Annotated in this window: 50 protein-coding genes and 2 pseudogenes; 15 read left to right on the top strand and 37 right to left on the bottom strand. The window is 43.6% G+C overall.

Going from position 1 to position 41,778, the window contains the following annotated elements; all coding sequences use genetic code 11:
- The 4 genes from CI957_RS10765 to CI957_RS08880 form a co-directional block, all read left to right on the top strand.
- Positions 1-181: hypothetical protein (locus tag CI957_RS10765; protein WP_206631063.1), on the top strand; the 181-nt coding region annotated here is incomplete at its 5' end.
- A gap of 281 nt (positions 182-462) precedes the next feature.
- Positions 463-1,152, top strand: a complete 690-nt coding sequence (locus CI957_RS08890; protein ID WP_096712071.1) for a metal-dependent transcriptional regulator — start codon at positions 463-465, stop codon at positions 1,150-1,152.
- Positions 1,136-3,109 (top strand): ferrous iron transport protein B, encoded by a 1,974-nt coding sequence (gene feoB, locus CI957_RS08885; RefSeq protein ID WP_308736810.1) that lies wholly within the window; start codon positions 1,136-1,138, stop codon positions 3,107-3,109. The genes CI957_RS08890 and feoB overlap by 17 nt, the downstream gene beginning before the upstream one ends.
- Positions 3,110-3,160: 51 nt before the next feature.
- Positions 3,161-3,379 carry a hypothetical protein gene (locus CI957_RS08880; protein WP_096712072.1) on the top strand — a complete coding sequence of 73 codons (219 nt, stop codon included), beginning with the start codon at positions 3,161-3,163 and terminating at the stop codon, positions 3,377-3,379.
- A gap of 2 nt (positions 3,380-3,381) precedes the next feature.
- On the opposite strand, the gene CI957_RS08875 is transcribed toward CI957_RS08880, so the two are convergent.
- From CI957_RS08875 to CI957_RS08845, 7 genes are all read right to left on the bottom strand, one after another.
- Positions 3,382-4,173: a C15orf41 family protein gene (locus CI957_RS08875; protein ID WP_096712073.1), complete on the bottom strand. Its 792-nt coding sequence runs from the start codon at positions 4,171-4,173 to the stop codon at positions 3,382-3,384.
- Positions 4,160-4,831 carry an endonuclease III domain-containing protein gene (locus CI957_RS08870; protein WP_241646042.1) on the bottom strand — a complete coding sequence of 224 codons (672 nt, stop codon included), beginning with the start codon at positions 4,829-4,831 and terminating at the stop codon, positions 4,160-4,162. Before CI957_RS08870 ends, CI957_RS08875 begins: the two co-directional genes overlap by 14 nt.
- A complete protein-coding gene (locus CI957_RS08865; RefSeq protein ID WP_096712074.1) occupies positions 4,803-5,183 on the bottom strand; it encodes a hypothetical protein in 381 nt (126 codons plus the stop codon). Before CI957_RS08865 ends, CI957_RS08870 begins: the two co-directional genes overlap by 29 nt.
- A gap of 27 nt (positions 5,184-5,210) precedes the next feature.
- On the bottom strand, positions 5,211-6,059 hold the full coding sequence (locus CI957_RS08860) for a ribose-phosphate diphosphokinase (RefSeq protein WP_096712075.1): 849 nt from the start codon (positions 6,057-6,059) through the stop codon (positions 5,211-5,213).
- Between the two features lie 62 nt (positions 6,060-6,121).
- On the bottom strand, positions 6,122-6,589 hold the full coding sequence (moaC, locus tag CI957_RS08855; RefSeq protein WP_128754666.1) for a cyclic pyranopterin monophosphate synthase MoaC: 468 nt from the start codon (positions 6,587-6,589) through the stop codon (positions 6,122-6,124).
- Between the two features lie 13 nt (positions 6,590-6,602).
- Positions 6,603-6,788, bottom strand: a complete 186-nt coding sequence (locus CI957_RS08850; RefSeq protein WP_105460256.1) for a hypothetical protein — start codon at positions 6,786-6,788, stop codon at positions 6,603-6,605.
- A gap of 11 nt (positions 6,789-6,799) precedes the next feature.
- Positions 6,800-8,266 carry an NAD(P)H-hydrate dehydratase gene (locus CI957_RS08845; RefSeq protein WP_128754665.1) on the bottom strand — a complete coding sequence of 489 codons (1,467 nt, stop codon included), beginning with the start codon at positions 8,264-8,266 and terminating at the stop codon, positions 6,800-6,802.
- Between the two features lie 189 nt (positions 8,267-8,455).
- Here CI957_RS08845 and CI957_RS08840 point away from each other — a divergent pair, with 189 nt between their 5' ends.
- Genes CI957_RS08840 through CI957_RS08830 form a run of 3 tightly spaced genes read left to right on the top strand, consistent with a single transcriptional unit; the run spans position 8,456 to position 11,846 of the window.
- Positions 8,456-9,865, top strand: a complete 1,410-nt coding sequence (locus CI957_RS08840) for a DHH family phosphoesterase (RefSeq protein WP_128754664.1) — start codon at positions 8,456-8,458, stop codon at positions 9,863-9,865.
- A gap of 7 nt (positions 9,866-9,872) precedes the next feature.
- Positions 9,873-10,508 carry a YkgJ family cysteine cluster protein gene (locus CI957_RS08835; RefSeq protein ID WP_128754663.1) on the top strand — a complete coding sequence of 212 codons (636 nt, stop codon included), beginning with the start codon at positions 9,873-9,875 and terminating at the stop codon, positions 10,506-10,508.
- 51 nt (positions 10,509-10,559) lie between these two features.
- Complete coding sequence (locus CI957_RS08830) at positions 10,560-11,846, top strand: 3-isopropylmalate dehydratase large subunit (RefSeq protein ID WP_241646040.1); 1,287 nt, start codon at positions 10,560-10,562, stop codon at positions 11,844-11,846.
- Between the two features lie 121 nt (positions 11,847-11,967).
- Here the strand turns inward: CI957_RS08830 and CI957_RS08825 are convergent, their stop codons facing one another.
- A complete protein-coding gene (locus CI957_RS08825; protein WP_241646038.1) occupies positions 11,968-12,399 on the bottom strand; it encodes a CBS domain-containing protein in 432 nt (143 codons plus the stop codon).
- Positions 12,400-12,528: 129 nt separating this feature from the next.
- Here CI957_RS08825 and CI957_RS08820 point away from each other — a divergent pair, with 129 nt between their 5' ends.
- The gene (locus CI957_RS08820; protein ID WP_096712081.1) at positions 12,529-12,822 is read left to right on the top strand and encodes a phosphoribosyl-ATP diphosphatase; all 294 of its coding nucleotides are present in this window, start codon (positions 12,529-12,531) and stop codon (positions 12,820-12,822) included.
- Positions 12,823-12,826: 4 nt separating this feature from the next.
- Here CI957_RS08820 and CI957_RS08815 read toward each other — a convergent pair whose 3' ends face one another.
- Positions 12,827-13,702 (bottom strand): CBS domain-containing protein, encoded by an 876-nt coding sequence (locus CI957_RS08815; protein WP_096712082.1) that lies wholly within the window; start codon positions 13,700-13,702, stop codon positions 12,827-12,829.
- A gap of 117 nt (positions 13,703-13,819) precedes the next feature.
- Here CI957_RS08815 and CI957_RS08810 point away from each other — a divergent pair, with 117 nt between their 5' ends.
- Positions 13,820-14,770 carry an NOG1 family protein gene (locus CI957_RS08810; RefSeq protein ID WP_172425452.1) on the top strand — a complete coding sequence of 317 codons (951 nt, stop codon included), beginning with the start codon at positions 13,820-13,822 and terminating at the stop codon, positions 14,768-14,770.
- A gap of 1 nt (position 14,771) precedes the next feature.
- On the opposite strand, the gene CI957_RS08805 is transcribed toward CI957_RS08810, so the two are convergent.
- The 12 genes from CI957_RS08805 to CI957_RS08750 form a co-directional block, all read right to left on the bottom strand.
- Positions 14,772-15,878, bottom strand: coding sequence for a pyridoxal phosphate-dependent aminotransferase (locus CI957_RS08805; protein ID WP_128754662.1), 1,107 nt, complete (start codon positions 15,876-15,878; stop codon positions 14,772-14,774).
- Positions 15,879-15,883: 5 nt separating this feature from the next.
- The gene (hxlB, locus tag CI957_RS08800) at positions 15,884-16,486 is read right to left on the bottom strand and encodes a 6-phospho-3-hexuloisomerase (protein ID WP_128754661.1); all 603 of its coding nucleotides are present in this window, start codon (positions 16,484-16,486) and stop codon (positions 15,884-15,886) included.
- A gap of 5 nt (positions 16,487-16,491) precedes the next feature.
- Positions 16,492-17,001, bottom strand: a complete 510-nt coding sequence (locus CI957_RS08795) for a hypothetical protein (protein WP_096712085.1) — start codon at positions 16,999-17,001, stop codon at positions 16,492-16,494.
- Between the two features lie 14 nt (positions 17,002-17,015).
- On the bottom strand, positions 17,016-17,375 hold the full coding sequence (locus tag CI957_RS08790; protein WP_105460368.1) for a DUF2073 domain-containing protein: 360 nt from the start codon (positions 17,373-17,375) through the stop codon (positions 17,016-17,018).
- 5 nt (positions 17,376-17,380) lie between these two features.
- Positions 17,381-18,016, bottom strand: a complete 636-nt coding sequence (locus tag CI957_RS08785; protein WP_105460250.1) for an Era-like GTP-binding protein — start codon at positions 18,014-18,016, stop codon at positions 17,381-17,383.
- Between the two features lie 82 nt (positions 18,017-18,098).
- Positions 18,099-19,112 (bottom strand): phosphate uptake regulator PhoU, encoded by a 1,014-nt coding sequence (locus CI957_RS08780; RefSeq protein WP_128754660.1) that lies wholly within the window; start codon positions 19,110-19,112, stop codon positions 18,099-18,101.
- A gap of 79 nt (positions 19,113-19,191) precedes the next feature.
- The gene (locus tag CI957_RS08775) at positions 19,192-19,842 is read right to left on the bottom strand and encodes a protein-L-isoaspartate O-methyltransferase (RefSeq protein ID WP_105460248.1); all 651 of its coding nucleotides are present in this window, start codon (positions 19,840-19,842) and stop codon (positions 19,192-19,194) included.
- Positions 19,809-20,462, bottom strand: a complete 654-nt coding sequence (locus CI957_RS08770) for an HVO_0476 family zinc finger protein (RefSeq protein ID WP_128754659.1) — start codon at positions 20,460-20,462, stop codon at positions 19,809-19,811. The genes CI957_RS08775 and CI957_RS08770 overlap by 34 nt, the downstream gene beginning before the upstream one ends.
- Before the next feature lie 40 nt (positions 20,463-20,502).
- Positions 20,503-21,372: an agmatinase gene (gene speB, locus CI957_RS08765; protein WP_128754658.1), complete on the bottom strand. Its 870-nt coding sequence runs from the start codon at positions 21,370-21,372 to the stop codon at positions 20,503-20,505.
- Positions 21,373-21,380: 8 nt separating this feature from the next.
- Positions 21,381-21,764: a translation initiation factor IF-5A gene (locus CI957_RS08760; protein WP_096712091.1), complete on the bottom strand. Its 384-nt coding sequence runs from the start codon at positions 21,762-21,764 to the stop codon at positions 21,381-21,383.
- 74 nt (positions 21,765-21,838) lie between these two features.
- Positions 21,839-22,171 (bottom strand): methylated-DNA--[protein]-cysteine S-methyltransferase, encoded by a 333-nt coding sequence (locus tag CI957_RS08755; protein ID WP_241646036.1) that lies wholly within the window; start codon positions 22,169-22,171, stop codon positions 21,839-21,841.
- A gap of 26 nt (positions 22,172-22,197) precedes the next feature.
- On the bottom strand, positions 22,198-22,893 hold the full coding sequence (locus tag CI957_RS08750; RefSeq protein WP_096712154.1) for a matrixin family metalloprotease: 696 nt from the start codon (positions 22,891-22,893) through the stop codon (positions 22,198-22,200).
- A gap of 82 nt (positions 22,894-22,975) precedes the next feature.
- Here CI957_RS08750 and CI957_RS08745 point away from each other — a divergent pair, with 82 nt between their 5' ends.
- Complete coding sequence (locus CI957_RS08745) at positions 22,976-23,743, top strand: thermonuclease family protein (RefSeq protein WP_096712093.1); 768 nt, start codon at positions 22,976-22,978, stop codon at positions 23,741-23,743.
- 253 nt (positions 23,744-23,996) lie between these two features.
- On the opposite strand, the gene CI957_RS08740 is transcribed toward CI957_RS08745, so the two are convergent.
- Together CI957_RS08740 and hisF are read right to left on the bottom strand one after the other, a co-directional pair.
- On the bottom strand, positions 23,997-24,284 hold the full coding sequence (locus CI957_RS08740) for a MazG nucleotide pyrophosphohydrolase domain-containing protein (RefSeq protein WP_096712094.1): 288 nt from the start codon (positions 24,282-24,284) through the stop codon (positions 23,997-23,999).
- Positions 24,285-24,294: 10 nt separating this feature from the next.
- Positions 24,295-25,116 (bottom strand): imidazole glycerol phosphate synthase subunit HisF, encoded by an 822-nt coding sequence (gene hisF, locus CI957_RS08735; RefSeq protein WP_096712095.1) that lies wholly within the window; start codon positions 25,114-25,116, stop codon positions 24,295-24,297.
- 97 nt (positions 25,117-25,213) lie between these two features.
- On the opposite strand from hisF, the gene CI957_RS08730 reads away from it, so the two are divergent.
- The 3 genes from CI957_RS08730 (at position 25,214) to cbiQ (ending at position 27,640) form a co-directional block, all read left to right on the top strand.
- Entirely contained in the window at positions 25,214-25,516 is a 303-nt protein-coding gene (locus tag CI957_RS08730; protein WP_128754657.1) for a hypothetical protein, read from the top strand.
- A gap of 466 nt (positions 25,517-25,982) precedes the next feature.
- On the top strand, positions 25,983-26,843 hold the full coding sequence (locus CI957_RS08725) for an energy-coupling factor ABC transporter ATP-binding protein (protein WP_096712097.1): 861 nt from the start codon (positions 25,983-25,985) through the stop codon (positions 26,841-26,843).
- Entirely contained in the window at positions 26,834-27,640 is an 807-nt protein-coding gene (gene cbiQ / locus CI957_RS08720) for a cobalt ECF transporter T component CbiQ (protein ID WP_096712098.1), read from the top strand. The genes CI957_RS08725 and cbiQ overlap by 10 nt, the downstream gene beginning before the upstream one ends.
- Here cbiQ and CI957_RS08715 read toward each other — a convergent pair.
- From CI957_RS08715 to cbiM, 3 genes and pseudogenes are all read right to left on the bottom strand, one after another.
- Positions 27,599-28,046: pseudogene (locus tag CI957_RS08715) on the bottom strand (hypothetical protein). The gene cbiQ and the pseudogene CI957_RS08715 overlap by 42 nt on opposite strands.
- Before the next feature lie 241 nt (positions 28,047-28,287).
- A complete protein-coding gene (locus tag CI957_RS08710; protein WP_241646034.1) occupies positions 28,288-28,596 on the bottom strand; it encodes a PDGLE domain-containing protein in 309 nt (102 codons plus the stop codon).
- Entirely contained in the window at positions 28,593-29,252 is a 660-nt protein-coding gene (cbiM, locus tag CI957_RS08705; protein WP_096712099.1) for a cobalt transporter CbiM, read from the bottom strand. The genes CI957_RS08710 and cbiM overlap by 4 nt, the downstream gene beginning before the upstream one ends.
- Positions 29,253-29,484: 232 nt before the next feature.
- On the opposite strand from cbiM, the pseudogene CI957_RS08700 reads away from it, so the two are divergent.
- Together CI957_RS08700 and CI957_RS08695 are read left to right on the top strand one after the other, a co-directional pair.
- A pseudogene (locus CI957_RS08700) lies at positions 29,485-29,724 on the top strand (hypothetical protein); the annotation flags it as partial.
- A gap of 141 nt (positions 29,725-29,865) precedes the next feature.
- The gene (locus CI957_RS08695; RefSeq protein ID WP_096712102.1) at positions 29,866-30,231 is read left to right on the top strand and encodes a transposase; all 366 of its coding nucleotides are present in this window, start codon (positions 29,866-29,868) and stop codon (positions 30,229-30,231) included.
- 340 nt (positions 30,232-30,571) lie between these two features.
- On the opposite strand, the gene CI957_RS08685 is transcribed toward CI957_RS08695, so the two are convergent.
- The 11 genes from CI957_RS08685 to CI957_RS08640 form a co-directional block, all read right to left on the bottom strand.
- On the bottom strand, positions 30,572-32,338 hold the full coding sequence (locus CI957_RS08685) for a ribosome biogenesis/translation initiation ATPase RLI (RefSeq protein WP_128754656.1): 1,767 nt from the start codon (positions 32,336-32,338) through the stop codon (positions 30,572-30,574).
- 30 nt (positions 32,339-32,368) lie between these two features.
- Positions 32,369-32,755: a hypothetical protein gene (locus CI957_RS08680; RefSeq protein WP_096712104.1), complete on the bottom strand. Its 387-nt coding sequence runs from the start codon at positions 32,753-32,755 to the stop codon at positions 32,369-32,371.
- Positions 32,756-32,839: 84 nt separating this feature from the next.
- A complete protein-coding gene (locus CI957_RS08675) occupies positions 32,840-33,823 on the bottom strand; it encodes an MBL fold metallo-hydrolase (RefSeq protein WP_096712156.1) in 984 nt (327 codons plus the stop codon).
- 104 nt (positions 33,824-33,927) lie between these two features.
- A complete protein-coding gene (locus CI957_RS08670; RefSeq protein ID WP_096712105.1) occupies positions 33,928-34,197 on the bottom strand; it encodes a co-chaperone YbbN in 270 nt (89 codons plus the stop codon).
- A 132-nt stretch (positions 34,198-34,329) separates the two neighbouring features.
- Positions 34,330-35,118: a coenzyme F420-0:L-glutamate ligase gene (cofE, locus tag CI957_RS08665; RefSeq protein ID WP_394342262.1), complete on the bottom strand. Its 789-nt coding sequence runs from the start codon at positions 35,116-35,118 to the stop codon at positions 34,330-34,332.
- Positions 35,111-36,355: a phosphomethylpyrimidine synthase ThiC gene (gene thiC, locus CI957_RS08660; RefSeq protein WP_128754655.1), complete on the bottom strand. Its 1,245-nt coding sequence runs from the start codon at positions 36,353-36,355 to the stop codon at positions 35,111-35,113. The genes cofE and thiC overlap by 8 nt, the downstream gene beginning before the upstream one ends.
- A gap of 17 nt (positions 36,356-36,372) precedes the next feature.
- Positions 36,373-37,290, bottom strand: a complete 918-nt coding sequence (locus tag CI957_RS08655) for a methylenetetrahydrofolate reductase (RefSeq protein ID WP_241646025.1) — start codon at positions 37,288-37,290, stop codon at positions 36,373-36,375.
- Between the two features lie 27 nt (positions 37,291-37,317).
- On the bottom strand, positions 37,318-37,929 hold the full coding sequence (locus tag CI957_RS08650) for a methylenetetrahydrofolate reductase C-terminal domain-containing protein (RefSeq protein ID WP_096712108.1): 612 nt from the start codon (positions 37,927-37,929) through the stop codon (positions 37,318-37,320).
- 32 nt (positions 37,930-37,961) lie between these two features.
- Positions 37,962-38,114, bottom strand: a complete 153-nt coding sequence (locus tag CI957_RS10690) for a hypothetical protein (protein WP_164909078.1) — start codon at positions 38,112-38,114, stop codon at positions 37,962-37,964.
- Between the two features lie 47 nt (positions 38,115-38,161).
- A complete protein-coding gene (locus tag CI957_RS08645; RefSeq protein WP_128754654.1) occupies positions 38,162-40,087 on the bottom strand; it encodes a hydantoinase/oxoprolinase N-terminal domain-containing protein in 1,926 nt (641 codons plus the stop codon).
- Between the two features lie 621 nt (positions 40,088-40,708).
- Positions 40,709-41,326, bottom strand: a complete 618-nt coding sequence (locus CI957_RS08640) for a hypothetical protein (RefSeq protein WP_206631061.1) — start codon at positions 41,324-41,326, stop codon at positions 40,709-40,711.
- Positions 41,327-41,778 lie beyond the last annotated feature (452 nt).

Raw genomic sequence — 41,778 nt, 5'->3', positions numbered from 1 at the left:
GATATATCCTACAAGGAACCACTTAACTACGAAATCTTTCTTTAAGGATTTGAAACGAATATATGGAGAAATGCCAAAGAGGGCAGTTGTGGATGGGGGGCCATGGTACACTGTTATGGAGAAACCCGGGATTAAGAGAACTGTAATATCCGAGGATATCAGAAATTATATCGAGCGATGATTCAAATCTGTAAAAAGGAGGATTAAGGTGTTTGATAAATATTTCCCACATAAAGAGGGACTTGTTCAGCATATTAATAACTGGATACAGATGTTTAATCATAATTACATCAGAAATCATCAAAATCTAAATTCATATACGCCGTATCAATGGGAAAGATGTTTTAACTGAACAGTGTCTTTGTGTACAGCCGTTAAATATATATCTATAGATTCTCTACTTCACTTTCGCATAACCTAATATAATATGTATTCTAATTTTCCTCTAGCAGTGGGTCATTTATGTATATTGAGAGAACCGAAGAATATCTGGAAACCATACAGGGTTTGATCACTCGCACCAGTTCCCCGGCCAAGAACAAGGATATAGCAAAGGAACTTGAAATTGCTCCGGCAACAGTTACTGAAATGATACAGCGTCTCTCGGATGAAGGTCTTGTGACTCATGCTCCTTATCGCGGGGTTGAATTGACCGAATCCGGAATAATACAGGCCAACAATCTCCAGCGAAAACATCTGGTGCTCAAGAACTTTTTCACCAGGGTACTTGATATAAATGAAGAAGTAGCGGACCAGGAAGCCTGTGCGCTCGAACATGTTATGTCAGATGTTGTACTTGAAAGAATGTGCTCTTATCTGGCAGAAAAAGGCCTTTGCGATATTTCTGAAACCACTCTGCCTGCTAAATGTAGTTTGAGCAGGGAACATTATATTTCTCTTGTAGAAATGAATGAAAAGACTAAAGGAAAAGTGGTAATGGTTGCCCTGCCAAAAGAGACCAAGGATAGGCTCACGTCACTGGGGATGGTCGCAGGAGAGGATATTGAAATCAAAAGAAAACAGAAACAGGGATGCATTTCTATAATTACCAAGGGTACTGAAATAGCCCTGGGAAAAGAAGTGGCGGAAAAAATCTTTGTAAAACCTGCAGAAAACGACCACAGGCAGCGGAGACGTGGTACTCATTCCTGATTCTTGCTGCGGGGCAGCCGAAAAACGCATGCATGACGGCGATCATGACATGACAATTGCCTTTGTTGGCAATCCCAGTGTAGGTAAAAGTGCTTTTTTTTCCAGGGTCACCGGTGTGGGTGTCATGGTTTCCAATTATCCGGGAACCACTGTGGAAATGACACGCGGGACTGTAAAGGTTGGCCAGAAGAAAATAGATATCGTTGATTTGCCGGGTATTTATTCACTGGGTACATCCACAGAGGACGAACGGGTCTCAAAGGAATACCTGCTGCGTGAATATCCCGATGTGATTGTAAATGTGGTGGATGCCACAAGACTGGAACGTAACCTGTATCTTACCCTCCAGATACTGGAACTCGGTGTACCCGTAGTAATTGCCCTAAATCAGCTGGATGCCGCCAGGGAAATGGGTATTGATATTGACGCCCCCAAATTATCCCGGCTACTTGGTGTGCCGGTTGTACCTACTGTTGCCACCAAGGGAATCGGGCTTGAGGAGGTCCTGAAAGAAGCAGTTGACCCATCCCTTTCACCAGCAGGGCGAATCCGTGTTCACTATGATAACCATATAACTAACGCTATCAATGACCTTGGTGTGGATTTTCCTGATACTGCCTCTGTAATAAGATTGCGTGCCCTTGAAAATGACAGTGATTTTGTACGCATGTGCTGCAGACCCCATGAGGCAGACCTGCTTTTGTCAAAAGCTTCAGAAATGGCTTCAGAGATCGAAGATGCCCACAATATGGCTATTTCAGATACCATGGCAAGAGACCTCTATGGGGAAGCCGGCCAGATTACAGACTCGGTGCAGTCAATTGTAGAAAAGGACACTTCTCTAAAGCATCGTATTGATGATATGCTCACATCTGAATATGTGGGTGTCGTGGGTCTTGCAGCAGCCCTTTTACTTACTTTCCTTCTGGTTTTCAGGGTTGGGGGATTCCTGGAAGAGGGAATCGTCCATCTTTTCGAAACCTACCTCATAGCTCCGGTTGAAGCGGAGCTTGCAGCAAGCAACCCCCTTGTGCGCAATGTGATCATCTATTCCCTGCTGGGCATAGAGGCTGGATTTGCCATTGCAATTCCCTACATAGGGATTTTTTATATTATACTCTCCATTTTCGAGGATTCGGGATACCTGACTCGCGCAGCTTTCCTGCTGGATAACCTGACCCACAGGATGGGATTGCATGGTAGGGCAGTGATTCCCCTGGTACTGGGATTGGGTTGTAATGTACCGGCAATCATGGCTACCCGTGCATTGAATACATTGAGGGAAAGGCGTATCGCTTCGGTTCTCATATCCCTTATCCCCTGTTCTGCAAGGACTGTTATTATTCTGGGACTTGTAGGCACTTTTGTAGGTTATTGGGCTGCAGTATCTATCTATGTGCTGGAAATCTTTATAATTTTCATAACCGGCTGGATATTGGGTAGGGGTCTTCCCGGGGAGCGGACCGGTTTTATAATGGAGATGGGTCCGTTGAGACATCCTGATGTTGTGTCCACTCTTAAAAAGACCTGGCTTAGGATACGTGAGTTTGTCTACATCGCTTTTCCTCTGCTGATAGTGGGGAGTGCATTTTTGGGTGGGCTGGATAGCCTGGGTATACTGGATATTTTCGAGAATGCCGTATCTCCTATATCTGTGGGGATTCTCGGTCTGCCTGCTTTTGCTGCCACAGCACTTGTATTCGGTATATTGCGCAAGGAAATGGCGCTTGAGGTACTGGCGGTACTTGCGGGTACTGCAAATTTTGCAACGGTATTGACGCCTCTACAGATGTACGTGTTTGCTGTAATTACAACAATATATATTCCATGTGTTGCAACCATTGCAATACTTAAACATGAGCTGGGCACAAGGGATACTGTTATGATCTCCACATTTACGATACTCCTTGCATTCACAGTGGGTGCAGTGGTCTACCAAATCGGAATGCTCTTGTAAAATAGGTAAAAATCGGCAGGTTTTTAAAAACAATCAACGGTGTTAACTTTAATGACACGCATCACTGATCCCCGGAAAAGAAATGCAATATCTGTTTTACAAGATATTTTTGAAATGAACAATATGAGGGAACCTGTGGGAGAAGAGGTAGATTCGTTGCTCGAAACCATAGGCACACATGCCAGTCTTGTAGAGGGCGATGTTTTATTAAAGGAAGACTTTGGTGATACAGGCCCTTATTCGCCATTGAGAGACAATGAAGGAATGTAATTTTACCAGTCAGGCGCGAGATTGAGTAAATCTACTATATCCCGCAGGATGTCTGGATCAAACTCATCATCTATCCTGTAGTCACTTATTACATGGCCTTCCAGGCTGATCCCATCCACATAACCGTACCAGTATATCACCATTCCACTGCCATATAATTCTTCATAGTGGAAAAACTGCTTTTTGATATAGGTCTGATGATCGGTTTCGTTACCAAATACGGCTTTGCTTTCGATCCAGTTTACCTGCTGACCCCGGATCTCAACAGGATCAGGAAGGAAAAAATCAGGTGTCTTTTCTGCACTTTGTTTTCTCAATTCTTCTTCTGTTAGATATTCGATATTTCTGTATTCAAGCCACTTGGCTACAATCATTTCCCCTAATATTCCTTTCCTGGCCTGAAAAGAGTGGGCTTCAGGTGAAAAATAAAGATCTATTTCAAGAGCTTCCTTTATTTCAGATGCAAGCCGGTTGTCTTCTATCTCATCTAGGTGGTTGAATACGTATTTCTTGGACATCCCCATCTCTTTTAGCAGCGTTGTAGCTATAAGTGTAGGAGGGAATTTGTATTCTTCTGAAAGTTGAATTATACTGCTGCCCCTTTTCCATTTTTTGAGCAGTAAAGCACTTTTATTCTGTATGATATAGTATTTTTTCTTGACATAATCGATAATTTTCTGGTGCAGGATGGAAGCGATTACGCCTACGGGCTGGCAGTAATCCAGGGCCAGTTTTTCGAAGTCTGAAGCATTCGTGACGCTTCGGTGTATCTCATTGAATTCAGTTTTGTCCATCTTTGTTCCCCTTCAGGAGACATTTGTGGCACTGCTTGGTCGCACAGTACCTTTTAGCATACTCCACCATCAGGGCGTGGTATTCCTTATACATTTCCACATCTTTTGGAATATTTTTTTCAAATATTTCCTGCAGTTGGTGGTAATTACCTTCAACTCCGATACATCGCATTATTCTGGTTGTATATGCATCAATTACAAAACAGGGTTTGCCGGCAGCATATAACAGGATACTATCTGCAGTTTCAGGTCCGATACCCTTTAATTCAAGTAAACGTCTGCGTAGTTTTTCTGTTGGAAGGGAGAAAAGTACTTCTTCACCGTGATAATGAAAAAAACTTGATATTCCTTTTAATCTGCTGGCTTTTTGTCTGTAAAATCCGGTACATCTGACATCCTCTTCAAGTTCCTGCAGATCCATCTCTGCCAATCTGCCCGCCTCAACCATATTTTTCTGTTTAAGGTTATCGATAGCTTTTTCCACATTCGTCCATTTTGTCTGCTGGGTAAGTATTGCTCCCACGATAACTTCAAAAGGGGTTTCAGCAGGCCACCACTGCTGTGAACCAAATTCCCGGATAAGTGTGTTATAAACAGATTGCAGCATCTCTGCATGCATATTATCTGCTTTATCTGTCGGACCAGAACTCTTCTTCATAATCATCTGGAAGGTCAAGTTCCATTGCTTTATCTATACTTTTCCTCTTTCCTTCTGTGGATATCTCTCTGGTTTTTTCTTTTGTGGGAGCCTTATCTCTTCCAGGTTGTGGGATTTCTTTTGTGGGTTCTCTGGAATCTACCGGTGGTTCTGTTCTGTCCCTGAGTTTTTCCTTCACACGTTGAGCATATTCATCCACTACAGATTCGGAACTCCTTCTCATTTTTGTGGTCTGATTATACCCAACGGAACAGTTCTCATCACCGCTACGCCAATCCACATGGTAGAGGTGACACTTTCTTTTTTTGCACACATGAGTCCTATCAATGGGACAGATTTCCGGTAAAGACATACTTAACACTCCTCATATAGGTGAATATTAGAGGCTTTTAAGAGTATCGGCTATCAGGGGGGCTACCGAGATACTGCTCTGTGGTTTTTCAAGGGTATCAGTGGATATAATCTCCTTGACACCAGCATTGTAAAGACGCACCACGGCATTGCGTGCAAGTACCGGGTGTATACAGGCAACATATATGTCTGCTGCACCCTGCTCTTTAAGCATACGGATAGATTCTGCCATGGTACCACCGGTTGCAATCATGTCGTCCAGCAGTATCAGATCCCTTCCGCTCACATCAATCTCTTTTTCAGCAATCGTTACACTTTCTCCGCTATGCCTTGTTTTTTCAAGTTGTTCGTAGGGAATGCCTATATCTGCAGATGCACTTTTTGCAAGTTCGAGGGCACCAACATCCGGGGAGATTATGAGTGGATCTGTCAGGTTCAGAGAACGTATATGATTCCCGATTAAGTGTGAAGCGTCAAGGTCAAAGGAATCGGCATTGAAATGTTCAAGTATGCTTCTCTCATGTATGTTTACAGTGAAAACCCTGTCAGCATTAATGGTTCGGCCAATTGCACGCGCACTGACCGGTTCTCCCCGATTGAAAACTTTGTCCTGTCTGGCATATCCCATATACGGTATTACAACGTTGATGGTTGGTGCTTCTTCACAAGCATCTATTAATTGTAGCAGGGCTACATAATCACTATCTGTAGGTGTACTCTGTATTATAGTAACATCATCGATGCTGTCATCCCTGATGCGGGTATACAGTTCCCCGTCAGGGAATCTTTTATAGTCGCATATTGTGGGAGGCGTATTGAGTTGCTGTGCCACTTTAGAGGCAAGCAATTGGGAAGCTGGTCCGGCTATTATTTTCACATCATTCCCTCGCTTTTTTGATAATGGTTATGAATGTATTGGTTACTTATAAGAATTGGGTATCAGCTTTCTTTTGCTTTGTGGATTACCTCAATATCAGTGATCCGGGTATGGGGATAGTTTCCGGTTTCATCCTTCTCAAGTGCTTTGACCATGTCCCATATTGCAAGGAGGGCACAGCTTACGCCTGTAATTGCTTCCATTTCCACGCCGGTCTGGCCTCTGGATTTGACGGATAGGTTAACAGTAATCCTGTCTTTACATATCTCAAAATCCATGTCGATACCGGTTATCGGGATCTGGTGGCACATCGGAATAAGTTCCGGAGTCTTTTTGACAGCCATTATGGCGGCAATACGGGCTGTGGCCAGTACATTGCCCTTTTCGACATATCCCTTTTGGATTTCTCCAATAGTTTCTTTACAAAGGAATATACTCCCCCGGGCAAGAGCAGTGCGTTTGACCTCGCTTTTTCCGGATACATCGACCATATGAACATGGCCATCTTTGATGTGAGTGAATTCTCCCACGGATTCGCCCCATTTAATCTATTCTGAGATTCTGGCGCTGCTTATAGTCCTCAAGTTTTTTCCCGAGGGCTTCGTACAATGTCTGGGCTTCACCAAAACTCAACTTGATGATTTCTTCATCTTCTCCATGACTGATTATAACTCGCAGTCTGTTCCTTTCAATATCCACTACAACATTCCTGTCTTTTGTATGTGTCATTTTATCACCTGTTATTGTCTCATAATGTCTGTAATATGTTCGATCACATCTGTTGCCAGTAATCCGTACCCCTTTTTTGCAAAAGCCACATCTCCTGCCTCTCCATTAACAAATGCCCCGCAGCAAGCGGCATTAAACGCATCCGTGCGACAGAACAGGGCACCCACGATTCCTGCGAGCACGTCTCCTGTGCCGCCAACGGACATACCGGCATTTCCACTATAGTTTTGTCTTATGTATTTGCCATCAGAAATAATATCGGTTTTCCCCTTTAGGATGGTTATAACTTTATTTTCCCGGGAAAAATCATGTAACATTTTGGCCCTTGCAGGCAGTTCTTTTTCAACTTCCTTTCCTGTAAGTCTGGCGAATTCCCCGGGATGAGGCGTAAGTATCATTTCACAATTTTCAGGAGGGGGCAGTTGTAATTCATTAAGGGCATCTGCGTCCGCAACAACTTTCTTGCATAGGGGCAGGATTTGGTGTATTGCCTGGTGTATTGTTTCTTCGTTACCCAGCCCCATTCCGATAACCACCACATCGTGTGCATGAATAAGGTCTTTTAAGATTTCAATATCGTTTGTATGCAGGAGGTTGGAGGATAATTTCCTGACAATGAGGTTGGGGGAAAATGAGGCGATTGTGTCCGACACATTTGTCGGGGTGGCAACGGTCACGATGTCTGCACCGGTGCGCAGGGCAGCCATTGCTGAAAGGGCTGGTGCTCCGGAGTATCTACCTCCTCCGATGATAAGTACCCTGCCGGACTGTCCTTTATGTGAATCAATACGACGTTTGAGCAGAGGTTCCAGGTCCCCTCTGTTTACAGTGTCTTCTGCGTCCCTGCAAACGCCGATATTGATAACTTCGACATCTCCTGTAAATTCACCCTGGTTTTCGAGTCCGGTTTTCATTCTGTGGAATGTCAGGGTTGTATCTGCCATGACAGTATTCTCACCCTTTCCAGTAGCAGGATCGAGACCCGAGGGCGTGTCTACTGCAACCACATAGGAGTTGCCGGTATTAATGGCATCTATCAATGTAGCTTCAGGTTCCCTGACATGTCCCCGGATTCCCGTGCCAAGCAGGCCATCTACAATGACATCCGCTTCTTTGAACCATTGGAAAACATCGGATTGTGTGGAATCCGTAATCTCAGCCAGGCCCTTAATACCACAATGTTTCAATAAATTGAAATTTTCCAATGCGTCCTTTGTTCTTATGCCGCTTGCTTTCCCCGCCAGGATCACCCTTGCTCTAATATTATCATAATAACTTAGATGACGGGCGGCAACAAATGCATCGCCGCCATTATTTCCCCTTCCTGCCACGATCAATACATTGTTGTGAACATCCAGGGATAACACTTTACGTGCAATCGCAGCTCCTGCATTTTCCATAAGCTGTATCCCTTTCAATCCCAGATGTGTGCAGTTTGTGTCTATGGCTTTCATTCTGTCAGGTGTAATAGATTGCATTCTTTCCTCTGTTATTTATTGTTCTTCTGAGTTAATGAAATTTCTGCTGTTTTATCTTTTATTCACCATTTTGAGACGAAAATGTCTTAATAGTTAGGGATTATTTCATCTTCTACAGGGAGGTATATTCTCATTCCCGCCGCACCAAAAGAAAATGAACCTGAAAGGACACGTTTTAAACCTACCTATCTGATACTTGGAAGTGGAAGTATTGGTTTTGCCACAGCAAAGGCATTGAGGGAATTAGGAAAAGAACTTATCATAGTTGATAAGGACCCACAAAAAGTCGAGACCCTGCGTGAGGAAGCCTATGAGGCGATAGTGGGTGATATTTCCGAGATTGAAACTCTACGTGGCCTTCAGACTAAAAAACTATCCGGTGTATTGATTGTCAGTTCAGATAAAGAGGCCAATAAACAGGCTCTCAGGAATGTGAAAAAACATTTCCGTCCTTCTCTCTACTGTGTTGCAAGGGCATCGGATGTAATTAATCTGCAGGAAATGGAAGAAATTGGTGCGGATTTTGTGTTCATGCCATCCCGGATAGTATCAAAATCCCTTTCAAGGTCCCTTGAACGTGCTGAATCTGTGAGAATCGGTAACCAGCTTTCCCAGTGGTTCAGAAAAAACACTGGGAAAAGCCTTGCTGTAGTGGTTCATGATAACCCTGACCCTGATGCTATAGCAGGTGCCCTGGCCCTTAAACTCATGGCCGAAAATTATGGTCTGTATCCCACGATTCTCTATAATGGTGAAATAGGCCATCAGGAGAACAAAGCATTTGTAAACCTGCTGGGTATCAATCTCGAGCATATGGAAGGTCGGGATATATCTGAATTTGATGAGATTGCTCTTGTCGATTGTGCGGTGGCAGGGTCAAACAATATGCTTCCAGAAGGGACACATATTGGTGTGGTAATAGACCACCATCCTGTAGGTGATGCTGAAATAGATGCTGATTTTATTGATATTCGCCCCAATGTGGGGGCTTCTGCTACTATAATGACCAAGTACCTGCAGGAATTGAATATAGAAATCAGCAGTGAAATTGCCACAGCTCTGCTGTATGGCATTCGTACCGATACACTGGATTTTAAGCGCAACACCGATCCCAATGATCTTTCAGCTGCTTCTTTCCTTTATCCGATGGCCGACCATGAAGTTCTGGATCAGCTTGAAAGGCCGTCAATGTCTATCGAAACCCTTGATGTACTCGGCCAGGCTATCAAGAACCGGCAGGTCATTGGTAGCTACCTGCTTTCCAATGTGGGAATCATCCGGGACAGGGATGCTCTTCCTCAGGCAGCCGATTATTTACTCAATCTTGAGGGTATATTTACCACAATCGTTTTTGGTGTAAGTGACGAAGTTATCTATGTTTCAGGACGCAGCAATGATATCCGTGTCAATCTGGGTGCCATCCTGAAAAAGGCTTTTGGTGAGGGGTCTGCCGGTGGCCATTCCACAGCTGCAGGTGCACAGATTCCTCTGGGTGTTTTCAGTGACATAAAGGACCGTCAGACTTTACTGAAACTTGTAGATGAGGCAGTCGTTAAGAAATTCCTCAAGGCTGTCGGGGTAGAGGAAGTAGATGAATGAGATATGAATGAAGGAAAAAGAATATCGTTCACTTATTATAAAGGATTTGGAAAAACGAGTATTGGACTCTATTTCCATATCTCTTCATGATCTTGCCATGGAAATAGTCCGTATCGGTTTCAGATGCAGTGGATGTGGCAGATGCTGCAAGTTTTCCACTGGAGATAACAGCGTACTCCTGACCTATTTTGATATTGACAACTTGAAAAAAAACGGCAATATAACTGCTATTGAACCAACGGTAGCAGAAGAGGATATGTTTCTGGCAGATACTGAAGGTATAGTACATACATTCGGCTGGAGGCTTAAAAGGAAAACAAACGGAGAGTGTGTCTTCCTGGGTGAGGCCGGATGTGCCATATATCCATTCAGGCCTCTTCTCTGCAGGACCTATCCTTTCCATATCGCAGAAGGCAAGCTGGAAATTTCTGAATGTAAAGGGGAGGGCAGGATTATACCGCTTTATCATGCACGCAGGCTTGCAAATGAAGTGTTACAACGCTATATTATTGAACTTCGGGATACTATTATGACATACAGGCATTTTAAAGAGGGACCATTATTTCTGGCTTCCCAACCTGCTTCTGATTATAAGTTGATTGTACATGATAGCAGGGGAAAATGGAAACTCGATGACAAATGATTCTATCGATTGGTTTATTTATTATATCACACATTATTTTTGCTGATTATCATGTCTGCCAATGACTCTCACCCAATGACTATTTCAGAAAAGATATTTTCCCGTGCCTCGGGCAAGGAAGTCAAAGCCGGGGATTTCGTCCTTGCAAATATTGATCTTGCAATGACCCATGACATCACCGGTCCACTGGCTGTTGATGGTTTCTATGAAATCATGGAAGGTAAGGAAGAAAAAAAGGTCTGGGATCCCAGCAAGATTGTAATCCTGTTTGATCATCAGGTTCCGGCTGATTCTCTCCATGCAGCAAAGAATCACATTATGCTGCGTGAGTTTGCACAGGAACAGAATATTCTCAATTATGATGTTTATGAAGGGGTCTGTCACCAGGTGGTGCCCGAAAAGGGACATGTGAAACCCGGTGACCTCGTAGTAGGTTCGGATTCACATACATGTGCCTATGGTTCCCTGGGGGCTTTTTCCACCGGTGTGGGCTCTACGGATATGGCAGCGGTACTTGCTTCTGGCAAACTCTGGTTCCGTGTTCCCCAGACCATTCGCTTTGAAGTTGAAGGAAAATTGCCCGAGAGGGTTTATTCCAAGGACCTCATCCTTCACCTGATAGGAGATGTGGGTGTTGAAGGTGCAAGATACATGGCTGCGGAATATGCAGGTTCGACAGTACGTTCCTTTTCTATCTCCGAAAGGATGACCATGTCCAATATGGCCATAGAGATGGGAGGAAAAGCAGGTATCATCGAACCGGATAGTGTTACCGAAAAATATCTTCAGGAAAGGATTCCTGGATACAAGCTTAATTCCCATTGGGTTTCCGATGAAGGTGCGGATTATCAGGATATCCGTCACTACGATGTGTCGAACCTGGAGCCACAGCTTGCCTGTCCTCATAATGTTGACAATGTAAAGCCCGTTTCAGAATTAGAAGGAACAAAAGTGGATCAGGTATTCGTAGGCTCCTGTACCAACGGCAGGTTTGAGGACCTTGAAATTGTTGCCAATATGATGGGTGATGAACCCGTTGCAGAGGGCGTCAGGCTGCTGGTTATACCTGCTTCAAGGACTGAATACATGAAAGCCCTCAGGGCCGGCTATATAGAACAGTTCATGGAAGCCGGTGCAATTGTGGAATCTGCATGTTGTGGACCTTGTATGGGTGGCTCATTCGGCCTTCTGGGTGACGGTGAAGTTGGCCTGGCAACCTCTAACAGGAACTTCCGTGGCAGGGAAGGAAGTGCTGAATCCTTTGTTTATCTGGGCTCTCCTGCGACAGCTGCAGCTGCTGCACTGACAGGTGAAATAACCGATCCAAGAAAAATATAAGTAAGCAGTAGACGGGAGACCACAAAAAATATATTTATCAATGTTAATTGGATGATAAGACGTTGGCTGAAAAGCTTAAAGGTGTCCCGTCATACTGGTTTTTCTTCCAACGTCATCCTATTTATTTTTGAACAAGATATTTTATTACGTCTACCGGGCTCAGTATCCCGATTGGCCTGTATGACGCACCTACCTTTTCCTCTGACATTACTATCAGGCGATGAATGTGCTTTTCAGCCATCTGTTTTGCCGCATCCTTTAGTTTCATATCCGGATTTACGGTTTTAACAGATGATGCCATCAAATCTTCTATTGAGGCAATTTCCCAGTTTTTGTTTCCGAGTCTGGAGAGAATATCCATTTCGGAAACAAATCCAAAGGTTTCACCATTTTCGTCAACTGCTACAACAGCAGAAACATCACGATTTGCCATTGTTTCTGCTACCTCTGCTGCGGTTGCATCCATTGGTACTGTAACCACTCCTCTGCTCATTGCATCTTTTACCTGCATATTTTCCCCTATCATTTTTCTGACTCCTTGGAAAGATATCATTTACCTCTTCCTCATTTAATTTATTTTTTGCAGGCATATATAGGCATTGGCTATTGAAGAAGGGAAAATCATATAATATCATATATCCTTTGGAAAACTTGTATTCCTTTCTTCAGGGAGTGATTACCAATGAGTTCAATTTCAGTTCTAGAAGACGTATATGATGTTATAGAAGATCGCAAAGAAAACGCAGTTGAGGGTTCTTATGTATGCTCTCTTTTGAAGCACGATAAAGGGATGGATAAGATTCTGGAAAAAATAGGTGAAGAATCCACTGAAGTAATCCTTGCCGCAAAGAATGGACAGAAAGACAGGATTATTGAGGAATCCTGCGATTTGTTTTTCCACATGCTGGTTATGCTTTCAGCCAACAATATTACCCTGGACGAGATATCTGCTGAGATGAAAGGCAGACGTCACTGATATTTCAGTAAACAGCAAGTTCGTGCAGTACATCGGTTTTTGATAACAGTCCTGCAGGCTCGTCGTTGAGTGTCACCACAAGTCTTCCGATGTCATACTTGTTGAACATCTGGACCGCATCACTGAGGGAAGAATTCCCGTTAATGGTGATAAGATCCCTTGTCATAATATCTTTAACTTTGAGTGTCATTTTTCCACTTGCAAGAGCTTCTCCTATATCTGTGAATGTCACAACCCCGACCATCTTGCCATTATCTTCCACGGGAGCACCATGTATATTGTTGCTTACCAATATCCTGGCAGCTTCCTGGATGGTTGAATTGACATTCACATAAATTGGCTGGTGAGTTATGTAATGTTTGACGGATTTTTTGGGTAGTGAAACCATTTCGTTTATTGAGAATAGAAGGGAATTTTCGGTATCATCCCTGCCTACAATTTCCCCTCGAACTATCAGCCTGTTTACAGGTGTTGGGCCTACCTGCACCTGGTCTCCTTCGAGGAAACTGCGGACATTGCCTATTACTTTAATCCTGCCATTGCAAAGGTCTGGATGCCTGACTGTTGTGAATATGATCTCAGCAGCTGTAGCTCCCTGTACAAGTTCCCCATTACGATAGATAGGCACAATTGCTTCATGTTCCATGGATGTGACACTAAGAGCTTCATAGGCGGTACCCGTTGCACGGTATCCTCCTTTTGGGCCGGGGACTCCTTCTACAAGTCCCAGCATTTTCAGGGATTGCATCTGGTTTCGGACTGTCCCTGGATTGCGGTCAATCAGATCGGCAATCTCTTCCCCTTTAACAGCCGAATCTTTCTGGCGCTGTAAATTTATCAATGCAATTAGTATTTCTTTCTGGATTGGAGTAAGTTCCATGATGACCACCGCTTTGTAGTAAGAAATGATCAAAAGCTGTATTTATAAATAGTGTTTTTGCAGAATAAAGACTATATATCTTACTTGTGTTTGTCGCAATCGGAAGGTAATCGTATCATGATATTTGAGAAGATTAGTACAGTACCTACAGAAGATGAACTTGTAGACAAGGCTTTCAGGCGGGCCAGTCGTGCAAATGCAGGTAAGAAGAGAGGAGGTAGGGAGGCTGCTCTGAAAGCAGACGAATCAATGGTACTTACTGCAGGTAACATCCTGACAGATAATCTCTCCAACATTGTGAGGAGGTTCCCCAGTTTTGAAACCATACCACCTTTTTATTATGAACTGGCCCAGATTCTTGTTGATGTCGACAGGATGAGGCAATCCTTATCCCGGCTTGACTGGGCATCTTATAAGATCCATGATCTCTCCAGAGAATATGTCCAGAAAATGAGAGGTGCCCCTTCATCACCACAGGTACGAAAAGAAGCTTTTGGCAGGATGGCTTCCGTTATTTCATCTATCAAGAAGGATCTTTTGTATCTGAATGAAGCACGCAACAAGCTTCGCAAGCTTCCGGATGTGAGGGAAGAACCCACAATAGTTGTGGCGGGTTATCCCAATGTGGGTAAGTCGAGTTTTGTGGCTGCTGTCACCGATGCAAGACCAGAGGTTGCCTCATACCCCTTTACAACCAAGGGTGTTACGATAGGTCACTTTATGCGAGGATATAACCGCTATCAGGTAATCGATACTCCAGGCTTGCTTGATCGTCCGATGGCTGATCGCAACGAAGTGGAGATGCAGGCTATTACTGCTCTGAAATATCTTGATGCAGTGGTAATTTTCATCCTTGATCCCAGCGAAACCTGTGGCTATGAAATGTCCCAGCAGGCAAAATTGCTTGATGATGTGCGGAATAATTTTGGATTGCCTGTGCTGGTCGCTGCAAACAAATTGGACCTTTGTGGAAACAACACATTTAAAGTGGATATTGAAATGTCCACCCTCTCCGGTGAAGGAATAGATGAGGCGCTTTCGTTGTTACTCGAGCGTCTGGAAGAATAATTTAGAGTATTTCTTCCATAATTTTCATTGCTTTTTTTATGTTTTGCATGGAGGTGGCGTATGATATGCGCATATGTCCTGCTCCACCTTCACCGAATGCTTCACCCGGCACGACCACTACTCCATTTGCGATAAGTTGCTGGGCGTATTCAGGTTCTACCTCGGGAAATGCATAAAATGCACCTGCGGGCTTGTGGCATTTGATACCCATCCCACTGAGCCCTTCTATTAGCATATCCCTGCGTTTTTTGAATTTTTCGCGCATATGCACAACCGGGTCAAAGGGTCCCTGAATGGCAGCAAGGGCAGCCCTCTGGGATATGGAACATGCACACGCCTGTACATATTGATGAACTTTTAACATTTGCTGGATGTATTCTGAAGAAGCGGTTACATATCCCAGTCTCCAGCCGGTCATCGAATAGGTCTTTGATGTTGCATTCACGGTAATTACATTGTCAGAATATTGGGCGGGGCTGACATGTTCTCCTTCATAGATGAAATGCTCATAGACTTCATCAGAAATCAGTGTCAGGTCGTAATCATCTGCAATCTCGGCAAAACCTTTCATGTCCTTTTCCGTCTGGACCGCTCCTGTGGGATTGGAGGGGGAATTCACGATAAAAGCTTTGGTTTTTGACGTGATCTTTTCCATCACGTCTTCAGGTTGCATTCTCAGGTCATCGGACAGGGGCACACCGATTCCTTTTCCTCCCATGATTCCTGCCAGAGATGCGTATGATACGAAACCCGGATCTGCAAGAAGAACTTCATCTCCCGGGTTTACCAGTGATGCAAGTGCAATCTCCAGGGCTTCTGAGGCACCGGACGTTACGATTATGTCATCCGGTGTAGTGGCAATTGCATTTTCTTCCCGGAACTTTTTGCTCAATGCCTCCCTGAGTTCTGTGATGCCGGGTCCCAGGGTATAGCCTGTAAATCCTTCATTTATGGCATCGATTGCACCCTTTTTTACATGTTCGGGAGTGTCGAAATCCGGCTGGCCCAGGCCAAGATTGATGGCATCCGATCCGGCCGCTTCGAAGATCTTACGGATGCCGGATATGTCGATGTCCTGCACCCGTTGTGAAAATTTGCCGGCAAACATTTTAATTACTCCAATTTGGCATGGCGGGATTTAAGATCCGCTTCTGAGGCACCTGTGATAAAGATTAATTCTGCAACAAGGGCATCAAGGAAGACAAGGGAAGATATTTCAAAGGAAGTGCCCAGGGGTGTGAGGTGGGAATATTCCCCTCTCATGTGTCTTTCAAGATAGCCGCCTGCATCTTCCTTGCTGCGTCCATGTATTTCCAGGGTTGCATCTGATATATGGCCAAGTGTGGAATCCTTGTTGGAGGTTACTGTTATCAGAGTTGCTCCGATATCCTTAGCAATTCTTCCCAGATCGGATATTGAACGTGTTTCTCCTGAGCCGGAAATGGCAATTACTACATCGTTTTTGTGCACTGCAGGAGTTGTGGATTCTCCTACGACAAAACTTTTAAATCCCAGGTGCATGAGGCGCATGGCAAAAGCTTTCCCAACAAGGCCTGACCTTCCAGCTCCTGTTATAAATATGGAATCTGCATTCATTATGTACTCAATGGTTTTCTTGATACTTTCCTTGTCAAGCCTCTGTGCTATGTCCTTTATGTGATCAGCCATCAATTCCATGGATAATGTGAGGTGTTCACATTCATTACAGGTATTCATTCTCTTTATTTCTCCTGTTTTTCTTTACTGCTATCCTTGTAATTTATGTTTTTTACTTTCCAGTCATCAATTTCTTTGAGATGCTCGGTTAATCGGGTGATGTCTGAATCATCCCCATTCCAGTATATATCTATTTTTACATCTCTCTGCTGCAATTTTCTGACTATGTGTTCTGCAAAAAAGAAAAGGGCCTTTTTGTTATAGAAGGGTATGTGGAATGTAGCCCTGTAACCACTTTCACATTTAGCGTAGGATACCAATACATATCCATGGCTTTCATATTCTGTTATTTTCTCAAAAGGACAAACAATTTCCACTTCATGGACAGCGGATTTATCAATCCGGGAAATAGATATAAGAATTCTCCCAACAACGACTTCAGGAGTCTGCCTGCCAAACCACACAGATATTTTTCCATAGGTACAAATGACATTGACGTCGTCTCTCCCCATTTCATAAGATGAAAGGGACTGGTTGCTGGTATTTTCCTTAATGTCTCTTTCTATGGATTCCATAGGTTAAACAACACTTATCTGTTTGAGGATACCAATGCTGTAATCATATCCCTGTCTTTTTTGAGGGTCTTAAGCTGATCGGCCGGGCCTATAAGGGTCAGTCTGCCTTTTGGGCCTTTGTTGAAAAGTTTTCCCAGAAAAGACTTTGTTTCGTGGGCTGGATACGTCTCCATTTCGATCCCTGAGAATTCATCAGGTGCTATTTGTGTCATTGTCATCTCGATAAGATTGGCTTCTTCCTCAGGACTGAGTCCTCTTTCCAGTACAAGGATTTTACCGTTTTTGACTTCATCAATGATGAAACGAATCTTTTCCACAGGGCTCATCCTTGCAAGCCGATCCTCTGAAAGTAAATCCATTTGAATTCCCTGCATTTCAATCACCCGAATCTCTTTGCAATTTCCTCATAAAGAGTATCAATGTTCTTTCCTTCAAGGGCAGATATGGCAACGAGTGGATGCTGGGGGAACGCTTCCCTAATTGTTGAAGGCGATGAATCTTCACGATCAATCTTGTTGGCAGCTATTAAGAGTGGAAGACCGCGGGCTTCCATATTTCCTATGACCGTGACATTCACCTGGGTAAACGGGTCTTCGGTTGCATCCATTACAAGGATTATACCGTCAAGGCTTTCCAGCCATTTGACCGCTTCAATTACTCCTTCGGTGGCTTCCTTTGCCCTGCGTTTGGATTCTGCTTCACTCATTCCCTGCTCCATGAATTCATGGAAATCTATCTTTGTAGCAAGACCGGGAGTGTCTATAATATCAAGTGATAATGAATTACCATTGCCTTTGATTGTTACCCCTTCTCTTCTCCTGGCACGGCGTGTCTCATGTGCAACATTGGATACCGAACCCATGGCATCTCCTGTCCAGTCACGTAGTATGCGATTTGCAAGGGTGGTCTTTCCTGCATTCGGGGGACCATAAATGCCAATCCTTGCACTTTTTTTATTGAGCAGTTTCTTCAGGAGACCTGTGAAGTTTCTTCTTAATGATCTTATTACTCCCATCTATTTCCTCCATTTATGATGTGGGAATTGTCCTCGTGATTTCTGATATTATCATTATATAAATAAGCGTCTGTTTTTTAATTCAGGCACTTTCCTCTGTAGTGGCGATGGACATATTTATAGCAGTCTCAGCAATATTTGTCCCGTATTCTGCTGTCCTCTCTATACTATCGGCCACGGTCCCCAGTCCGACTACAGTCCCTACGTCTTTTAGTTTCATAAAGGATGCATTGAGTTTGTCAACATCGGTTTTTATGTGCTGTATGTTCTCAATGGTTTTATTCGCCAGTTTCACATCACAACCATAGAGGGCATCAATTGCCTTTTCCACAGTGTTGCGTGCCTCCTCACTCGCCTTTTCGATAGGCTCCATTATTTCTTCGGGAACAGGTCCTTGCAGTTTTCTGGTAACTCCTGCGATTCTGTGGGCATGGTCTGCAATCCTTTCCAGGGAACTTGCAACAAGTCGGAAATCATGATATTCATCAATAGATGTCTCTGTGGTATCGGCAAGCCGTGTTCCTCTGAACAGAGAGCGGAACTGTTTTGATATGAGTAAAAACAATCTGTCCACTTCATCATCCCTGAGCATCACATCAAGTGCAAGATCTTTTTCACCGGTCTTGAGAGACTGTATGGCGTCCTTGTGCATTGAAGTGGAAATCAGGTACATTCTGCGGATACTTTTTTTAATGGAAACTTCTTCAGGGTTGAGTAGATCCTGTATGAGGACACTTTTGGAGGTTTCCTCGATGATTTCGGGGCCGATTAATTTGTGGCAAATTTCTCGTATTATTTTTTTTTGCTCGGCAAGTATTCTTGGGGACACAAGTTCAATAAGGTCGTAACCGGCAACATAGGCAGCAATTATGTTACGTATCAGGCCTTCTCCCTTGTAATTGGTGATTTCCATCTTACGTTTTTTGGGTTTTGTTGTGGTGTCCAGAGTGGCTATATTAAGGGATCCATCGGGTTGGTTTCTGACGGATACTCTGGAGCCTGCTTCAACTCCCATTCTCTGTGCCCAGGGTTTAGGGAGAGAAATAATATATGTAGAACCTCCGGTTTGCTGTACTTTTCTTGTTTCTATATCCATCCCTCGATTAATTCGTCATCACTATATATGCGTATATAGATGGGTTCCTTGTATATATGTCCATCGTATATAATTTTCATTAAATAGATTCTCTGTACCCGTATTTTCCAATAAGGGGTACAAAAATAACGCCGCCAAGGTTTTCCTCACTGAAGGTTCCGTCATCAAGTTTGTGGACAAGAATCAGATTTTGCATGTATTTGCCAACCGGAATCACCATAATTCCGCCAGCTGAAAGTTGCTCTTTGAGGGGTCGAGGGATAGATGGAGCTGCAGAGGTTACGCACATACGTTCATATGGAGCCTGTGGAGAATAACCGAGAGTGCCGTCGGCTTCGATGACAGTAACATTGGTGTAACCCGCCTTTTTAAGGTTACTTTCGGCAAATTGTTTTAAAGAAGGGATTCTTTCCAGGCTGTATATATGGCCCTTTTTGCCCACCATTTCGGCCATAACAGCAGCATTATAACCGGAACCGGTTCCGATTTCAAGAATCTTCATGCCTTCTTCTATTTTCAGGACATCACACATTATGGCTACCATATGAGGTGCTGAAATCGTTTGCCTGTTCCCTATAGGTAAGGGAGAATCAATATATGCAGAGTCTTTAATATCTTTGGAAACAAAAAGGTGTCTGGGAACTTTACCCATAGCTTCAAGCACCTGTTTTCCGATTCCTTCTTCTTTGATCTGGTTTACCAGTTCCTTACGTTTCTCTTCATACTCCAAGCGGTCCTGCCCCCTCCCCATCCTTTCTTATAGGCCACCCTGCCGAAGATTCTTTTTATATATTTGGCCTCTACTTTGTCTCCCCTTTTAAACCTGAATTTTCCTCCACGTATCTTTATTCTTGTGATCCTGAAGCGCTCTCCCCCAGCTTCGTATTCCAGGCCGACTTCAAAAATTTCTTCTCCGGGTACTCTTTTTGTATGGGGATTAGTATTTCCTATGGATTGTACTGATATTTTGACATCGACTTCATCAATCGCACGTGCCCAGATGGTTTCAACATCTGCAATCTTTGCGTATTCTTCACGTTTTGTAGGTGTTTCGATGGAAGTGATCTGTATGGGGTATACATCTTCACCGTTCTGGTCCTCCACAACCAATTCTTCGTTTGTCGTGATGACCTGTGTCTCTTCAAAAAGTGCATTTGTCTTGAATGATTCATCCCCTCGACTGATTACTAATCTTACGGGGAGGGTCTTCTCTGTCTCGATCTCTGTGGGATGTACATCACCGCAAACCTGGCACCGGACAAGCATGTTCTGTCCATCCTTCAGTATGTCGTGCCACACGAATTCCTGTGGTGAGCATGCAGGGCATGTGGTCTCGATCTCTTCACTCATAATCGCCAGTTAGGTTTGAGGGTATATATCTAATTGATGCTTATTGGATATTGCCGGCTGCATGTGCGGCTATGAATTCCCTTAGTAGTTTTGTACCGAGCAGGGCTGTCTGTCCACTGTCATAGTCCGGAGCAATTTCCATAATATCAAAACCAACTGTGTGGGGGGCAAAAGCATGTATCAGGTCCCTTACCTGCCAGGGATCAAGGCCAAAGGGCTCAGGAGTACCTGTTGCAGGGGCATAAGCAGGGTCCAGACAGTCCATATCCAGAGAAAGGTAGAATTGTGAGGTTCCTATTTCTTTCATAACCTTTGTAGCAAGTTTTTTGGCAGAGTATTCTTTCACATTTTCCGGGGTGTAATAGGATATGTGATTATCTTTTGCAAAATCCCATTCGCCCCGGGGTCCGCTCCTTGTTCCAATGGATACATACCTGTCGGTGGCCTCTTCTAATATATGCCGGCTGACGCACGCATGGTTATTTCTCACTCCGCCAAACTCTTCCCGCAGGTCAAAATGGGCATCCAGTGCGATCACTCCAATGTCATCATCGTCTTTTGTACAGGCTTTAATGGTGGAAAGGGTAAGAGAGTGTTCTCCCCCTATCATAATGGGGATTTTTTCATTTTTTACGATGTCCCTGGTATCATAGTAAAGGTCCCTGAGGGTTTCATCAACAGAAGAATAAACTTCAAGGTTGCCTGCATCATGGATCGGAATAGATGCAAGGTCAATATCAAAAAAAGGATTGTAACTTTCAAAATTTTCAGACGCCTGTCTCATAGCATCCGGAGCCCTGCGACTTCCCGGCCTGTAAGAGGAAGTCCCGTCAAAAGGGACTCCGAATATAACATATTTTGCGGCCCCGTAATCCCACAGGGCGTCCATCATAAGGGGCTGGTAGAACATTTCATTATTTAACGCAGGTCTATCTTCATTTTACCCATGGCGGTTATGTATGAAATGTCTCCCCCTTCGTTCACCCTATCCTTGTATTCATCGGGGATTTCCATTTCGAAGGTGGAATAGTCTTCCATGTCCATGAGCTGGGCGATGTTTCCTGTGACGGAAAGTACCTGTGCACTTTTCCTTTCGACAATAGGCACAAAGGTCTTTGAGGAAACGGAGCTTACGATTGAGCGTTTTTGTCCATCGAATATACCAACTGCGTCAATCCTTGCTTTAGCAGAACCATGTTTTCCGGGTTTGGATTTTGACAGGCCCTTGATAATGCATGGTTCGTCATCGATAATTACGTACTTGCCTTCCTTGAGTTCCTTTACTTCAACCTGTTGTTTCATGTGATTATACTCCTTTGATAAATTATGAGCATCTGATAAGTCAGGGGTATAATTTTCAGTTCCCGTATATCAACTTAACGAACTGATTCATCGTAATTAATGGCTTTTTCCATTTCCAGTAATTTTTTCTTTAATTCTTTGCCACCTGCATAGCCACCTATATTATTTTTAGCAACTACTCTGTGGCAGGGTATTATCAGGGGGTAGGGATTTTTGTTAAGTGCCCGGCCGACTGCCCGACTTGCTTTGCTTTTTCCAATGTCTTCTGCCAGTTGCCCGTATGTGCGTGTTTGTCCGTAAGGGATTTTGCGGGTGGCTTCCAGGACTTCCCGCTGGAACTTTGTAAGATGTGTAAGGTCCGGATCATATTTCAGGAAATCCACATACTCGCCTGCGAGATATTTCATGATGTCGCAACACAGCTGCTGCATATTCATTCTTTGCCTTTAAAAACCTCCTTCTCGATTTGTTTGCGTTGCTTGCGCATTTTTCTCCATCCAATCCCGTGGTATCCTATTATGGTTACGATTACTATTATTGCACCTATCAGGTAGGGGAAAGTGGATTCTAATAGAAGGGGATTGATGTTATCACGTTGTTCATAGCTGGGATACATGATATCTCCTCTTTCTGTGCTATGTCCCAGTCCCAGGGCATGTCCTATTTCGTGCTTGGACACCTCCTGCATATTTGCATCACCATATTGCACCCAGGAAAACCCCTGGTAGTTTCCTGCTTCAAGCACTATTTCAGCATGCAGGTATTTGTTCCCGACAATGGTGGGTCTACAGTATCCAGCCACTCCTTCACCGGCTCCCTCTACCTTTTCAAGATTCTCCACCCAGCGAACATTTATGTCTGCGTCAGGATTATCGATGATTTTGAATTCAGGCTGGTAACTGAGGGCCCCGTTTCCACCTTTTTCCCAGTAATCCAGGGCAATTTCTACCTGTTCTCTGTAGGTGGGACTGTAGTGTTCAGGTGTATCCTTATCATCTATATATACGGATATGGGGCTGTGGTCCCAGGGTTTGTCTGATATTTTTTCAATATCTGCAAGGGAGGTGCTGGTGAAAAATATCATGACGGCAAGTAGTACGAAAAGGATTTTTCTAGCCGGTATTTTCATACCAACCAATAATCCCCCATCAAAAATAAAGATTGCCCGGAATACAATTATATTTTAATAGTAGTAGAATTATTTTCCTCCTATGTTTAAAAAGTCATTAATTATGGTCGTTGCTCTTCTCATACTTATTTCGTGTGGATGTCTTTCTTCGGAGGAAAGCCAGATCGGGAATTCGACCACAACGGTTGCCAGCGTGATAGATGGGGATACTTTCGTGACGGATTCCGGGGAGAAAGTAAGACTAATCGGGATAGATACACCGGAGGTGGATGAACCCTATTATACCAAGGCAAAAGATTATTTGTCCAACCGGATCGAAGGTAAACAGGTTTTGCTGGAAGGGGATAGCAGTAACCGGGATACTTATGGCCGTCTCTTGAGATATGTCTGGCTTGACGGTGAACTGGTAAACAGGGAGCTTGTGGAAGAAGGTTTGGCTCTGGCCAGGGCCTATGAGCCCGACACGAAGTATCAGCATATTTTTGCTGAAGCCCAGCAACATGCAAGAACTGAGAAATTAGGGATTTGGTCCTATTCGAAAAATAACAATACCGCAGTTATTTCTTATCTGGAAGCAGGCAGCCATGTAGGTGAGGTGAACACGGTTGAAGGCAGGGTGGTATCAACAGCTAAAAATGAAGAGGATGGCATAATCTATCTGAATTTCCATGATCCTTACAAAGGTTACTTCACTGTAATAATATGGCAGGACAGCTGGTCAAATTTCCCCCAATCTCCTGATACTTACTATGAAGGTAAGGATGTGCTGGTGACAGGCAAGATCAAGGATTACAAGGGCACACCTGAGATTGAGATAAGTGGAGTTTCACAGATTGAAATTGTGGGGTGAACTTAAAGGAATCTTTGTCACCTCCTGTTGCACAATTGGTTTACCGGTAATAATGTAGCATCGTCATTATTTTCCTTGATATTTTTTTGAAAACTGAAATGACAATAGCAATCATTGCATACAGCAGTAAAAATCAAATATCCAGAATGGATGAATGACGGATAAATCATTCCTCCCTTCGTACTGATACAACTAGATCTTCACAAAAATACAGAGACTATCAAACAAATTTGTTATTATATGAATGAATATATCAATCCGTGCAGATGCACGGATTCTTTCCACAGGTAGGACAACTCTGTGGATATTTTTCGTTGAATACCTCTTCCAGATCTATCCCGTAGAGATTTGCCAGTGCCCCAATCCATGCAAAACAGTCAGCCAATTCCTCCCGGATGCTCTCCGGGTCATCCCGCCGGATAGCCTCGGCCAACTCACCCACTTCTTCCACCAGCCAGAGGGCGGTCGCTGTTTTTCCCCGCCTTTTGTCGTTCTCCAGATAGAGATCGCACATCAATTGCTGGAAGGCTGCTATCTCCATTATTGTCACCTCAGGGACGTACAGGCACGTTGTTCTTACGCAGGTGTTTTTTCACATCATCAACCGTATATTCCCCGAAGTGGAAAATGCTGGCAGCCAGTCCTGCATCGGCTTTACCTTTTACAAACCCTTCCTTCATGTGTTCAGGGCCACCCACACCGCCGGAAGCAATAATCGGGATTTCCAGTTCCTCGGACAGTTTGCGGGTTATCGGCAGGTCAAAACCATCATAGGTACCATCACGGTCCATGCTGGTTAGCAGGATCTCACCCGCACCCAGTTCTTCCACCTGTTTGGCCCACTGTACAGTATCGATACCGGTACGTTTGCGTCCGCCATAGATGACGACCTCATACCACACACGGCTTCCATCCTCAAGTTCGATGATGGTCTTGTCGGGATTGTTCTCAACGTCTGTATTGCGCTTACAATCAATAGCAACAACAATACACTGGGAGCCGAATATGTCCGCACCTTCCCGCACAAGTCCAGGGCTTTTGACCGCGGCGGTGTTGATGGAGACCTTATCCGCACCCGCACGCAGGATTTCACGGATACGTTGCACCGAACCAATTCCTCCCCCCACTGTCAGGGGAATGAAAACCTCGTTGGCTGTGCGCTGTATTACATCGATCATGGTATCCCTGCCTTCATGGGATGCCGTGATATCCAGGAAAACCAGTTCGTCAGCGCCCTGTTCATTATAGCGTTTTGCCAGTTCCACCGGATCACCGGCTTTCCTGAGGTCAAGGAATTCCACACCCTTGACTACGGTCCCGCCGGCTTCGTCCAGGGTAACATCAAGACAGGGGATGATTCTTTTTGTGAGCATGCAAATGACAATGAAGTATTATTGTATTAAATATTGTTGTAGAAATGCAGTACCTACTTCGTAAATTACATATATGTTCAATAAATACATTCTATTGTTGACTGAAAACGGGAGTGGTTGTATGATGTATAGCAGGCATGCGTATGCCTCACCAGTGAGACATATGCTACATGACATGCCGCATGATTCCTTTGTCAATGCACACGTAGTGCTGCAGGATAAAAGAGAATGCGACATACCCCGGATCACTGATTGCAGGGAAACTTCCGACGGCAAATGGATTGTATTTGCCCAGCATATCGAGGATCGGGAAAAGGCAACATTCCTTAAGAAAAGGGATGTGCAGAGTTTCTATGTTTTTTATGTGCATACCCCGCATGACACCGGGGCATGTGCTTAATTTTTTTTCAATATCTTAAGAAAAGGTGATATGAAAGCATAAATTCAGCCTTGATTAGCCTATACTACATGCAATTAAATCACAAAATAATAAATATTAGTAACACTTATTGCTTTTCCTATATATAATAATCCTACAGGAAGAGTACAAAAGACTGATAAGATCATATTTTGAGAAAACACGGAAAATCGTAATGTATGTGCGGAGTTTTTGAACATCAATTTATTATGTGTTGTCCTGTTACTAGATGTATTTTCGTGCCTCTGACTTCTTATTGGGATTCGTAAAGATAGTATATTCTTAACTCCGGACTGACCAACAGATCACAGACACAATAAATGAATATGATAAACGGTGAAATAGGTAATACTAAACAACTATTTATAACAGCGTCCTTATGTAGAACCAAAAATTCCATCCTGAAAAGTATCTCATTTTCCCGTAAGAAGCACAGTGATCGATCAACATGACAAGTGATAGCCCTTTGATAGAGCTTAAAGAAACCTCATATTTCTACGCAAACAGCAAAACAAGAGCTCTTGACAATGTAAACCTGAGGATATACCCCGGAGAGAAGATAGCACTCCTCGGAGCGAATGGTGCAGGAAAGTCAACACTTTTCAAACATCTGAACGGCATACTCAAACCAAGTTCAGGCCAGGTTATTGTCAATGGACAGAAGATCTCCAGGAAGAACATAAAAGAAGTGAGACAGACCGTGGGGATCGTATTCCAGGACCCCAATGATCAGATACTGGCACCTACTGTCGAGCAGGATGTTGCTTTTGGACCAATGAACATGGGACTTCCCATCAAGGAGGTTGAGAGCAGAGTCTCCGAAGCCCTTGAACTTGTACACATGTCAGGTTTTGAAGAACGCTCACCTCATCACCTGAGCGGAGGGCAGAAAAAACTTGTGGCAATCGCCGGTATATTGGCCATGCGACCGCAGGTAGTAGTACTTGATGAACCCACTGCGGGACTGGATCCGCTGACCGCCAATAAGGTAATCAGTGTGATAGAGAAAATGAACAAAGATATGGGAATAACTGTAATACTTTCAACCCATGACGTTGATATCGTACCTCTATTTGCTGACAGGGTCTATGTTATCCACCATGGAAGGATTGAAGCAGAGGGAACCGCCAGAGAGATATTCAAAAAACATGAGATACTGGAACATGCACACCTGAGGATGCCCAGAATCGCAGAGGTCTTCGAGCTGCTGCTGGAGAGTGGAATCGAGGTGGATATAAAGATAACACCACACGATGCAAGGGATGAAATACTTCGTCTTCTGGGAATGCAGGCAGGAAAATGCAGATAACGCTTACCGATATCGAGAGAGAATCCTACAAGAACAGTCCCGTTCACGGCCTTGACGGCAGGGTCGAGATACTTGTGACAATTGCAATAATAGTCTTTGCAGTAAGCCTTCCGCGCATAGATGACAGCAATTTCATTCGCCTTGCAATAATTGAATTGTACCTTATCATCCTGATACTGCTAGCAAGACTGAATCTTTTCTACGTGCTGGTCAGATTCCTTGCAGTGCTGCCATTTGGACTGTCAATAGTCCTGATTCAACCCTTTGTGAGACAACCTTTCATTGATACGTTCACAGTATATACAGAGCTCCCGCTTGGCATCACAATGACCTATGAAGGCACATACTTCGGATTGACACTTCTTGCAAAATACACAGTCTGTGTGACAGCCATCGTACTTCTTTCCTCCACAATGAAGATGAACGAAATGGTCGTATCCGCAAGGCGCCTTGGAATTCCCAGGGAATTCACGCTTCTGCTGACAATGATGGTAAGGTATCTCTTCGTATTCTGGATAATGCTCAAGCGCATCAGGACAGCCCAACAGACCCGCCTTTTTGACATATGGAACAAAAATGCACCGCGCAGATGGATACTTGAGCAGGTGGGATATACAATCAGTTCTTTGTTCATCCGCTCCTATGAACAGGGGGAGCGAACGTACATCAGCATGTTATGCAGGGGTTACGGGAATGATACTGCCAACATCTATATGCACAGTAACAAATTAAGATTCAAGGATGTTTTCTTTTTCTTAGCAACAACCGTAATTTTGATATTTTCTGCTGTTATGTAAAAAAGGCTCTGTAGAAAAACTCATTTGAATAATTACTGAAACAGAGATTGCCCGACCTATATTATGGAATAAGAACTTGAACTTAACTTCTTTGACCTGATTTCTGTATTTCCTTGTCCTCAATTCTTCTCTATACTTCCTTTCCAAAACAGAAAACATCGTCTCTGCCAGGTTTCTATAATGGTATATATTTTCATCAAATTCATCTCTCATCTTTCGACGATATACCATTAATTCAACAAGTTTAACTAACTCAACAAGGTTAACAACATCTCTATAGTTCTTACCTGTGTACTCTTTGATCAATACCAGTGTCATTAACTGATGTTGAGTATATTTTCGTTTGGGATACTTACAACTGTGGATTGGAAGATGAGATATACAGCTACAGACAAGCTGTATCAATAAAGTTTAATTAATCGCTTGACATGCCATCAAATCACAGATTTAATGGGAATTCCAGATTTCCAATCTGGAACAAAATACATTCATCACCTTTGTGTTTTTATGGCTAAAATCACATTGGGAATTGTTCTTATAAAAGTAATTATTAGTGGAAATTAGAAGAAAGGGTTTCTACAGAGATGCAAAAAATTAAAAGAAGGTATAAATACTCCACACCAAACGCAACGCTTAAAGGCAGAGGATCATTTCTTTACTAATTTTCCGATGACAAAAGCAATGACCAACATCATGAGAGTGCCAGAGACGATAGCTACCACTTCACCCGTCTTACCATGGCCTTCAATCGCGTAATCAGGCACTGGTGACTCGAAGACCGGATCCATTTCTTCCATGGCGGCCATCTTTACTTCATCAATTACATCATAGGATGCACTCTCAAGACCATCAGGGTCCTGAGATGCAATAAAAGGTGCAAGGACGGATATTAGCAATGCAATGGCAATACCTGCGTAAAGGAACTTCATGTTGTTTTCTGACATGATCTCACTCATGCTGTCACACCTCCTGACTCTGCACTCAGAAAGGAGTTATCAAGAAGATCCGGCCTTGATTTCTGGATTGCTGTTATCACTATGGCAGTGATAAGACCTTCGCCTACGAACCCTATTATCAGATGATACAGACCCATTGCTGTAAGTCCTGCAGCAAGCGGGAAGGTTCCTGCAATGTACATTTCAACAGCACAGGCAAGGGCAGATACGAATAGACCAAGCCATGCACCGATGAAGGCGGAAATTGTTATACTGAGCTTGCTTTTCCTGAGAGCGACAAATGTGTAATAGCCCAGAAATCCAGAAATTACGCCCATGTTAAGGATATTTGCGCCCATTACAGTGATACCACCGTCAGCAAATACAAAACCCTGCACAAGCAGGACAAGTGTGAGTACAAGTACACCTGCAAAGGGGCTTCCGAAGATAATAGCCACAAGAGCTGCCCCGATCATATGACCACTGGTACCCATGCCGATTGGAATATTTAGAGCCTGTATTGCAAAAATACCAGCTGCAAGAGCTGCCAGTATAGGTACTTTTGTGTCATCAAGTTCTTTTCGAGCCCATTTGACGGACATAAAAATAAATGGGAGGGCAATGACCCAATAAATCATTGCCTGACTTAAAGGCATAAATGAATCTGGTATATGCATTTTAATTCCTCTTTTTGTTAATTGAACAAAATTCAATATGAAATTTGTTCTCATTCGTAACACTTACATGAATGGAAATAGTGTCATATATATTTATGGGATAGATTAAGCCTGCTACCGTATTGTTCTCTGATATTTTAGGATGCAGAATAAGTCCTGCGACAATAATGAACACAGAACGCAGTTGCTTTGCAAAACTTGAAGGTTTTGAAAACAAAATGAACAATACCTTAAACAATCTCCTGTGATCAATCTGGATGAAACTGGGATGAGGATTAATGCAACTCGTGATTGGCTCCATGTGGCGGGGACGAACAAACTGAAATATTATTTCCCACATAAAAAGAGAGGTTCAGATGCAATGAACACATGGGTATTCTACCAGGTCACACTAGTGTTGCAACTCATAATTTCTGGAAACCTTACAACAAATACGATTGGAAGCATTCATTATGAAATGCGCATCTATTGAGGGAGTGGAGCTTCTGAAAATAGTGATCAACAATGGCCAAAGATAATGCCAGATCTGTTGATGTGCATCAAACATCATGTTAATAATGGTCTTTTAGATCCGGAGTCAAATCAAAGGTTAAGTGAAGATTAGGGTCACGTCATTTGTTTTGGGATAAGTGAAAATCCTCCAGACCTTGAATCAAATGTTCAGTCTGGAAAACAAGGACCTAAAAAGCAAACCACGGTAAAGAATTTGCTGGATCGGTTTATAGGATACAAGGAAGATATCATGCAGATTATGTACTACCCAAACGTTCCCTTTGATAACAATCAGGAGGAAAGAGACATCAGGATGACGAAAGTACAGCAGAAGATATCAGGTACTTTCCGTAGCGAAAAGGGTACAAGGAATTTCTGCCGCCTTAGGGGTTACGTTTCTGCTGTCAACAAGAAATCTGTATCTGTTATAGACTCGATCAGTGAAATATTCTATGGGATTCCACTTATTCCATTATTGCAGAATTGAGCGCAGATAGAGAAGTCAGCGTGGTGGAAACGAGCTAGGCTGAATAGTTACAAATCGGGAAATAATTGCCGAAGGTACGCCTCGCGAAATATTTTCAGACTGGCAATTACTCAGGGATAACAATCTGGAGGCACCCGATGTATTCAAGCTCTTCCAGGTACTCACATGTTTTGGATATGACTGCAAGAAATTGCCCTTAAGAATCAATGAAGCAGTTGACGAATTAACAAAAACGATAGAAAGTGGCAAGGACATGTCCACCTGCACATTCATGAACATACCCACAGGGACGTAAACGAATGTCTGAATAACTACAATCATCACTCATGAAAAATTGCACTCATTCATCCAGATTGTAATAATAATATTCGCCTCTGGATTTTTGCAACCTGTCCAGATGTGAATCCTTTTTATTGACCCTGGGTCGGGATGTGTCTTCATCGCGGCGGAAAGTTATGTCCAGATTGGAGAGGAATTTATTCATTCCTTTCTGCATGCCGGTCGGGGAATGAGCTTCACCATATACAGCCGGCTCACCTTCAAACACAATCAACCTTTCACTTAGCATATCGATCATGTAAATATCATGATCTACAACCATGGCGGTTTTCTTATTGTTCTCGGCAAAACGCTTGATGGTCCTGGTGGCCTGGGAACGCTGCTCTACATCAAGATGAGCACTGGGTTCATCCAGAATATACATGTCTGCATTCCTGGTCAAACAGGCTGCTATTGCAACCCTCTGTAGTTCACCACCACTGAGGTCTGTCAGCATGCGGTCATAGAGTCTTTCAAGCTGGAGTGGTTTGGCAATCTCGGCCTCATAGTAACTGGTATCGACCTTTGAGGAGATTCCCCTGAGGAAATACTTAACCGGTAGATTCTGGTCAACCACGATATACTGGGGCTTATAGGAAATGGATATGTCAAAATCCATCTCTTCACCATCCGGTTCTTCCTCGCCAGCAAGAACCTTTACGAAAGTGGACTTACCAATTCCATTGGGACCCACAACACCGAGCACTTCACCGTTTTTAAGAGAACCTCCAGCTGCTTTGAGGCTAAACTTATCATAGTTCTTGGAAAAGCCCTCATATTCCACAAGTGTGCCAACTTCCGTTTCAGCTCTTGGGGGATGGACCTCAAAAGTGATACTCTCCGGCCTGATACGTACATTTTCCTCGGGAAGATAGCCCTTAAGATATTGATTGATTGCGATACGCACTCCTTTGGGGTGGGTAATCACACCATAGCCGGAAGGCATACCGTAAGCAACATGTACCACATCAGAGAGCATGTCCAGAATTGCCAGATCGTGTTCTACAACAAGTACGGCCTTGTCCTGTGAAATTTCCTGAATTAACTGGGACACTTTTATACGCTGGTAAATGTCAAGATAGGGACTGATCTCATCAAAAAAGTAGAAATCGGCATCTTTGGCAGCACAGGCAGCAATCGCTACTCTCTGGAGTTCCCCTCCGCTCAAGTCCCCGATATTGCGATCCATTATATGAGATAAACCGAGTTTATTCACAAGATCATCCAGCCTGCCGCATTCATCTGTATTTTCAAGCAGTTCACGGGTTTTGCCCTTGAAAGCTTTGGGGATCATATCCACATTCTGGGGTTTCTGGGAAACTTTTATAGTGCCTTCTGCAACCTTGCTGAAATATTCATACATAGAGGTTCCTGAATAATATTCAAGCACCTCATCCCAGCTTCCTTCCTCACCACCAAAATTGGGGATCATGTTTCCTGAAAGAATCTGCACACAGGTACTTTTACCGATACCATTGGGCCCCAGAATACCGGTTACCCTGCCGGTTTCAACTGAAGGCAGGCCATAGAGTGCAAAGCCATTGGTACCATAGCGATGGATTGGTTTATCCAGTTCCTCGGGCAGGCCAATGATCATAATGGCATCAAAGGGGCATTTATTGACGCATATACCACAACCCACACACATTTCTTCTGAAATAATGGGTTTCCCGTCTTCTCCAAAAATGATGGTTTCATCGCCTGTTCTGACCCGGGGACAATATTTCTCACATTCGTGACTGCATCTTCTGGGCTGACATCTATCTTTATTCAGTACTGCAATTCGCATATCAAAATACCTGCCAGACAAGAGTGGATATCAGTTCAAAAGTAATGTCCATGTGACAAGGCAAAAATCAATAACTATGAACTCTACGTAAAACCAATCTTTCATACCAAATTCCTTGGTATCGATATTGATCTTTGGGTAAATCAGGCGCTGGGCGTAATAGGCAAGTATTGCAACAATTACAAGGATAGCATACCATTTTGTGTCCGCTCCTATTCCCAGTACGTTGAATGCTATGATACCTGCGAAAATTCCTATAAAAGCAGCAACTGCAGTCTTCACGATACCCTCAACATGAGCTGCTCTCTTCTCCTCGGGGGTCATGACCTTCGTAGCTGTGGCCACTTCTGCAGCAGAAGCCTTTTCCCCTTCAGCAGGCTTATTTTCCTTTTTTGATTTATTTGCTTTATTTTTCAAGGGGCATCTTCTCCTGAATGAATATTATAAATGAACATACAACACAATAACCTATATAAACGTTTATTCATAGGTGATCACCTATTACATAAATTCATTGCTGACAACATTATTGATATCCGCAAGGCAAACGGCATCATAACCCAATGAATTCAGATGACAAGCAAATCTAGAGGGACGATGTCCCCCGGGATGATAAACAACCACAAATTCAGGATCGATATCCAGAACCATTTTTTCCAGGCCTGAAGCATCCAGGTGGTCGCTGATATTAATGGAAGGAAACCTATGGTCCCGGCGTCCTGTAATCATGTATTTGGACATATAAAGGGGAAGTTCTTCGAGTTTGCCCGGAGAAACAACATTGACTCCAGCTCCTGCACCCATTGAAACAAGTTCACCTGCATCCTCAAGCAGGTTTTGTGTAAGTTCCTGCGACTTATCATCCATCCCTATTGGCCCTTCATAACCTGATTGCCTGATCAGTCTGACAACTCTTTGCGCCTTCCCGAAGGGATACGCGCCAAATGCTACATCCTGGGGAGATTCAAGAGCCGCATATAATCCTTCCAGGTCATCCTCAAAATAACAGGAAAGGTCAGCAGGATCTCCATAATTTGCCTCGGTTATGAGTACATCACAAGAGGGAAGATTTGAGGCATCCTTCACATCACCTGTTGCAAGAATACGCATCCCATTTTCATTTTCCCACCCAAAGGCCACAGAACCATCGGTGTGATGGGTTGGATAGGTCTGGATTTTTACTCCCCTATGCTCAATAAGCCCATTTTCCCCTGTCAAATTGCCTTTAAAGTTACGACTATGCCGTACCTCCAGGGCATTCATGGTTTTTTCCGTGCATATTGAGCACTCAGAAAGCATTGCTGAACTTCCATGATGGTCAGAATGGGCATGGGTTATCAAATAAGCGTCTGGCTGCGGATATTTTGCCGCAACCCTTGTAGAATCAATAAAAAAAGAACGCAAATTCCCTTCTTCACTTCTGAACTTTACAGCCAGATGGGGCTTGAAACTTCCACGGGCGTTTTTTTGCCTATACGGCATCATACCCATCCTGACCAAACGCTGCACTTGTAATACCTCAGGACAGGAAAGGATTACAACTTATTTACCATTTCCGAAAAAAGAAGATAAAAGAAAAGGAGAATGTATCAGAACAATTTATTCAGTTCAGCACTCAGTATATCGGCACTGGTTACACCGGTATACCTTTTAATTTCCGAACCATCTTTTTCGATGATTAGGGTAGGTACCGCATGAATTCCATATTTCCCGGCAAGATCCGGACTCTGGTCCACATCAACTTCCTTAATATCGACCTTGTCGCCGAGTTCCTTCTCCAGGTTCTCAAGAATTGGTTTCTGCATCTTGCATGGGCCACACCAGGTGGCGCTGAAATCATATAATACAACATTACTCATCCGATATCACCTTGAATATTACCATATATATCTACAACAGTATCTTTGAAATGCTTTACCGTGGGTTGCACGGTGTTGCACCAACCATACAAAATCATGTTTTTATCCTATATAAATTTGCTGGTGCAAGAATCAGGGTTTCGATGTACCGTTCATACGAATATTGCTATAATACATACATTCTTCCCTGGAAAAGAGAGGCATAGGCACATCTTCATCCACCAACATTACAGGTGCATTCCTCACAATTACGCAGGGTACACTTTCTCCACCCTCACCCATTACAAGCTGGCAGGCAGACATAATATTATCAGCCACAGCCTTATGAGTGATATGAAGGATATTTCCAAACAGGTCACTCTCTCCCCGGGCATCCTCGACCGGAATTATTCCGGAGGTACCAAGCGCCACACCCACACATCCCAGTCGCAGGGGCTGGGTACGACTGTCACCCACAATTACACCTATATCACATCCAAATTTATCCCTGAGTCCTTTCCTTATAACTGAAGCACTTTTATCGGCATCTTCTGGAAGCAGGACAACATGGCCTGCCGGGGCATTGGAACCATCAATTCCTGCATTGGGAGAAAGATTTCCTTTAGTTATAGTCAATGCGGCACCGGGCACTCCCCCGAATACTTCATCACATTCCTGCAACACCAATTCCATTTCCCGCGGATCGAGGCTGTAGCGGTGGGCCAGTTTCAGTGCCTGTTGTGTGGGACTTATGTCTGAAAGATTTACTACCCTTCCTTCAGCTGTAGCAACCGCAGATTCGGCCAGCACTACCACGTCACCATTTTCCAGAGTGAGGGATTGTTCTGCAAAAACTTTTGAAAGTACATCTACAACATTGTCCCCGGAATTTATTAGGGGAGTCCTGACACCAATAAGCTGCATTGAAGGGGATTTATTCACCTTCTGCAAGATATTCCCCCATTATCTGGATGGCACAGTATTCCCCGCACATTGAACAAGGCCCCTCCATCGGGCAGAAATCCCTTGGACGATCCGGATCAAAAGCAAGTTCCATCTGCCCTTCCCAATCAAAACTGGCGCGTCTTTTTGCAAGCAGACGATCTTTTTCTGCCATACCATATTTCATCGAGTCACCTATATGGGCCGCTATCTTGAAAGCAACAAGGCCTTCCCTCACCTGATCCGGGGTTGGCAGGGAAAGGTGTTCGGAAGGAGTTATGTAACAAAGATAATCGGCACCGGCACCGCTTGCCATACTTGCCCCTACAGCCCCTGCGATATGATCATAGCCCAGGGCAATATCCGTAGGCAGGGGACCTGCCACAAAAAGGGGATGAGGGGATTTGGAACGATAGGCCTCAACATATTCAGCAATGGAAGATGCTGCCACATGGCCACCCATACCTTCTATGATTACCTGCACGCCTTGCTCATTGGCACGTTTTGCAAGGGCTGCATTTTTTTCCATCTCCATCAGCTGGGCCGGGTCCGGCCTGTCATGGATACAGCCGCTTCTCATAGTGTTACCCAAAGACAGCACCACATCCTTATCCCGGAGAATTGCCATGACCTCATCGAAGTTTTCAAGAAATGGGTTTTCACAGCCGCTGACTAACATGAAGACACTGGTAAATGAGCCTCCCTTGGAAACCATTCCCATCAGCCTTCCCGAACCCTTCACTTCCTCAAGCATCGCTCTTTCCACACAGTGCAATACCACAGAACTTATGCCTTCGGCTACCTGGGATCTGAGATAGGAAAGAATGTCAGCTGAAGTGACATTTTTCAGCCCACATTCCACAACTGCCTGGTAAACGGGAACCGTAGTCAATGGCAAGGTGGTGTTTTCGATAATTGCTTTACGAATCTGCGGGATGTCTCCCCCCATTGAAAGATCGGTTATGGTATCGGCACCGTATTTTTCTGCAATCCGGGCTTTTTCAATCTCTGAGGAGGGATCAATGCTCGCAGCGGAACTGCCAAGATTTACATTGATTTTGGTAGTAGCCCCTTCCCCGATGGCAACCGGAGGATTGCCCTGTCTTGTCATGATTACAAGGCTGCCCCTTGCGACACGGGATAGTACCATGTCAGGATCCATGTTTTCCTGTACTGCGACCTGCTGCATCTCAGCGGTCAATTCACCGTTTTTGGCATGATCGATCTGTGTAAGCATAATAATCCCTAAAAGGGTCAGTGTTTTTCATGTAAACCGGCCATTTCAAAGAGGGCCGTGATATGCCCGTAATGGCCAATGGGCATAAGATGGATACCCCTGCACACCTTCTTTAATTCACGAATTTGTTCAGCACATATTAGAAGGCCTTCTTCTGCAGGATCTGTCGAGGATTCCATGCGTGCTATCAGTTCATCATCAACCCGGATACCCGGTATCTTTTCGTTCATGAAACGGGCCATATGGGCGGACTTGAGAGGAATAAGCCCCGCAAGCACCGGCACCTCCATATGGGAAATATTTTCCATGAATGTTTCAAAATGTCCGATATCATAGACAGCCTGGGTCTGGAAAAAATCAATTCCCATATGTGCTTTCTTTTCAAGTTTCATTAGCTGCAGAGGCTGATCGGGTTCGGTGTTGCAGACTGCACCTTTTGTAAAGGAGGGAGCTGATTCCAGAGGGTTGCCTGCAATGTCATAGCCATCCTCCAGTTGATTCATTGCCCCGAGCAGTTGTACCGAATCAAGATCATACACCGGTTTTGCACCAGGGTTGTCACCCTTTGTCGGGTAGTCCCCGGACATTATACAGACATTTTCCATACCCATTGCATAAGCCCCGAGCAGGTCGGACTGGAGAGCCAGACGATTACGGTCCCTGCATGTAAACTGCATAATAATGTCCAATCCCTGCTCCTTTAACAGGTGACCCATTGCCAGCGGAGACATGCGCATAACCGCACGCTGATTATCGGTAACGTTAAAAGCGTCCACGTAATCCCGTACCAGTCCTGCTTCCTCAAAGACCGAGGAGACATCCACACCTTTGGGTGGTGATATCTCTGACGTTACTATAAATTCATCGGACAGCAATTTTTCCTTGAAGGCAGAGGGCATGGCAGGATAATATGTGACATTGGTTTTTAAACTCATCGAAGCAGGAAAAGGAAATAGTAATACTCAGCCATTATATTCCTTCGGCTCGAAAATCCTCTCCAGCAGGTCCAGTCGGCCAATCTCTTTGAGCCTTAAGTATATCAATTCCCAGGCACAATCCCTGTCAGGGTCAACTTCACATTTACCTTGCATTGCACCGCCGCAGGGACCATTCATAAGACCCTTGGGACAGCGGGCCGTCGGGCAGACACCGCCAAAAAAATCTGCAATACAGCTGCCACACATGGCACACAGGTCTTTTCTGACATGGCCTTCTGAATATCCACCCAGTGAATTGGTGTTTGTTGCAGGATGCACCGGAACATCCACAAGAGAGGAAACCACTGAAATACCGCTGCCACAGGACATTACTATAATGGTGTCGGCTCTTTCGATTGCAGGATCATTCTCCAGCAAACTCTCCTTTGATTTAATGTTGCAGGCAGCCTTTGCAACTCCTCCACCAATTACTTCTTTTCCCGCATTCCTTAATTTGCGGCACATAGCCTCAACTTCAGGTTCCCCGCCTACATGTAACTTGGTGGCACAGACTCCGCAGCCCAGCACAAATATCTTGCCGGGATCATCGAGGTTTTCCAGGATTTCTTCAAAGGGTTTGGAAGAGGAGATTATCATAGGTATCCATTCTGCAAAAGGAAAAGATGGTATTAAAGTTTACCAATACATTCGAATAAATTAGCATAACTATCATTGTTTTGTGCTGATGTTCCTCTTGCGTTTTCCGCATCTTCTGCAGAAATAATGTTTCTCTGCAACACTGGAAGAGAAATCAGAATAGCCTCCGGTATTTTTCCATTCATGGATACCAATAAAGCAAAGGAGTTTGGATAATTGCATTCCAATCTCCTTATTTTTCAATCTCCGGCATTCCTATACCCACAAATGTCAGCTTGGTCTCAACAGGCAAGCCACTACCTTCATGGAGTTTGATTTCCTGCTTGCTGACTTCCACTTTAACATCTTCGCGATCCAGACCGGCTTCTTTCATATATTCAAGCACTATTTCCCTGCCGAGTTTTTCAGCTGCTTCAAGTGCATCCGGATAACTTGGGAATTTTTGCCTGCCATGCGGGGAGAACATCATTATGCCTGCTTTGTTTCCCTTGGATATCGTACGAATCAGAATCTCCACACGTTTGATACCTTTACCCACAACTGCCCCCACAGCATTACCAACTTCCGCATGTTCAGGGAGGATTATGTCGGCATCCAGCAATTCATTCACTTCATTCACATAAGCACTTACAGGCCCACCCAGAAGTATAACCGGAACATCTACTTTGAAATGACTGTAAAACTCTTTCTGGTTTGCAATGATTGTCTCAATTTCCTCTTTATCCACCTTCCGGAGAAGATAGGCCATTATGTATAATGCCATATTATGGGCAAATTTGGATTTTACAGTCTTGGAAAACTTGCTTTTTTCCAGAAAAGTCAACCTGCCCAATGTGTTTGCACCTATACGGGATGCTTCCGCATTCCAGGCATCATACTCACCGAGTACATGTAATGCATCCGTAGGAGTAAAGCCGATAGCCTGCACCAGTCTTTTCTGGATCAGCCTGTCCAAAAGCAGAGGAGAAGGCAATCTGTCGATGAATATCTCGGTAACAGAGACGGGTTCTTCACCTATATTATCCAGAATTTCCTTTTCAAGTTTACTGATATTTGGAATCTCTTTACCTGTTTTAACAAAGAATTTGGTGGGCTGGATATTCTCACACATCTGCATTTTGGAAGGAGTACGTGAAAGTTTGAGCTTATCAATAATCGATGGCCATTTAGAAGCTGCTACACATAGAGGCATGACCCTGCGGGGACCAATGTTTATCTTCTGGGCTTTGATCCAAACGTGGCTATCTCCCCCCATAGCTGAGGTTTCCATGCGTAGGGCCTGTACCTTGGTCTGCCAGCCTCCCACTACTGCGCCCCTGTCGGTAATCTCGGGCAACCCGTCATTTATCATGGCTACATCGGTACTGGTACCACCGACATCAATAGCAAGACATGTCGGAGAATCCGATAAATAGGACGCACCGACAAGACTTGCGGCAGGTCCTGAAAATATGGATTCAATGGGTTTTTCTTTGGCTTCCTCGATACCCACAACTGAACCATCACATTTGAGCATCAGAAGACGAGCATTAATGTTACGTCTTTCCATTTCACCAATAACTGTTTCTATGAACTGACTTGTTATAGGTATCAATTGGGCATTGAGATAAGCAGTAACTCCTCTTTCATAGGCCCCCAATGCCTGGGACAGCTCATGGCCACAGATCACCGGCATTCCGGTAATTTCTTTTACGATCTCTTTTGCCCGCAGTTCATGGTTTGGGTTACGTATACTAAAATAGGACGAAATGGCAAAAGCCGACACGTTCTCCTTCATTTTTGTTACATAATCCCTGATGGCCTGCTCGTCCAGAGGGGCTATTTCCTCACCATAAGAGCCGTGTCCCCCTTTAATTACAACAGAATTGTCGATGGAATGTCCTTCAGGAATCGAATAATCCCCGATCATCAACAATGCCACAGGGTAACCGGTTTTTTCCAGAATGGTGTTCGTGGACAGGGTTGTGGAGACAGATACTAATTTTACCTTTGTAAGGTACTCTTGGTCCAATCCGTCAAGCGAATTTTTTATTCCTTCAAGAAGGTCCGGATAAGTGGTAAGAGCTTTATTTGAATCGATTACTGCTCCGTCCGAATCCCTGATTATAACCGAATCCGTATATGTGCCACCTGCATCAATTCCCATACTGTATTGCATAATAGTTGTCTCCAATTAATTAGTCCATCTCTAAATTATATGCTGCAAGCATAATCAAATTAATACACAGGAAACAATATATCCTGTATCGCAAACTGCCTGTACACAACATGTTGTGAACGATTTGCAATGTATCACATGGTTTTGCATTATCCATACAAAATCATGATTATATAATATATATCATTTGGGGAATGCCAGTATAAAAAGACATGGTATGCAACAGTATTAATGAAATAGAAGGGATTTCAAGGCAAATGTAGCATGAATAACGATATGCAGGATCGTAATAATCCTGCAAGGGAGCATTTAGCATATTGCTTATAGACCGGTAAACCATTCGATTGGCCCCAGAGTATAGCATCTATTTCATAAATTCTGAATAGATTTGCCTATACTTTTATTGCAATATGTTTAACTAATTAAATACTGGTATAGTTTTAAACATACTGATTTATGCTTTAATAGGAATTCTGATCACAGCGTAATATTTGTATATTATAAGAATCTGGAAATCGACTTAGAACAACATTTGAAAAAATATGATCCGTTTATCTAGTTGTACCAACTTCAAGCATTCTTCAACAAGGAACACAGCCTCCTCATTCAAATTACCATAACTTAACTACTCTTCGAAATAGCTTCCCAGATGTACAATCCCCCCAACATAGGCCCCATCACAAACAAAAAAGATAACATCAGAACAGCAATGAGTTCGCTATTAATACCACGCGGATCAATTAATTCATTTCCAACAAGCACTAAACCATTTATTGCAGAAAAAAACAAAATTATCTTCAGATTCCTGGTATTGTTGCATCCGATAGAACGAGCATAAATGTAGAAACTTACAGGCATTGCTACCAGAAGCAATGTAAGAAGCATGAATGCAATTCCTTGTAAAAAGTTAAATTCATTCTCAACTCCTAAATTGAGCTTTGAGTGCGAAATAATTGCCAAAAACGCAATTACACATGAACAGACGATCAAAGGCAGACCAGCAACATTCCTGCTCTTAAATACTTTAAACACAATCAAGGACATTGGAAGTATGTAGATAACACCTACTATCAGGTGATAGATATCTATAATCGGTTCAGGCAAGTACATGTTGACTAAAGTCATTCCTAAAACTGACCATCCTAGCCAAATCCATCCCATAAATAAAAGAGATGCCTCCCAGGGTTCCTCTTTAATTCTATCAATAGATGATGTTGGCAATCCATGTTTCCTTTTCATTTTTTCTTTCTCCAAATCCAACTATCCACTTCAAATGCACCACAGTGTTACTTCTTCAATAAATAGAATTGTATTTAAATTTCCTTCACTAAAAGCGCAGCAGCCTCATTCAATTTACCACAACTCAACTACTCTTTGACATAACTTCCCAAATGTATAATCCCCCAAATATAGGACATATCACATACAGAAAACAAATTCGAACCCTGCCTCCGGGCACGGGGTTTCAGTTATTCCGTCAAGACTTGCTGAACCCCACTAACATCGTTATGATGTTGCATTATGTCTAACTATGCCACATAATAAATAATTTCTGACCATATCATCAAACTGAAAGTGAACGGTTGAATACAAGGATAGAACTATTTCTTACAGGAAAGATATGGCATAAATCAGCAGGCGTGCCGGACATCCGGCTTAGAAGTTGATTACAAAAAAAGCATTTTTAATAA

The organism is Methanohalophilus sp. WG1-DM, assembly GCF_004104135.1.
Taxonomy (GTDB): Archaea; Halobacteriota; Methanosarcinia; order Methanosarcinales; family Methanosarcinaceae; genus Methanohalophilus; species Methanohalophilus euhalobius.
This window is presented reverse-complemented; position numbering and strand designations above follow the sequence as displayed.

Excerpts from the sequence above, each read along its gene's own strand:
- CI957_RS08890 (WP_096712071.1), top strand. The coding sequence starts at position 463 with ATGTATATTGAGAGAACCGAAGAATATCTGGAAACCATACAGGGTTTG.
- CI957_RS08880 (WP_096712072.1), top strand. The coding sequence starts at position 3,161 with ATGACACGCATCACTGATCCCCGGAAAAGAAATGCAATATCTGTTTTA.
- CI957_RS08875 (WP_096712073.1), bottom strand. The coding sequence starts at position 4,173 with ATGGACAAAACTGAATTCAATGAGATACACCGAAGCGTCACGAATGCT.
- CI957_RS08870 (WP_241646042.1), bottom strand. The coding sequence starts at position 4,831 with ATGAAGAAGAGTTCTGGTCCGACAGATAAAGCAGATAATATGCATGCA.
- CI957_RS08865 (WP_096712074.1), bottom strand. The coding sequence starts at position 5,183 with ATGTCTTTACCGGAAATCTGTCCCATTGATAGGACTCATGTGTGCAAA.
- CI957_RS08850 (WP_105460256.1), bottom strand. The coding sequence starts at position 6,788 with ATGACACATACAAAAGACAGGAATGTTGTAGTGGATATTGAAAGGAAC.
- CI957_RS08845 (WP_128754665.1), bottom strand. The coding sequence starts at position 8,266 with ATGCAATCTATTACACCTGACAGAATGAAAGCCATAGACACAAACTGC.
- CI957_RS08835 (WP_128754663.1), top strand. The coding sequence starts at position 9,873 with ATGAAGGAAAAAGAATATCGTTCACTTATTATAAAGGATTTGGAAAAA.
- CI957_RS08830 (WP_241646040.1), top strand. The coding sequence starts at position 10,560 with ATGTCTGCCAATGACTCTCACCCAATGACTATTTCAGAAAAGATATTT.
- CI957_RS08825 (WP_241646038.1), bottom strand. The coding sequence starts at position 12,399 with ATGATATCTTTCCAAGGAGTCAGAAAAATGATAGGGGAAAATATGCAG.
- CI957_RS08820 (WP_096712081.1), top strand. The coding sequence starts at position 12,529 with ATGAGTTCAATTTCAGTTCTAGAAGACGTATATGATGTTATAGAAGAT.
- CI957_RS08815 (WP_096712082.1), bottom strand. The coding sequence starts at position 13,702 with ATGGAACTTACTCCAATCCAGAAAGAAATACTAATTGCATTGATAAAT.
- CI957_RS08810 (WP_172425452.1), top strand. The coding sequence starts at position 13,820 with ATGATATTTGAGAAGATTAGTACAGTACCTACAGAAGATGAACTTGTA.
- CI957_RS08805 (WP_128754662.1), bottom strand. The coding sequence starts at position 15,878 with ATGTTTGCCGGCAAATTTTCACAACGGGTGCAGGACATCGACATATCC.
- hxlB (WP_128754661.1), bottom strand. The coding sequence starts at position 16,486 with ATGAATACCTGTAATGAATGTGAACACCTCACATTATCCATGGAATTG.
- CI957_RS08795 (WP_096712085.1), bottom strand. The coding sequence starts at position 17,001 with ATGGAATCCATAGAAAGAGACATTAAGGAAAATACCAGCAACCAGTCC.
- CI957_RS08790 (WP_105460368.1), bottom strand. The coding sequence starts at position 17,375 with ATGCAGGGAATTCAAATGGATTTACTTTCAGAGGATCGGCTTGCAAGG.
- CI957_RS08785 (WP_105460250.1), bottom strand. The coding sequence starts at position 18,016 with ATGGGAGTAATAAGATCATTAAGAAGAAACTTCACAGGTCTCCTGAAG.
- CI957_RS08780 (WP_128754660.1), bottom strand. The coding sequence starts at position 19,112 with ATGGATATAGAAACAAGAAAAGTACAGCAAACCGGAGGTTCTACATAT.
- CI957_RS08770 (WP_128754659.1), bottom strand. The coding sequence starts at position 20,462 with ATGAGTGAAGAGATCGAGACCACATGCCCTGCATGCTCACCACAGGAA.
- speB (WP_128754658.1), bottom strand. The coding sequence starts at position 21,372 with ATGTTCTACCAGCCCCTTATGATGGACGCCCTGTGGGATTACGGGGCC.
- CI957_RS08760 (WP_096712091.1), bottom strand. The coding sequence starts at position 21,764 with ATGAAACAACAGGTTGAAGTAAAGGAACTCAAGGAAGGCAAGTACGTA.
- CI957_RS08755 (WP_241646036.1), bottom strand. The coding sequence starts at position 22,171 with ATGAAATATCTCGCAGGCGAGTATGTGGATTTCCTGAAATATGATCCG.
- CI957_RS08750 (WP_096712154.1), bottom strand. The coding sequence starts at position 22,893 with ATGAAAATACCGGCTAGAAAAATCCTTTTCGTACTACTTGCCGTCATG.
- CI957_RS08745 (WP_096712093.1), top strand. The coding sequence starts at position 22,976 with ATGTTTAAAAAGTCATTAATTATGGTCGTTGCTCTTCTCATACTTATT.
- CI957_RS08740 (WP_096712094.1), bottom strand. The coding sequence starts at position 24,284 with ATGGAGATAGCAGCCTTCCAGCAATTGATGTGCGATCTCTATCTGGAG.
- hisF (WP_096712095.1), bottom strand. The coding sequence starts at position 25,116 with ATGCTCACAAAAAGAATCATCCCCTGTCTTGATGTTACCCTGGACGAA.
- CI957_RS08725 (WP_096712097.1), top strand. The coding sequence starts at position 25,983 with ATGACAAGTGATAGCCCTTTGATAGAGCTTAAAGAAACCTCATATTTC.
- cbiQ (WP_096712098.1), top strand. The coding sequence starts at position 26,834 with ATGCAGATAACGCTTACCGATATCGAGAGAGAATCCTACAAGAACAGT.
- CI957_RS08710 (WP_241646034.1), bottom strand. The coding sequence starts at position 28,596 with ATGAGTGAGATCATGTCAGAAAACAACATGAAGTTCCTTTACGCAGGT.
- cbiM (WP_096712099.1), bottom strand. The coding sequence starts at position 29,252 with ATGCATATACCAGATTCATTTATGCCTTTAAGTCAGGCAATGATTTAT.
- CI957_RS08685 (WP_128754656.1), bottom strand. The coding sequence starts at position 32,338 with ATGCGAATTGCAGTACTGAATAAAGATAGATGTCAGCCCAGAAGATGC.
- CI957_RS08675 (WP_096712156.1), bottom strand. The coding sequence starts at position 33,823 with ATGATGCCGTATAGGCAAAAAAACGCCCGTGGAAGTTTCAAGCCCCAT.
- CI957_RS08670 (WP_096712105.1), bottom strand. The coding sequence starts at position 34,197 with ATGAGTAATGTTGTATTATATGATTTCAGCGCCACCTGGTGTGGCCCA.
- thiC (WP_128754655.1), bottom strand. The coding sequence starts at position 36,355 with ATGCTTACACAGATCGATCATGCCAAAAACGGTGAATTGACCGCTGAG.
- CI957_RS08655 (WP_241646025.1), bottom strand. The coding sequence starts at position 37,290 with ATGAGTTTAAAAACCAATGTCACATATTATCCTGCCATGCCCTCTGCC.
- CI957_RS08650 (WP_096712108.1), bottom strand. The coding sequence starts at position 37,929 with ATGATAATCTCCTCTTCCAAACCCTTTGAAGAAATCCTGGAAAACCTC.
- CI957_RS10690 (WP_164909078.1), bottom strand. The coding sequence starts at position 38,114 with ATGAATGGAAAAATACCGGAGGCTATTCTGATTTCTCTTCCAGTGTTG.
- CI957_RS08645 (WP_128754654.1), bottom strand. The coding sequence starts at position 40,087 with ATGCAATACAGTATGGGAATTGATGCAGGTGGCACATATACGGATTCG.
- CI957_RS08640 (WP_206631061.1), bottom strand. The coding sequence starts at position 41,326 with ATGAAAAGGAAACATGGATTGCCAACATCATCTATTGATAGAATTAAA.